The sequence below is a fragment of the Streptomyces africanus genome, from assembly GCF_030816955.1.
Lineage (GTDB): Bacteria > Actinomycetota > Actinomycetes > Streptomycetales > Streptomycetaceae > Streptomyces > Streptomyces africanus.
This window is the reverse complement of record NZ_JAUSYP010000001.1, coordinates 8933218-8990093: the sequence shown is the minus strand read 5'-3', so window position 1 is coordinate 8990093 and position 56876 is coordinate 8933218. Positions and strand designations below refer to the sequence as shown.

The window sequence follows — 56876 nt, the reverse complement described above, 5'->3', positions numbered from 1 at the left end:
CTCGACCCGCACGCCGCCGTCCACCCCGCCGCAGCCCGTCAGGCACGTGGCCAGCACGGCGCACGGCACGAGTCGGCGAAGCCGCATCCCTGCTCCTTCCGCCGGGCTGCCGGGTCATGGGGAGATCACTGCTGCACAAGCCGAGGGCCATGGTACGACCGGCCGCCGTCGGTCGTGCAGGGGCGGCAGTGGTCTGACCTGCACATGTAACAGCCGCCCATCGATGCGTCATCGACATCGATACGTCGTCGCCGCACAGCCGACGAACAGCCGTGCGTCCGGATTCCTACCGTGGCTCCGATCATTGCCACCCGGCATTCCAGCCCTGGGGGAACTTTGCGCAGAAAAGTGAAAGCAGCATGCGTGGGCACGGCCGCCGCGACGGTGGCGGCGGTCCTCGCCACGGGACCGATCGGCACCGCACAAGCCACGCCCGTGCAGGCCGGTACCGCGGCGGCCGCCGCCAAGACCAAGGAGTCCGCCGGCACGCACCGCATCACCCTCGTCACCGGTGACCGTGTCCTCGTCGACGCCAAGGGCGATGTCGCCGGCATGGAGCGGGCCAAGGGTCGCGAGCGGGTCCCCGTGCAGATACGGAAGGCCGGCGGCCACACCCTCGTCATCCCGACGGACGCCGCCCGGATGATCGCGAGCGGCAAGCTCGACCAGCGGCTGTTCGACATCACCGAGCTCAACAAGGCGGCCAACCGCAGGAACCAGCAGGGCGGCCTGAAGGTCATCGTCGGCTACAAGGGCACCGCACGCTCTCTCAAGGCCGCGGTCCGGGACACGGGCATGGTCCACCGGACCTTCAAGTCCCTGGGCATGGACGCCCTTCGGGCGCCCACCACGCAGACGCCGAAGTTGTGGGACGCCCTCACGAACGGTGACACCCTCGCCCCGGGCATCTCCCATGTCTGGCTCGACGGCGTCCGCAAGGCCAGCCTCGACAAGTCGGCGCCGCAGATCGGCGCGCCCACGGCCTGGGCCAAGGGCTACGACGGCAAGGGCGTCAAGGTCGCCGTCCTGGACAGCGGCCTCGACAGCGGCCATCCCGACCTCAAGGGCCAGGTGCTCGCCACCAAGAACTTCAGCTCGGCCGCCACCACCGCGGACCGGCAGGGCCACGGCACGCACGTCGCGTCCACCATCGCCGGAACCGGCGCCAGGTCCGGCGGTAAATACAAGGGCGTCGCACCTGGAGCGAAGCTCCTCATCGGCAAGGTCCTCGACGACAAGGGACAGGGCGACGACGCCGGCATCATCGCGGGCATGGAGTGGGCCGCCGACCAGGGCGCCGACGTCGTCAACCTCAGCCTGGGCGGCCGAGACACCCCGGGTGTCGACCCGATGGAGGCCACGGTCAACAGGCTTTCGCAGACCAAGGGCGTCCTCTTCGCCATCGCCGCCGGCAACGAGGGCGAGCAGGGCTTCAAGACCGTCGACTCCCCGGGCAGCGCCGCCGACGCGCTCACCGTCGGCGCCGTCGACGGCCACGACGAGGTCGCGGACTTCTCCAGCATGGGTCCGACCGCCGACGGCGCCCTCAAGCCGGACGTGACCGCGCCCGGCGTGGACATCACCGCGGCCGCCGCCAAGGGCAGCGCCATCGCCAAGGAGGTCGGCGAGAACCCGCCCGGCTACCTGACGATCTCGGGTACGTCGATGGCGACCCCGCATGTGGCGGGCGCCGCCGCCCTCCTCAAGCAGCAGCATCCCGACTGGACGTTCCGCGAGCTGAAGGCCGCACTCGTGGGCTCCACCAAGGGCAGCGACTACACCCCCTACGCGCAGGGCTCGGGCCGCGTCCAGATCGACAAGGCGATCGGCCAGAGCGTGTTCGCCGAGACGACCTCGGTGAGCTTCCCGGTCCAGCGGTGGCCGCACAACGACGACACCCCGGTCACCAGGAAGCTGACGTACCGCAACGCCGGTACGAAGGACATCACGCTGGCCCTGTCGACCGAGGCCTTCAACCCCCGGGGCGAGGCGGCCCCGCACGGCTTCTACACCCTGGGCGCGAAGACCGTCACCGTCCCCGCCGGCGGCACGGCGTCCGTGGACGTCACCGTCGACACCAGGCTCGGCGGCGGCCTCTTCGGCGGCTACTCGGCCTATGTGACGGCCAAGGGTGACGGCCAGACCGTCCGCACGGCGCTGGGAGTCGACCGGGAGGAAGAGGCGTACAACGTCACGCTGAAGTACATCAACCGCCCCGGACAGCACCCGGTCCACCTCACCACCCTGTTCCGGGACGAGCGGAACGCCTCCGGGTTCTCGGACATGTCCACCGGCGACACGGTCACCCTCCGCGTCCCCAAGGGCCGGTACATCCTCGACTCGCTCGGCGTGAAGGACCCCAACTCGACCGAGGGCGGCGTCGACTGGCTGGTCCGGCCCGTGCTGAGCGTCGACAAGGACCGGACGGTCACGCTCGACCTGAACAAGACCCGGTCGGCCGACATCACCGTGCCGGACAAGAAGGCCAAGCCGCTCCAGGCCATGGTGTTCTACGAGCACAAGGCCACGCAGGTGGCGAACTACGTCGTGATGCCCACCTTCTCCGGCATCCGTGTCGCGCACGTCGGCCCCGAGATGCCGGCCAACCTGGCGCAGACCTGGTCCGGGCAGTGGACCAAGGGCAAGGGCGCCGAGTACAACACCCTCGACGGCGGCGAGGTGAAGAAGATCACCGGGACGCACGTCCACCATTACAGGGCAAGCGAGTTCGCCACCGTGAAGGCCGGTCTGGGCGCCTCGGCCCCGGGAAAGACCGGTGTGCTCGCCCTTGCCGGCACCCTGCCTCTCATCAACGGCATCCACACCCCGCTGCCCCAGAAGCTGCCCACCACCCGGACGTACTACCTGTCCACGGGGGACGGCGCCAGATGGTACTTCGACTTCCAGCAGTTCTCGGGGAAGAAGGACGCGGACGGTGCGCCGATCGTGGAGGCCGAGTCCACCACCGGTGACTACCAGAAGCTCACCGGTGGCAAGACCTACCGGAAGACGTTCGACACGGCGGTGTTCGCGCCGCGGGTGGTCCCTGGGCTGTCCGGTGTCTTCCACGGCCCCGACGGGATCTACGGCCAGCTTCCGCTCTTCGCCGACGGCCAGCGGAACGAAGCGGTCTCCAGCCTCACCTCGGTGCGCACGACGCTGTACCGCGACGGCCGGAAGGTCGCCTCGAACGCCGACCCACTGACCGGCGCGAAGACGTTCAGGGTCCCGGCCGGCGAGGCCGAGTACACCCTGACCACGTCGGCCAGGCGAAGCGCCCGGGTCCAGGCCGCCTCCACCCGGGTCGACGCGAGCTGGACGTTCCACTCAAAGGCGCCGTCCACCGGGCTGCCGACCGAACTGCCAGTCTCCACGGTGCGCTTCGCGCCGAAGACGGGCCTGGACAGCCGGGTCGAGGCCGGCCGGACCCTCACCTACCCCGTCACCGTCGAGGGTGCGGCGAGGGGGCGGAACCTCAAGTCGCTGTCGGTGTACGTGTCGTACGACGACGGCAGGACCTGGAAGAAGGCCGAGGTCCGGAACGGAAGGATCACCGTGAAGAGCCCCGCGAAGGGCAAGGGCATCTCCCTCCGGGCCAAGATCATCGACAGGAAGGGCAACAGGGCCACGATCGCGGAGCACAACGCGTACTACGGCAAGTGAGGACCGGGTCGGTCACACCCGCCGCATACGCCGCAGGGCGGTGCGGGCCGGGAGGACGGTGGCCGAGCAGGCAGGCGGCCACCGCGCCGGTGCCCCAGGGCCAAGCCACCGACAACACCACCGGCAGGCCGAGCTGTTCGCGCAGGCCGTGGACCGTGCCGAACAGGGCCGGTGTGGCCACGGCCAGGCCCAGGGTCGCGCCCAGGGCGACGACGCAGCACGTTTCGGCCGCGAGGGCCACCAGCACCTGGCGGGGTGTCGCGCCGGACAGGCGCAGGACACGAAGTCACGCACCCGGCCGGCGGTGGCTGTCAGCCGGGTGGAGGCACGGCGATCGCCGTGTAGCCCGCCGACACGACGGCGATCCCCGCCCAGCACCACCACGAGCCCGCCGTCCGCGAGTTGCGGGACGGCCGGCCGTTTGATCTCCGGCCTCAGCCGCCTGCCGGTGCAGCCGCCGCCGAATCCGCCCTGCTCCACTTCTCCACTCCGAAGGACGCGGCCACGATCGCAGCGTTCCTGCGCACCCGCGTCTACCAGCCGGACAGCCTCGTCTGGCTGGAGGGCCTACCAGGCCCTCATCCGCTGGCGGGCCGAGAACGAGATCACCGGCCTGTACGCCATCCCCTACGACACCGAGGTCGAGGTCGGCGTCACCAAGGACTTCCGCCTGGGGCGGTGGGTGCACCAGCAGCGCAAGACGCTGCGCGCCGGTGAACTCGCCCCTGGCTGGACACACCAGTGCACGGAAGGACCCCGACCTGTCATGGCAGCCCGGGGTCTCATGCTGTTACCGCCGGCCGGGCAGTTCCGTGTCGAAGAACTAGATCACCGAGGTGACCAGCATGAGGGCGGACACCGCGTTGATCCGCGAGGACTGCGTTCGGGAGACACCGTGTGCGCTGGGGTGGCGGCCGAAGGTGCGCGGGATGGGTCGCCGTTCCGCGGAAAATACTTGGCGTGCGCGTACCAGACCGGGGCGAAGGTGCAGGCGACCTTGAACTTGCAGTCGTCCAGGTTGAACTTGATGCCCTTGGTCTTGAAGTCGTTCTTGGTGAGCTGGATGCGGGCGGCCTTGTCGAAGTGGCGCTGAAGGATGGAGTCGAGCAGGTTGGCGGCCAGCGCCTCAGCTGCGCTGGTGTGGCCGGCTCGTAGGGCATGGACGACGTCGAGGGCGAAGCCGCGGGCGTCCTGGACCGCTGGGTGGTGGACCTCTTGGCGTGACATCACGCAAGTTGAGCCTGGTGATGATGTCGCCGAAGGAGGCCGAGACGCCGTGCCACTGGGGCGGCCGGTAGGTCGCGCCCAGGGGCTGCAGGGCCTGGCGGACCATGTCGTTGAAGCCCGTCAGGTCTGCCATCTGCCTGCGGAGGTTCTCCGTCACGGAGTCGACGGCACCTGGGAGATGATCCTCACCGCCGTCCTGGCCGCAGCCGACGCCGACATCGACATCGACATCGACTGGACGGTGTCGGTGGACTCCACGGTCGTCCGGGCCCACCAGCACGCTGCTGGAGCACTCAAAAAGGGGCGGCCCACTCCGGCGAGCCCGCCGATCACGCGCTCGGACGCTCCCGCGGCGGGCTGAGCACAAAGGTCCACCTGGCCGCAGACGGCCACGCACGGCCCCTCGCCTTTACCGTCACCGCAGGCCAGGCCGGTGATGCACCCGCCTTCGAGACAGTGATGTCCCGCATCCGCGTGCCCCGCACGGGTCCGGGCAGGCCCCGGACCCAGCCCCTGGCCGTTTTGGCCGACCGCGCCTATTCCTCGCGCGCCATCCGCAGCCGTCCGACCAAGTCGGCCATCGTCTGCGGCGAGGCCGACTCGGTGGCCGTCCACCCGGCTTCGACAGGGAGGCGTGCAAGCAGCGCAACACCGTCGAGCGGTGCATCAACCGCCTCAAGCAATGACGCGGCCTGGCCACACGAACCGACAAGCTCGCGATCGCCTACCAAGCCGCACTCCACCTCGCCGGCATCCTCATCTGGACCCGACGCTGACCAAAGAGACAGAACCTAGTTCCCCAAGATGCGCCACCGGTTGTCGGCAGTGCCATTGTCCGAGTCCTGGACTGCGAACGCGCCGACAGCGGTGGAGTGGTTCGCGATGGCGAGCAACTTGCCGCTGTGCACGTTGCGGATCTTGTAGGACCCGTCTCCCTGGGCGAGCAGCGTCCAACGGTGGTCGGCGGTGCCGTTGTCCGACCACTGCAGGACGGTCGCGTTGTCTGCCGTGGACATGTCCTGGACACCGAGCACCTTGCCACTGTGGGCATTGCGGAAGCGGACCGCGTCCCCGTCGGTGATCATTTGCCAGTCGTGGTCGGCGGTGCCCGAGTCGTTCCACTGCAGAGCGCGGCCACCGTCGGCCGTGGACATGTCCAGGATGCCCAGCACGAGACCGCTGCCCACGTTGGCTAGACGGACGGTGCCGGTGCCGCTGGTGTTCCAGTAGACGGTGTAGTTGTGGCCATGCGCGTCGTGGAACGGGCCCAGGTTGACGGTGGAGCCATTGGCGGTGGCGGTGAAGGCGAGCGAACTGCTGCTGGTTCGTCTGATCGAAGACGTGTTCAGCGTCGGGAGGGAGTTGAGCGAGGAGTTGCCGTAGTTGCCGGACAGGACCACCGGGCCGTAGGTGATCGCGGCGACGTTCGCGTTGTCGTTGGCCGCTCGCATGACGATCCGCATGGGCAGGCGGACGGTGATCGTGTCACCGGAGGTCCAGGAGCGGGTCAAGGTGGCGTAACTGCCGGGCGTGGTGGTGATGTTCTGCGCCGTGCCGTTGACGCTGACGGTGGCCCCGGTGGTCCAGCTCGGGATACGGATGCGCATCGCCCAGGTTCCGCTGACGTTGCCGGTGACTTGCAGGGTGGTGGTGTCGCTGACGGGGTACGACGTGGTCTGGGTGACCGTGATTCCGCGCTCTGACCAGTTGAGCACCGAGGGCACGAACAGGTTCACGATCAGCGTGTTGTCACTGCGGAAGTAGATGGAGTCCATCAGCCTGGTGTGCATTTCCAGGCCCGTGCCCTGGCAGCACCAGAAGGTGCCGTAGTCGGTGCTCCAGGTGCCGCCGCCCCACGCCGGGCCCACACCGCGTCGGCCTCCCGGGTTGAGCGGGGTGAAGTAGGTGACGTGGCCGTGGTTGTCGGCCGGGTTCTGCTGGCCGATCATCTGGTTCAGCCACGCCCGCTCGTAGTAGTCGAACAGGGCGACCCGGTTCGGGTCCAGCGCGAACAGTTCCCGGGTGAGGGTGAGCATGTTGAAGGTGTTGCAGCTCTCGCACGTGTCCTGGTTCAGATACGCGGCGATGGCGTTCGGGGCGCGGAAATGCTCCGCCTGGCTGTTGCCACCTATGGCATAGGTGTGCGTGCCGACGCAGATGTTCCAAGCGTTGGTGGCGATGTCCCGGTAGCGAGTGGTGCCGGTGGCCTTGTACTCCCGGGCGGCCCCGATCCACTTGGGTACCTGGGTGTTGGCGTGCAGTCCGCTGAGTTGGTCCTGTTTGGACGCCAGGGGGTCGAACACCGCGGCGTGGTCGAACCGCCGGGCAACGGTCAGCCACCGCGCGTCGCCTGTCTGCTGGTAGAGATCGGTCAGCACAGCGTTCATGCCGCCGAACTCGGTTTGCAGCATGGCCTGCATCTGCTGGTTGCTCAGTCGTCCGGTGCGCCAGTCGACCCAACCCGCCAGCGCGAGCAGCACGTCGCGGGCTTGTGTGTTGCCGATGTGGCGCCATACGTCCAACAGGCCGACGAGGGTCTTGTGGATGGTGTAGTACGGCACGTTGCCGTTGGTCAGGTTCCGTTGTTCGAGAGCGGTGAAGTCGGACTCGGGGTAGCCGGAGAGGTACCCGGCGCTGAAACCGGCGGCGCTGTTGTTGGCCTGGCATTTGGCCAACTCCGCAACCATGTAGTTTGCCTTCTCCTGGCAGGTGGTGTCCCCGGTCACGGCGTACAGCTGCGCCCATGCCGTGAGGAAGTGCCCTTGGACGTGGGTGCGGAAAGGGAACGTCGGCGCGTCCCAGCCGCCGTTGGCAGCCGCGCCGTTGGTGGACAACCGGTGGTTGGCGCGGAAGTTGTACAGCAGCCGGTCGACATCGACGAACCGCAGGTAGTTCCGCGTACGGTCCTGGTTGTCCAGCCACCGGCTTGCGGTGAGCCGGACCTGGCCGAGTTCGAAGGGGTGCGCGGAGACCCCGATGTCGGCCCTTGCGGGAGGGATGGCCCCGTGGGCGGGAGAACTGCCGATGAGGGATCCCGTGGCAGAGGCGGCGACGGTGGCCCCGGCTAGTTGCAGGAGGCGCCGTCTGCTGACGGAGGAAGACATCTTGCACCCTTTCGGTGACGGGAGAACGACTGCTTGGTCGTTGGTGCGTGGGGTCACATGTCCGCGGTCGGGTGGTACCTCTCGGGCGTGGGACGGCTCCGCGCGTTGATTGCTGCGCACGGGCGAAGCGTGCAAGACCCCCGTGTTCGTAATTTCGAATGGAGTTCGTGATGCCGAAAAATGATTGGATCAGAAGATAAAAGTGGGTCATGTTCCCGTCAATAGTTTCGTCATATGTGCTTTACAAACCCGCGTGCGGAGAATCGCCCGTATGGACGGCCGCCCACCTCCATTCGCCGCACGGCCTGGTCGACAGGGCCGCGCCGGTCCCGGAGAGTCGGATTTCCCGCAGTGGGATCTCTTGTGCTCCAGGGTGCTCCCGTCACCAGCCTGTCGGCAGACCCGCGATGAACGAGGTGAGCCGGTCGGCGATGAGCCGGTCGTCGTGGGCCGAGCAGTGCCAGTCGCAGCCGAGGAAGTCCAGGCCCGAGTCGTCGAGGAACCAGTAGCGGACCCCGCTGTCGCCGGTGTGCGGAGGTTGACCACCACGAGCTGAGGGTGCCAGGTGCCCGGGTTCTGCCAGACGTCGCCGGACACGTTCTGCAGGGCACGGTCGTAGAAGGTCAACAACAAACTGCAGGAGTGGGAGGACTACTACAACTACCATCGCCCCCACGGCGCTCTTGCCGGCCAGACCCCCTACGAACGCCTACGACAGAAAGCCCAAGACCCACTGTCATAGGCGTCCGTCAGCTGCACCAGTGCCGGAACAAGCGTGTCGTCCACCTGGAACACCTGCGGGGGCACTCCGATGATGAGTGGTCCTTCAGCGGCGTGACGGGCGCCGCCCGAGCGCGGTCCGCGACCGAGACGAGACTGGTGTTCGCCAAGGGCTCCGCGCGAATGACCGTGCACGTCCGCACATCCGCGGACGGGTTGGCGCTGCGCTACGAGATGCCGTCGGGCGCGACGGTGCTGCGCGAGGCGACCTCGTTCGAACTGCCGACCGACGCCCAGCTGTCCCGGCAGGTGTTCAGTCCCGATCACGAGATGGGTTACGTCACCTCTCCGGTCGCCGACGTGGCGACGAGTTCCTACGACATGGGCATGTTCGCCCAGCACACCAACGGCGCGCGGGTGCTGCTCGCCGAGTCCGGTGTGGACGGAGGCCATTCGGGTGGCCGGTTCGCCCACACCCAGGGCACCGGCCGGTTCACCGTCACGCTGGCCGACGCGCAGATCGCGCGATCCGGCGCGTTCACCACGCCATGGCGCACGGCCACCATCGGCAGCACGGCGACGATCGTGGAGTCCACGCTGGTCGACGACGTCGCACCTGCGTCGAAGGTCTCCGACACCTCGTGGATCAAGCCGGGTGTCGCCGCGTGGCCGTGGTTGGACGGCCAGGTCGCCACGCAGCCGCACGTGCTGACCAATGAGGCCGTCCGGGGCGAGGAATACCCCGGTGGGCGGAACATCGGGCACGTGGCCGCGCTCCCGTTCACTCGCGGCCTACTCGGCCCGGCCGACTACTCGCCGATGAGCTTCCAGCAGAGCAACCCGAACAGCGACGCCGCCGAACTCGCCCTCACCGTGCTCCTGGACAGCGGCATCATGCTGCCCGGCGGCCGCATTTCGGACTACCAGGCCCGGCCCGAGGCACAGCGGTGGCTGCGTCTGCTGCCGCCCCTGTGGGACGAGACGAAGTACGTCTCGGGCGACCCGCTCACCGGAGGGGTCATCGCTCGTCGCAGCGGCGACCGGTGGTTCGTCGGAGCGTTCAGGCGCGGCGGCGCCACCATCTCCTACCCGACCACGTTCCTCGGCGCCGGTACCTGGCACGCGGAGATCACCACCGACGGTTCCGGCGGCCTGACCCGCACCAGCAAGGTCATCAAGGCCGGTGACACACTGAGCATCCCGGCGCTCGCCAACGGCGGCCACGTGGTCAGGCTGACCAAGGTCCCGGTAGTCCCGACGGGAAACCGCACGGTGGCCATCGCCGGCGGCAGCCACGTCCTCGACGTGAGGAGTGGAAGTGTCTCGGACAACGCCGAGATCATTCGCTGGCCCAGCAACGGCGGCATCAACCAGCGCTTCGCGTTCGTGCCCCTCGGCGACGGGTACACGCGGATCGTCAACCAGGCCAGTGGCAAGGACGTCGTCATCCGGAACGCATCCCGCGACGCGGGCGCGAAGGTCATCCAGTACCAGTACGAGGCCAACGCGAACACCAACGACGAGTGGCTGGCGGAAGACGCGGGCAACGGCCGCATCCGGCTCGTCAACCGCCACAGCGGTCTCTACCTCACCGCGGGCAACGCCCAAGGCGATCAGTTGGAGCAACGCCCGTTCGACGGCGCCGACCACCAGCTGTTCACCGTTTCCTGACGCCGCTGAAGAAGACAGGCGTTCGGATCCATGGAGGAGGCGAGGGCGTCCGGTCGGATCAGGGTGATCGCGGTGTCATGACACCCCGTCGTTACCGCGCGACGAGGACTGATGCGAACTGGGCACCCGACCGGTACCCAAGTCCCGGCCCGGTGGTAGGTGATCTACCCGGGCTGGGGCCTCAAGGCTGACCGTTGCAGTACCAGCAAGATGGACACCCAGGCACCCGACACCGCCCATGAAGACAAACGATCACGCGGTGACCGCAGGTCACAGCGCAGATCCTGCCCGCTGGCAGGAGGCATTCGAGGCCCTGATGCGCCGAGATGCGGGCTCTCTGGGAACTTGAAGCCCATGGCGTACGCCGCTTCGCTGAGCTCCGCCGCGGTCTGCCCGGAGTGAGCGAGAAGATGCTGACTCAACACCTGCGCGAGATGGAGGAAGACCGACTGGTGCACCGGGAGGTATATGCCGAGGTGCCGCCACGGGTGGAGTACAGCTAAGGTGCTTCGGGCAGATGTGGTTGACGCCGCGTCCGGGCGTACACCCACCGTTGCCACGGGGGTGACAGACAAGAGTCACCTGTCCAGATGCCGGGGGGCCTCGGGTTCCTGCTGATCGGCAGCCTGGTTGGACAACAGTCGTAGTGCGTCGGCCGAGGCGGTGTCGTTGGGTGTGTAGACCTCAAGCCGGTGGTCGGGGCTCTCGGGCTGGAGCCATACCTGGTAGTCGACGTCGATCCCTCCCACGGTCGGGTGTTGCAGGCGCATGGTGCCCACGGTGCAGTCCGCGACGTCGCCTTTGGCCCACAACTTGGCGAACTCGCCGCTTCGCATGGCGAGTTCGCCGATCAATTCGGCCAACCGGGCGTCGTTGGGATACCTGCCCGCGGTGAGCCGCAGGTAGGCGACATGAACACGGGCCAGTTCATCCCAGTTTCGGTGCAGGTCGCGGGTGAGGGAGTCGAGAAAGAACATCCGGGGGATGGACGGCCGTCGCGCGAGATCGTGGGGCGCGTCGAAGTCGACGTGTTCTGCGACGAGGGCATACCCGGTGCGGTTCCAGGCCAGCACGTCGCCACGGCGGCCGAGCACGACGGCCGGCGTGGTCTCCCCCAGGGAGGCCAGGAGCGCCAGCACTCGTGGGTGCGGCCTTTCCGGGCGGGGGCGGACCAATCGTGAAGGGGTGGGCTGACGGGCGAGGTTGTGCAGGTGGGCTGTCTCGGCCCGGTCGAGCCGAAGCACGTTGGCGAGCGCGTCGAGAACCTGTCGGGAGGCCGTACCGGCCTGCCCCTGTTCCAGCCGCGTGTAGTAGCCGGCGCTCACGCCCGCGAGCTGGGCGAGCTCCTCGCGACGCAGTCCCGGCACGCGGCGGGCGGTTCCGTAGGTATGCAGTCCGACGTCGGCGGGCGTGACCCGGCCGCGGCGGCTCTTGAGATAGGCCCCGAGGCTCTCCAGCTCCATGACCTCGAGCGTAGGCGGAAGGGTCCGATTCGGGGTGCCCCTGCGAGGTGTACCCATGACACGGGGATGGTTGCCGAGCGGACCGCACCGCACCATCCCCAGCATGAATGAACAGCATGTTCCTCACTCACCCGGTCCGCGGGCATGGCTCGGTCTGCTGGTGATACTCGGCCCGGTCCTGCTGGTCGCGATGGACAGTTCGGTCCTGTTCCTGGCGATGCCCAAGGTCACCGAGGCGCTGTCGCCGACCGCCGATCAGGCGCTGTGGATCCTGGACGTCTATGGATTCGCCGTCGGGTCCCTGCTCATCGCGTTCGGGACCATCGGCGACCGGTACGGCCGGCTGAAGCTTCTGATGACCGGCGCGGCGGTATTCGGCGCGGCCTCTGCGGGAGCGGCGTTCGCCCCCGGGCCGGAACCGCTGATCGCCTTCCGGGCACTGATGGGCGTGGCTGGTGCCACGCTGCTGCCGTCGGCGCTGGCGGTACTCAGCGAACTGTTCACCGATCCACGCCTGCGGGCGAAAGCGATCGGCATCTTCGCGGCCACCTTTGCCGCCGGCTTCGCAATCGGCCCGGTCGTCGGCGGGCAACTGCTGAACAGCTTCTGGTGGGGTTCGGTCTTCCTGATCAATCTTCCCGTCGTCGTGCTGTTCCTGATTCTGGCCCCGGTCCTGCTCCGCGAGGTACGTGCCACCCGGACCGGCCGCATCGACGCTCTGAGCGTTGTGCTCTCCGCTGCGGGCATCCTGCTGACCGTCTACGCGATCAAGCACGCGGCGGCGGAGGGGCTGACCGTGGCCCCGATGGTCGCAGGGATCGTCGGCGTCGTCACCCTGTGGTGGTTCGTCCGGCGGCAACTCCACTTGCAACACCCGCTGATCGACTTCCGCCTCTTCCGTGACCGGGTGTTCACGATCGCGGCCATCACCGGGCTTCTGCCTCTGGCCGCATGGTCGGCAGTGGCCTACCTCGGCGGCATCTACCTCCAGTCCGTCCTCGGACTGACCGTCCTGGACGCGGCTCTCGTCGCGCTCCCCGGCGCCGCCGTGCTCACCGTCACCTGCATCGTCACACCGGCACTGGTCGCGCGTATCGGCGGCCGGGCAGCACTCATCACCTGCCACTTCTTCATCGCAGCAGGACTGCTCCTGCTGCTGGCCACCAGCATCTCCAGCGGTATCGGCTGGTACGTGTCATCGACCGTCATCGCCGGCATCGGCTACGGCATCTCCTTCAGCGTCGTCGCCGACACCGCCATCGCCGCGGTTCCCGCAGAGCGCGCTGGGTCCGCGGCAGCGATCGCCGAGACCAGCAACGAAATCGGCAACGCCCTCGGCATCGCACTCCTCGGCTCGCTGGCTGCCCTGATCTTCCGGTTCCAGGGACCCGAGCTCGCCGGTACCCTCAACGAGACATTGCAGGTCCCCGGCCTCACGGCCGCAGTGATCGGCGATGCGAAGTCAGCCTTCGTCACCGGTCTGCACGCCGCTGCCGTCATCGCGGGCATTCTCCACGCCGCACTCGGCGCCTTCGCCCTGCGCCACCTGCCGAGGGCCTTCACCGGCACCGACGGTGCCTCGGAGCCCCTGCCCCGGGGCACCGTCGAAGAAGTCAGCGTTCGATGACCCGTGCCAGCTCCCCACTCGGTATCGAGGACCGACGACGCTTCGTCGAGCGATGCCGGATCCGGCCGATCGCCCACATCGCAGCCGAGACGGGTGTCTCCCGCGTGCAGTCGTCTTCCGACACGGTCCGGTACTGCTGCCCCGACGGCATGTGTACCGGGAAGGATCGCAGCCCTCTGGAGGTGACCCGATGAGTCACGCGCCTTCAACGACAACTACGACGCGTACGACACGGCGACGCGAACTGTCGGACACGACACCCAACTGGGGATGCCGCGACAGTGCGCCACACCTCTATATGATGCGTGCCGGGGCCGTCGCCGCTCTGGCCCTCCTGCCCATGGCCGCTCCGGCTGCCGCTTCCAAGGAGGCCGGCGTGGCGCAGGCCGGGATCGACTGCCCGGCCGGCTACGTGTGCATCTACCCAGAGATCAACTTCGGCGGTCAGCCGTGAGTGAAGCGGGCTGTGGACGGCAGCGTGAAGGACCTCCCCTCCGCGATCCGTGACCGCGGCAGCTCGATCCGCAACAACTCCGACCGCACCGCCCGCGTGTACGAGAAGCGCAACCACAGCGGCCGGCACGTGTGCGTCACCCGCAGCGGCGGCTCCATCCACGACCTGAGTGGCTACAACCTCAACGACCAGACCCGCTCCCTGAAAATCAACCGCAACGACTGCGGCTGCCCCTCCCCCACTCCCCCATCCAGGCGCCCGATTCGTATGCAGCAGTCAGACCCGCCCGGCAAGCATCACCAGACGGGGCTGATCAGGTTGCGCGGTCGTGAAAGGGCGGTCGCCTACGCGGCGAAAGGATCTGCAGGGCTTCAGCCGAACGATCTTCCGGCTGGGGTTCACACGCAGCCACACGAGGAAGTCCCCGTTGGCCCTCCGGTCAGGTGTGGATGGCGAGCTTGAATTCGGCGAGCACGAGATCGCGGGCGGCGCTGTCGTTGTGAGAGACGAGCAGCGCGAGCGGCGTGCCGACGGCGGTGAACAGGCCGTGGCTCTTGGTGAAGCACTGCATGCCGGGCGACGGCGGACGGTGGTCGGTGGCCGTCGAGTCATAGCCAGTAGACAGGTTCAGCGGATCGCGGACGAAGCGGTCCCGCAGCTCGGTGTAGGAGCCGTCCCCCCACTGGATCATCGCGTACAGCTGGCCCCAGCCCGCGGTGGAGGGCCAGATCAGGCCGGCGCGGTCGTCCGTGGCCCAGTTGGTGACGGTGTAGCCGTCCGGCTGGGCGGCCTGGTGCATACTGTGCGCATCGTACGACTCGCCGGAGCCGAACGGGAAGCGGACGATGTGGTAGGCGCCGTCGGCGGGGATCGACTGCGGAGCGTCGGTCTTTAACGAGCATATGTAGACGGTCACTTGGGTCTCCTGTGCCGTGGGCTGTATGACGCGGGTTTGGGCTTCTGTTTAGCACGGGCCATCAACAGCATCCGCCCCTTGGCGTCCGTGAGGACCATGGACTTCACGGCGTTCTGCTTGGTCATGTAGGCGCCGACATCCGCGGCCAGCCGGGCTGCCGGAGACGAACTTGTCCCGGTCTTTGCGGCCTGCGGCCGGGCGGCGCACTCGGATCTCCGTGCCGTCGATGCCTGGGCGCCGACAGCGGGACCGGGGTCGATCAACTCACGCGCCCCATCCCCCACCCTGCACAGTGCAACGAGCCACCCGAGCGCCGAGCTGACAGTTGCCCGCAGGGACTGTTGAGCTTCTACGCCGGCACCGTCCGCACCGAACTCGGCGTCACCGGAGGGAAGCTGCTCGTCCCACGCCGTACGCGGTCATTGCCAGGAGCAGTGTCTGCATCGCGCCGGGCCTTCGGCTGTGCACTCTCGCCGAGGTCATCGAGCCATCGACCGGCACAGCCCGCTGCTCGCCCTCGCCCGGGCCCGCCGTAAGCCGAAGGCGGACGAGGTCGTCATCGTCGATGGCACCCTGGTACCCACCCGTGACTTCACCGAGTCCGGCATCGACAGCGCCTGCGGCAGGGCCACCGTCCTCGCCGACGGTGGATACCAGGGCACCGGCGCTCTCATCCCGCACCGTCGCAAGGCTGGCCAGGACTGGCTCGAAGGCTGGAAGGCTGGAAGGCTGGAAGGCTGACCACAACGCCTCACACCGCCAGGTGCGCGCCCGCATCGAGCACGCCTTCGCCCGGATGAACAACTGCAAGATCCCTCGGGACTGCCGTCGCCGCGGTGAAGGCGTCTACTGGGCCGCCAGTGGCATCGCACGTATGCACAACCTGGCCCTCGACCAGTAAAAGGCGCGCCGCTTTGATGGTCGAGCACAGGTTGGGGGTCACCTTCCGTAAGCGCGCAGGAAGACGTCCATCGCAGTGTCAGCGACGGTGTCCGGGGCGGCGTCGGGGCGGTACTCCAATGGGCCGGTGAGCAGAGAGAGGAAGTGCTCGGCGGCGAGCTCCGGGTCGCACGGGCGCAGGCGGCCGGCGAGAGCCAGGCGGGCCAGGCGGTCAGCGAGGGCGGAACGTACTCGCAGGGCTGTGCGCTCGCGTACGCTCGCCGCCAGGTCGGGGAATTGAGCCGCCTGGGCGCAGGCCAACTGCCGCACGGCGCGAGCGTCTTCGTTGCTGAACGCCCGCAGCAGGCCGTGGGCCACGGCCGTGAGTGACGCGCGCGGGTCGCTGTCCGCGGCGGCCTCGCGCAGCTGCTCGACGACGGCGAGGCTCTGTGCGCCGACCCGGTCGGCGGCGGCCTCTACGGCCTCGCGGTAGAGGCTCTCCTTGTCGTTCAGGTGACTGTAGACGGTCGGCTTGGCGACGCCCGCCTCTTGCGCGATCTCCTTCACGCACGCCTGGGCGTAGCCGTGTCGCGTAAATACCGCGAACGCGCCGTCCAGGATTGCCTGCCGCCGCTCGATCCGTCCACGGGCGGGACGCCCGCTCCCGGTTGACACTTCTGAACCCATGGGTTCAGTGTAGTGACTGAACCAGCCAGAACGCATTTCTGAACCAACCGGTTCAGTCTGCATGGGAGGGGTGGGACAGGCGTGATCGTCCACATGCTGCGCTTCACGTTCAAGGAGACCGCGACCGAGGAAGATCGCGAGCAGGTACTCGCGGTCCTGCGGCGCACGGCCTCTGTTGAGTCGGTGTCGTTCTCGACGGTGGGCCAATGCCTCAGCGATCCCGACGGCTTCACCCACGCCTACTGCGTGGGCATCACCGACCTGCCGACCCTGCGGCGCTACATGCACGACCCGGTTCACCTGGCCGGCGACCCGCAGGTCACGCCCTTCCTGGCCAGGATCGCCATCGGCCCTGACCTGTCCGACGACATGAAGCCCACCCTGGCCCGGGACATCCTCGCCCTGCATGAGGAGAAGGTCGCGCTCTATCCGGAGTGGGCCGCCGAACTCGGCCCGCTGCTGGAGGCCTGAAGGAGCCCGGCGCCAGCAGTCGGCACCGCACCTTCCCAGCGCCCCATCGCAGTTACGAGACAGCCTTTTAGGAGAGTGGCATAGGTATCGCCCTTGCGCAGAGCGAAGTCGTCGACGTCCAGGACACGGACTTCCGAGGCAGGCGGGTCCGGCAACGCAGGCGATTCAAGAGCGTGTCCTTGGCGACCCAGATCTTCAACGCGGCAGCCAGACGAGCGCCGGGGCGGCCCGCCAGACAGAGCGCCATCGAAAGATTCGCCAGGACTTCAGTCGTGCGACACCGCGCTCGACCGGGGCCCGTGCTGCTGACAGTGCGCTGTTGAGGGTTTGCTGAGTTGGTGTGAGCTCGCGGCTCGGTGGGCGTCTGAGGGGTGTCGTCACCCATGAGCCGGCTCCCATGTAAGCCCGGTCAGCGAGGATTGGGACGCCTTGGCGTTCGCAGATCCGGATGATCCGGTGGGTGCGGGCCGCGGTCAGATCGTGGGCGCGGCCGCGCAGCGCGGGCGAGATCCACAGCAGCCGTCCGGTCGGATCGGTCACCACTGCACGTTCACTCCGTGCCGGCGGTGCTTGTGGGAGTAGTCGGCCCGGCTGTCGCCGACTCGGTCGCACTCCGCGAGGGTGCCGTCGAGCAGGACGTAGTCCGGGGTCGGCTTCACGCAGGGCACGCAGCAGGCCGGGTGCTCGGTCGGCGAGCAGGTGGATGACGGCCGACGCGTAGGCGTGGGCGGTGCCGACGGAGATACCGAAACCGGCGGCGATCTGGGCGAGGGTGTCGTGTCTGCGCAGGTACACCAGGCCGACGAGCGCACGCTGGTGCGACGGTAGTTTGCAGCGGCGGTCACCCTCGCGGGTGACGATGAGCATGGTGGCCCACTCGACCAGGGCATGGGGCAGGTCGAGTGCGGCAGAATGTGCAACCAACGCGGCTTCTGTGCCTGTGGGTTGAGACTTCGAACACCTCCCCCAACGGCACGGGGGCCTCGTGCGTTGCGCACACCACGAGCGTCACCCGATCAGTGGCCATGCTGAAAACCCTCACTGACAGAACGCACGTAACGTGACCGCCCCCGCCGTCCACTTGACCGACTCCACCACCACCACACCAGCTAAATGCGGCAGCAACCGTCCCAAAACCCCTGAACCGCACACCCGGTATATGCCCAGCTCAAGCGAGTGGCATCACAAGATCTCCGACAGTGCCCGTAATTCCCCAGGGTTCACGGTCACGTAATTCCCCAGGTGGTGGTTGTGGCGGCGTTCGAGCACCGGGAATCACGTGATCAGCTGGCTAGTAGTCTGCGGCCATGTCTGATCCCGTCTCCTTCGCCATGCCCACCCGTTTCGACGGAGCCCGAGATCGTGTCGCAGTTGTCGTTCCAGGTGTCGGTTACTCGCCTGCCCGGCCGCTACTGCACTTCGCCCGGAGCGTCCTGCTCCAGCACGGCTGGACGGTCCAGGAGCTGTGGTGGCAGATCCCCGATGAGTTCGCGCAGTTCACGGTGGTCGACCGGATCGCATGGGTGGAGCGGCAGGTCACCGAAGCCATCGAAGCCGAGGCGGGGGCTTGTCAGCTCGTCGTCGGCAAGTCCCTGGGCTCCCTCGCCTGCGGCATCACAGCCGACAGGAACATCCCGGCAGCCTGGCTCACCCCAGTCCTGACCATCGACCACGTTGCCGCGGCTCTCCGGCGAGCCATGGAGCCGACCCTCCTCATCGGCGGAAGCGCCGACAAGCTCTGGGATTCACGAATTGCTGCGTCCCTGCGACACGATGTCCTGGAAGTTCCCTCGGCGGACCATGGCCTAGAGCTTGCGGACGACGCCGCAGGATCGGTTGAGGTCCTGCGCCAAGTCGTCTCTCGGCTGGACCACTTCATCGGCTCGCTCGGCCGCTGAGCACGTTCCCGCTGCGCTTCCCGCTCGAGGAGGAGCCGGACGACGCGGTCTGGCACATCGAGGGGAGCTATCCGCCGGAGGGCGAGAGCGGGTACTTCACCAATCTGCGCTCCCCGGGCCGGGCGTTGCTGATGCTGTTCCTGTTCAGCGAGGTCGGTGAGGAGGATGCCCCGACCCGGATCCGGGTCGGCTCACACCTCGACGTGCCGAAGGTGTTGGAGAAGTACGGGGAGGACGGGGCGAGCGAGCTGGCCCTTGCGCCCGATCTGGTCGCGGCGTCCACCACCGGCCACTCGCCCTCGCTACCGGGTCCCCGGGCGACGTCTTCCTGTGCCATCCGTTCCTGGTGCACGCGGCGCAGCCGCACCATGGGGTGCGGCTGCGCTTCATGGCCCAGCCGCCGCTGATGCCGGCCGCGCCGTACGAACTGGTGCGGGCCGACGGCGCGTACCCACCCGTGGAGATCGCGATCCGCCGGGGCCTGGGACAGGGCACCCCGGTCACCAGCCTTCGCTGAGAAACTGTCCCTTGTCATCCAATCCAGGCAGTTGACAGCGAACCTAGTCGTGCGGGGTGAGCGCGCTGGGGGCCGCCGGAGACGGGGGCCTCCGCCGGCGAAGTCAGTCGCCGGCGTGGGTGGGGGGAGGCGCTGCGCACAGTGCTGTCGATGAGCTGGACTGGGTCAGCCGGCCAGTCGGGCGAGGGCCAGGGCGTGAGCGTGGTCGAGGGAGTCAGCAGCGGCGCAACGGATGTCCGGCTGCACACCGGTGCCCTCCCAGTTCGTGCTGGAGACGGGGTTGATGGCGCGGCCGACGGGGACGGTGGCTTCCAGATGTGGGTGCAGGGTCCAGCCCTGGCACGGGTGCGCGCCGCCGCGGGTGGGCTCGCCGACGACTACGGCGCGGCCGAGCTGCTGGAGGTCGTACGCCAGCTCCTCAGCGGCAGAGAAGGTGCTGTCGCTGGACAGCACATACAACGGCTTGCTGCCGCCGAAGCGCGCGCCGGGAACGTGCGGCAGGCTCCAGGACTGCTCGCTGCGCTCGCCGCCGTGCCAGTACATGGTGTTGAGGTGGGTGCGCTCGTCGAGCAGGTAGCTGCAGACGAAGGCGACCGTGTCCGGGTCGCCGCCCCGGTTGGCGCGCAGGTCCACGATCAGCGCCTGGGCGCGGGAGGCCAGGGTGAGCGCGGCGCTCAGCGGTTCGGCGGCCCACTCCAGCGGAAACAGCATCGGTGCCAGCTCCACCAAGGCGACCCCTCCGTCGAGCAACTGCACCCGGGGCGCACCGCCCAGAGAGGAGTCGAAGTTCCGGCGCATGGCGTCCCGGGTGGCCGCCCCCTGCTTCGGGGAGACCGGAGCGGGGTGGTGCTTCAGTCTCAGGTGCCGGTCGCCGTTGACGGACTGCAGGTCCGCGGTGACCAGGCGGGCGAGCTCCTCGGCATCGTCGACGTCGTAGGCGCCCTCGGTGAGGCGTCGTTGCAGCAGGCCGGCCAGCTGCTCAGCTATCTCGGGGAAAACGTAGTGCTCGGTCAGCAGCCGGGCCATCTCGTCGATGACAGGGGCCGGTGCAAGCTTCATCGGAGGCGTCATGGCAGGGAGTAGAGCACTGCCCTTGCGAAAGCGTCAAAGAGTTTAGACACTTTCGGTATGCGTGATCAGCCTCCCTATCCACCGCCTCCTGAGGACGTCCTGGAGATCGGTGCGCCTGAGCAGTTCGCGGCGCTCTCTCACCCATTGCGTCAGCGATTGCTCTTCGCCCTGGGCCACCGGCCTGCCACCACCAGCCAGCTTGCGGCGCAGCTCGACGCGAAGAAGGGCAACGTGGCCCACCACCTCAAAGTGCTCCGCGAAGCCGCGCTGGTCCACATCGCCGAGACCCGCCAGGTCCGCGGCGGCACCGAACAGTACTACCAGCGCACGGCCCGCCAGATGGTCGTCGCCGAACCCCAAGCGGCAGGCACCGCCGCGATGCTCGCCGCGGTCGCCCAGGAGCTGGACCGCTCTCCCGTGGAGACCCACCTGACACTGCGCCACCTGCGTCTGAGCCCTGCGAAGGCAAGAGAACTCGGCGAGGCCCTCGCCCAACTGGTCGATGAAACGGAGGAGGATGCAGAGGACCAGCCCGTGCACGGTGTGTTGGTGGCGCTCTATCAGCAGGCCCTGCCGACCAGCACCACTGGTTCCGCCTAGTGGCACCAACCTCACGAGACAGCACACCTGGCTCACTCGAGACGAGCCGCACCCATTGACATCCAACTCAGTCGCCCCAGATCAGCGCGCTGCACGCGACTATCTTCGATGTCGAAGGACACAACCACTGGGAGGCGGCGCTCACCGACGCCGGACGGCGGCCTTCCCAACGGGGTGTCGATGGTCAGGCGACGGTCGTTTACGAGGCCCGGCGTCCAGTCGTCCCCCGAGACTGCCAGCGTGATGGAGGTAGCGTCGCCTGTCAGGTCGTTGATCAGGATCTGGCGCTTCGCCGAGACGTACGTGACGACGCTGTCACCGGGCCCTAATCCGACCAGGGTGTCGCCAGCCGAGACGAGCGCGCCACCGCTCAGCTGTTTCTTGCGGTGAAGGTGAACGGCGTGCTGATAGTCGACCCTGAGGACAGGGTCGTGATGTGCCGGGGGCTCGAACGTCCCACAAGAGGCCGGCGTCCGGCGGCCCTTGCTGGGGCGCGAGCTGCGCATCATCGGCGTGCCCAACTGGTGGACGCCGTCGATCAGCGCGATGAAGTCCCACTCGCTCATGCTGCGGCGTTTGCTCTTGCCCTCTCGGTGGGTGCGCAGGCGGTGGCACAGCCGGGTGCGGGAGTCACGCGGCATGGCGATCAGCCCGGCCACGGACAGGCGTCCCGAGCGTCGCCCTGCCCCTGGGTGCACCGCGCTCTGGATGTCTGATACATGAGGCTGTTGTCATGCATCCGCCGACTAAAAGGCCGACGCCTTACCCGCGAATCCACCCCGAACTGGCGCGACACCTGAACCTCGAACCAAACAACCTTGCCGGGACAAAACGCTCTTGACTCTCTCGATCCACGACGCTTGTCCCCTCCTCTGCCCTCACCGGCCCGCGTCCTGCCGGGAAAGACCGTCGAGGATGACGTTCATCAGAGGCCGTGCCGTTGATTCCCACCCCTCCCGGTCCAGTCGGCCGAGGTAGGCGATGAGCAGGAGAACCCCGTGGGCGTCCACGTCTGCACGGATGGAACCTGCCGCTTTCCCGGCGTCCAGCAGGTGACCGAGGGCGTCCTCGATGGGGTTGTGGCTGTGGGCGACAAGGTCCTGCCACGCCGCCGGCTCAAGCGCTGCCAGGACGCCACGCTTGATCTCGGCGTAGTCGATCACTCGGTCGAGCCAGTGACGCAGGGCTTCCACGGGCTCGTGTTGCGCCAGCAGAGCGGAGGCGGCAGTCACGAGTTCTTCGACGTCGCGCCGGTAGACCTCGGCGAGGAGCGCTTCGCGGTTGGGAAAGTTCCGGTAGAGGGTTCCCTGTCCTACACCGGCGCGCTTGGCGATCTCGTTGAGGTGGACGCGGTCGGACTCGGCGAGGGCCGCGCGGGCGGCCTCCACGATGCGGGTCCGGTTCTGCGCCGCGTCCGGACGGCGTGCTGGCGCGCTCATAGGCCTCTCCTGATGTTCGGCCCACCACAAACGGACACGTGTCCGGTAAGGTGAGCCGTGCAGCGGACACGTGTCCACTTTACTTGGAGGCAGCAGTGCTCTCTCTTCACGGCAAGATCGTCGCCATCACCGGAGCGAGTGGCGGCATCGGCGAAGCCACGGCCCGTCTGCTCGCCCAGCGCGGCGCCGCGGTCGTCCTCGCAGCGCGCCGCAGTGAACGGATCGACGCCATAGCGCAGAACATCCAAGAGGAGGGGTGCCGTGCCGCCACGTGCGTCGTCGACGTCACCCAGGCCGAGGACCTGCAGCGCCTGGTCTCCACCACCATCGATCAGTACGGCCGTCTCGACGTACTGGTGAACAACGCCGGCATCGCCCCGATCAGCCCGCTGGCCGACCTCGACACCGAAAGCTGGTCGGCCATGATCGATGTCAACCTTCGCGGCACGCTCAACGGCATCGCCGCCGCACTGCCCGCCTTCCGCAAGCAAGGGGCGGGCCACCTGGTGAGCATCGTCTCCGTGGCCGGCCTGACCGTGTCCCCCTCGATGGCCGTCTACGCCGCGACCAAGAATGCGGTGCGCACCATCCACGAGGGACTGCGCACAGAGTCCACCGACGGGGTGGTGCGCACGACAGCCATCTCGCCGGGATACGTACGCACCGATCTCGCCGACTCCATGACCGACCCGCATATCCGCGAGCAGACACGCAAGAACATGGATGCGGTGGGCATCCCTCCGGCGGCAGTTGCCCGTGCGGTGGCCTTCGCCATCGAGCAGCCCGGCGACGTCGAGATCGGCGAGATCAACGTTCGCCCCACCGTCCAGGCATGACACTTGCTATCACCGCCAAGTGAGATCAGAACTTGCACTTGAGCTTGACTCTGTCCGGGACCTTGGAGTCGTCCAGGTCAGCTGCCAACGGTTCGCCAGGAGGTGAGCCGAGGGATCTTGTACTGGTCGAGATAGCTCTGGAAGGCCGTCGGCTGTCGGGGCAGGGGCTCTCCTGCGGTCGGTGGCAGTCCGCTGAGGCGCTCGATGTTGATGGTGATGGCGGTCAAGACGTGCTGGACGTGGGCCTCGCGCTGGCCTCGGTAGCGGGATCGTCGCATCCGTGGCCGTGGGCGAACTCGTTGACGGTTCCCTCCACTCCGGAGCGCACCGCGTAGCGAGCCTTTCACTCGGGGGTTTGCTGCTCCGTACGGACACGCAGCTGCAGGTCGCGGAGTTCGCGTGGGGGAACCCCACGGTGCGGGTGCTTTCGCGGGAGGTGGTGCACTGGGTGCGGGCCGGGCAGGGATGGCACTGAGCCTTGGTGAACCTGGCCACGATCAGCGGGGCCGCAGTGGGCGAGGAGGTTGGGTAGGGCCATGCCAGCCCTGCTGACTTGCCCCTGGGGGCAGGTGACCTGCTGGTGGTCGCGGGCGTAGTCCGGATCGCGGGAGGTCTTCCAGGTCTTTATGCGTTGAAACGACACGCCCTCCTCGCGGAGAAGGACCCGAAGGCCCTCGTGGCTGATGTCGTCGACCACCCCCTCGGCGACCAGGAAGTCGGCCAGCTTGGCCAGACTCCAGGCCGAGAACGACAGACCGTGCTCGGTCGGCCTGGACTTGGCGATCTTCTTGATCTCACGCCGCTCAGGCAGGGTAAATGTCCTGGGCCGACCGCCTTTGTACTTCGGGTAGAGAGAGTCGAAGCCGTCGGCGTTGAAGTTATGGATCACATCCCGGACCCGGTCCGAGCTGGTGAACGTCACCTCGACGACCTTCGCCACGGGCATGCCCTGTGCGGACAGCAGCCCCGTCTGCGCCCGCCGCCACGTCACCACCGACCCGCTGCCCCGGCGGATGATCCGCAGCAGGCGCTGCCCCTCGTCATCATCGATTTCGCGGACGCGTACTCGCTCAGCCACCAGCACAGCTTCCCTGCCGCGCACTGCCGGCGAGTGTCATTCCGTCGGCGTGCCGATCCGAAGCCGGTTGCCGTCAGGGTCGCGCAGCTCTATCTCACGCGCCCACGGAAGAACCTTCGCCTGCACCCCGAACTCGGAGGCGATGGCCTCGACATCACGAATGCGGAGGTAGACCAACGTGTCGGGGCGAGCGTCGCCCTTGTGCTCCGACACGAACAACCGCACCCCGCCCCGGGCGACCTCGACGAACGCGGGAAGTCCCGGTTCAAAGCGGTGTTCCCACTGCTTGGCGAAGCCAAGTCGCTCGTACCACGCGACCGCCGCCGCAGCGTCCTCGACGCGAAGAATGGGAATGACTTCCTCGTCCATGGAGCCATCGTTGCAGACCGCCCAGGGCGAACGTTGCCTGATGCGGCACTAGCCTGTGCGGGCACTCCCGTCAGCAAACCGGAGAACTACTCGACCGGCTGGTGACTACAGGCATCCTGGGGTCAGGCACCACAACTGGGAGACCCGAGGTGTCCTGGCAACTGCGTCAGCCGCAGGCACGAACTCGTATCTGTGTACTGCCTCGTGGCCATCGGACCCCGCGGCCCTGAGGCCGGCGTCGGGCAAAGTCATGACTCAGTGGGAACAAGCGGCTCCGCCTGTCCGTACCATCTCTACAAGGCACATGCGGCACATGTGGCGTCCCTGCCGGGCCGCCCAGATCTCGCCGAGGACAGGCATCACCCGCGCCACGGTCACACCCCGAGGAAAGGTCAGCACCATGCCCGAGACAACAGCTCCCGCCACTGAACTGGCATCGCAGTACATCACCAAGGTGACCGGCGACCTCGAGGCGAACGCCAAGGAGCAGGAACGTATCAGTGCGGAAATCGCCTCACTGCAGGAGCAGCTTGCCACTCTGCAGCTCGACCACAGCGTGCTGGTGAGCATGCAGCAGGCACTCGGCGTCACGACGGCGCCGGCTAAGCCTGCAGCAGAGTCCAAGACCGCCGCGGTGCCCTCTCCACGGCGAAAGAAGGCTGCTGCCTCGCCCGGCGGGAAGCAGAAGGAAGGAAAGTCCACTGCCGCGCCGGGACGACGAACGGCCAGGAAGTCCGCGGCCAAGACGGCGGGCGCCGTGAAGACGGCCCAGCCCACCCTCGTTGAGCTCATCCGCCGCCACCTCGCCGAGCAGCAGGAACCACGCTCCGCTGCGGAGATCTCCACAGCACTCAACCAGGCTCACCCCGATCGCGACATTGCGGCCAAGGTCGTGCGCGTCACGCTCGAGGCACTGGTGGCCAAGAGCCAGGCCGAACGCACCAAGCAGGGCCGGTCCGTCTTCTACACCACCCCCGCGTCACAGCCGGCGGCCGCGCCCGGTGCCGAGGCACAGCCCGAAGACGCCGACCGCTGACAGCGCGCGACGCACTGTTCGGGACCGGTCAGCAGGCACGCACTGAACTGGTCCCGCTGGCGCAGACATCACCAAGCCACCGCCCGCCGCTGCCACTACCGAAAAACAACCAGCTCAAGACACGAATTCTCACTGGAGTACTTAATCGCAATCGCATGGGAATCCCCACTCGAGGGCGTGCCGCTTCTGCAAGATGGTCCTGTTGGTGTGACCGGGAGCGGATTGCGGCCTGAGAGGGGACCGGATGCCTACAGGAGTGGCTGTCGTGTGCGACACCGACGACTGCTTCGCCGTCTCCTTGGTGGTGGAGACTGGCGACGACGAAGGCGCGCGCTCCGCATCCGAGGTCCCGGCAGCCGGTGATGACCTGCCCCGGCTGCGCGGACGGCCGGCGGCCCGTGCGTGAACGCGGGGACTGTCGACGGTGCATGGGCCGCGTCGACTCGGAGTCCAGGTTCGTGTACTGCCTGCGCCAGGTGGAGCCTTCACAGCCCGAGGCGGGCCAGATCTCCCCGGCCGCCGTGGCGGTGAGCCAGTCGGCGGCTTGGGCGTCGGTCATCAGCGGCACCTGAGCCGGGTGGGCGTCACCATCCTGGACGACGTGGATACGGCCCGGGGAGCGCCCTGCTCTTCGGGGCGGGGTCGACTATCGGGGCGAGCCGCTGCCACACGCCGGCGCTGACCCGGGCAAGGAGACGGTGGCGAACTGCTCGCGGGCGCCGGGGATGAGGCGACTGTTGATGGTGGCGGGTCCGTCGTAGATGACCTGGATGCGGGCCGCGCGCCCCTCCTACAGGACGGCCTCGAGGGCGGCGATGGCCGGGGACCGCTTGAGGTCGTCCTTCTGCCGGAACGTCTCCCAGTAGCGGGCGAGGTGCCCAGGGTGTCGTCGGCCCGGTCGATCAGGACCATCAGCCGCGGCACGCCGTCGAGGTCGCCGTCCAGGTCGATGCAGCGCTCCAGCTCGGCGGCGAGGCCGACCAGGGCGTCGTGGATGCCGGCGACGTTGCCGCGGTGCGTGACCGTCGGCAGGTCCTTGGCCCGCAGGTGGAGAGATGCGGGTGTGGTCGAGGACCAGGGCGTGGGCGCCCTGGTGGAGGAACTGGGCGGTAAGGGTGCGCAGGATCGTCGTGCTGCCACCGCCGGTGCCGCTGCAGACCAGGATGTGCGGCGCGGCGTCGATGTCGACGGCCATGGCCCGGCCGTCGGTGCTGATGCCGATGAGTGCGGCGGAGTCGGGCAGCACCTGAAGCGGCTCGCGCAGGCCGGGGTCGTTGAGGCGCAGCAGCTTCGGGAGCGCGGTCGTGGTCGTGGTCTTCCTCTTCTGTTCTGTGCCTGGCGAACCGGATGTTCTCCAGGGCTGAGGGGGGATCGTGTCGGCCGGACCGGAGAGGTCCCGGTTCGCGGCCGCCAGGCGGGCTTGGGTGGTCAGTCGAGGTCGGTGGTGCCGGAGGCTGCGCGGGGCCGGTTGTGCGCCCACTTCTTCAGGTCGCCGACGCGGTAGAGGAGTTCGGCGCCGCGCTTGCCGACCGGCTTGGGGAAGGTGCGGTCGTTGGCGCGGGCCGTAGCGCAGCGCGGCGACGGTGATGTCCGGCAGGTGGCGTTCGTGGGCCTCACGCAGCCCCATCGGGCACCGGGCGCTTACCGTGCCGTGACCACGCCCTCCGACGACACAGCCGGGCCGGTACCGGTGTGGGTGGTGCTGCCCGCCGACCCGGTGCTGGGACAACCGGAACAGGAAGTCGTCGCGCGGCTGTTGAGGCGGCGGCGGACCGAGACGGGCTGGCTGTGGCTGGTGGGGCTGCCGTCGTACGGGGATCGCGAAAACGGTGGGCTTAATCGCACTGAATCTCGGATCAGGAGGTCGCAGGGTCAGGGCTCGTAGGGTCCAGCGGGCTGTCGGCGTGGTGGCGGCCAGGGGACGTTGCGGCTGCTCGGGATCGAGCGGGCTAGGGTGCTGGCCATGGCTTTGGACCAAGACGGCGTGATGCTGCCGCGGCTGCGGCCGGCGGACGTTGCGCGGCGAGGCGTGACCTTCGGCCTGCTGGGCGTGGTGCCGCTCGTGGTGGCGGCTTTGAGTATCACTGGCCACAGCGACCGACGAGACTTCCTGGCCGTCGTCAGTGGTGTTGTCGGCCTCTTCGGCGCGATCCTGCTTGTGATCGGTGCCGGCTTTTGGTGGGCGAGTGCGGGGGACGTCCGCCGCGTGCGGGACTGGCGCACCCTCACGGGACAGGCCGCCTCAGTGACCGTCGTGGGTCCGCTGTTTCTGCGCTCCGGGCTGTTTCTGCTTGTCCTCGGAGCTGCCGCTTTCGGGCTGTACCAACTCGTGACCGCTGCACCTTACGGCAGCTGGTTGTACAGCTAGAACTTGCCCTCGACCGGCAAGCGGTCACAGGAACAGTGCAAGACCAGAACACTGCCTCTTCACCAGTAGGTGCAGGTCACCACCGAAGCCGTGATCGGCGCGGTCACCGGGTCGCTTGCCGCGCCCCGCACGCTGCTGCTCGGCCGCTCCAACCCGGCGGGCCGCCTGCAGTACATCGACCGCAGCGCCACTCTGTCCCGGGCCGTCGGCCGCGCTGTGGCCGGCCATCTGGCCCCGCCGCACGGCGCGCACCCGTGGACGGGCTGGACGTTCTCAGCAGGCTGGGGAACGCAGCGCAGCCCGGGGCCGACTTCAGGTTGGCTTGCGCCACACGGAGATGTGCTTCGCGGAGTCCTGGGTGAACGGCGCCCCGTCCCAGTCCGCGACGCGACGTTCCAGCTCGAGCCCAGCGATCCGTGCCATCAGGTCGAGCTCTGCCGGCCAGGCGTACCGGTGCCGGGAGTTGCCGCGACGGTAGCGGCCGTCGTCGCCATCGCGGGTGAAGTGGTGCGAGACGAGAATCTGCTCCACCAGGTCAAAGGTGTCGAAGCCGAGATGCTGCTCCGAGACGTCGAACGGTACCGCGACCTGGCCGGGCGGCAGGAACCGCAGCGGCGGCACGCCCAGCTCGATGACAAATCGGCCGCCGGGCTCCAGATGACGTGCGGCGTTGCGGAAGCACTCGACCTGCTCGTCCTGCGTGAGCAGGTTCGTGATGGTGTTGTAGACGAGATAGACCAGGGTGAACTCGCCGGGGACTACGGTGGCAGCCATGTCCCCGATGACTACCGGAAGCGTGCTCTCGTCGATCTTGCGCCGCAGAACCGCTGTCATGTGCTCGGACAGTTCGATGCCCACTACCGGCACGCCGCGTTCCCGGAGCGGGACGCCCACTCGTCCGGTTCCGATGGCGAACTCCAGCGCCCGGCCGTCTCCGGCGAGCTCGGCGAGGAAGTCGAGAGTCGGTCCGAGAACGGCGGCCGAGGACATTTCGGTCTCCTCGGCGTCATAACGGTCAGCGGTCGCACGGGTCCACAGTTCACTGCTCGTCACGGGCGGCCACTTTGCCGAGTACCGAGGGGCGCTGTCGACGTATTTATCTTCCAGCCCCCCATGCCCCCGAGCGTTCCGCTCGTGGCGCGCCTGCACAGTTCCGACGGTCGACTTTCCACGGCTTCGGCCAAGCCACACCCCCGGATCAACAGTTCGATTCCGGAGTGATCCAACCTCCTCGAAGATCATTTCGTTGGGAGTTCTTAGGGAGCGGCGCTCGACCTCCCCAGGCGTTGCGCCGCTCCCGGCCAGCCCACGTCAGTTACCCGCGGACTTCCGTCCTATGCTCACTCCGTCCGGCGGACACGCCACTGCGCCACCACTGTGGTCAGGTGTCCCTGCAGATGCGCCGGCATCGGCTGACCCCTGTCTGATGTCATCGCACCAGCGACCGACGGCGCCTGGGTGTCTACAGGTCCGGATCCTCGAAGCCGAACGCGGCCAGGTTCGCGTCGAGCCCGTCCGTGTCCTGGAGGATCATGTCCAGAACACCGGACGGCGCGTCGTTGCGGCTGTCCGGGCCGAGCAGGGCCTGTTCCGTCCAGATGCATTTTCCCGCCCGTGTGTAGCGCGTGCCCCAGCGCTGGGAGAGCGCGGTGATCAGTTGCAGGCCGCGGCCTCCTTCGTCGGTTTCCGTCGCGCGGCGGATGCGGGGCATCGTCAGACTGCCGTCGAACACCTCGCAGATCAGCTCGGTGCCGTGCAGTAGGCGCAGGCGGACGGGGCCCTTGGCGTGGCGGATGACGTTGCCCACCAGTTCGCTGGCCAGGAGTTCCGTAGTGGGTGTGAGGTCGTCCAGGCCCCAGGCGACAAGTTGCTCGCGGACGTGGCGGCGTGCCTGGCCGGCCGCGCGGGGATCCTCGGCGAGCGGCCAGGAGGCCATCCTGTCGCCGGGCAGGGCACGGAGGCGGGCGACGATGAGGGCCGCGTCGTCGGCTGCCTGGTGCTCGGGCGGCAGCAGAGCCGCTGTCAGGGTGTTGCAGAGGCGTTCCAGGTCCGTCGCCGCGCCGTCCTCGTGCGCTGTGCGCAGGACCTGGGCCAGATCCGTCATGCCTTCGTCGATCTCCCGCTTCGACGACTCGACCAGCCCGTCGGTGTAGAGCACGAGCAGACTTCCGTCGGGCACCGGCAGCTCGACCGTCTCGAACGGCGGTTTCGCCGCACCCAGCGGCGGATCGGCGGGCCGCTCCGGGAACTGCACGGTGCCGTCGGGGTGGAGCAGGGCGGGCGGCGGGTGCCCTGCGCGGGCGATGGAGCAGATCTTCGTGGTGGAGTCGTAGAGCGCGTACAGGCAGGTGACGTACGAATCCACGCCCATGCCGGCGACGATGTCGTTGAGGTGGCTCATGATCTCGTCGGGAGGCAGTTCGAGGTCGGCCAGGGTGTGGACGGCCGTGCGCAGGCGGCCCATGGTGGCCGCCTCGGGCAGGCCATGGCCCATGACGTCACCGACGACGAGAGCGACCTGTCCACCGGACAGCGGGATGATGTCGTACCAGTCGCCGCCCACCTTCGTGCCCTCTCCGGCGGGGAGGTAACGAGCGGCGGCAGTGCACATGGGCAGGTCGGGAAGGTCCCGAGGGAGCAGGCTGCGCTGGAGTTCACGGGATCGGGCGAGTTCGGCGTCGTACAGCCGGGCCCTTTCCAGGGACTGTGCGACGAGGGCGCTGATCGTGGTCAGCAGCGCGCGTTCCTCCTCGGTGAGGCGGCGCGGACGGTCGAAGGCCACCACGCACACGCCGAACGTCCGGCCGGACGCTGTGAGGGGCAGAAACGCCCATGCCTGCTTGCCGGCGTGTCCCGCCATGACGGCCAGCTGCGGCGCCCGTGCGGCCATCTCCTCCGGCGAGGACAGGAACAGTGAGCTGCCGGATGTGAGGGTGTCCCAGGCCGGGTCGCCGGGTGTCGGGGACTGACTGTTGACGGCGGCGAGGAAGTCGTCCGGGTAGCCGACGGCCCCGACGTTGTGAAGCCGGTCGCCCTCGATGACCTGTACCCGGATGCCGGTGGCGGCGAACGGCGCCAGCACCCGTCGGGCGACCGCGTTGACCACGTCACCCGAGGTCGTAGCCGCGGCGAGCGCTGCCGTCAGCTCGGTGATCCGGGCCGCTCGCTCCGCGGTGGCACGCTCGGCCGCCTGGCGCTCCTCCTCCAGGTGGCGCTTTTCGGTGACGTCAGTGAAGTAGAGGGTGCGGCCGTCGGGTCCTGGGACCAGCCGGAGGTGGTAGAGACACCCCGTGTCCGGCATGCGCACATCGAAGCCGACCGGTCCCTCCCCGGCTGCGGCCGTCCGGCACCTGCTCTCCAGACCGGTCACCTGTCGCGTGGCGGGCAGCTCCCACAGCGGGCGTCCGAACAACTCCTCCTCGGAGAACCTCAGAGTGCGCTCCGCCTCCAGGTTGGCGAAGGTGATCCGCCACTCGTCATCCACCGCCAGGAAGCCGTCGCTCATATGGCGCAGGGCCCGGCTGAGCGCGTCACGGGCGGAACGGGACTCGTTGCTCTCCCATCCGACGCCGATCATCCGCTCGGGTTCGCCCCGCTCGTCGTAGGTCGCCGTGCCCCGGGCCTGCGTCCAGCCGTACGTGTCGTCCAGGAGCCGTACGCGGTACTCGGCCTCGTAGACGGTGTGGTCGCGGATGGCCCGCTGTGCCGCCGCCAGCGTCGGCGCCAGGTCGTCGGGGTGGACGACCCTCATCCAGTTCTCGATCCTGCCTGTGAAGTCGGCCGGCCTGGTGCCGTACAGCTCCATGGCCGCTTCGTCCCAGATCAAGTCACCGGTCCGGATGTCCCAGTCCCATGATCCGACCCTGACCTCCTTGAGTGCCTGCCTCAGGCGCTCACCGTTCCGCTCTGTCTGCGGGGGCCGGGATGGGGGCGGCGCCTGGGCTATGCGCTCCTCGATCCAGCAGACGACGGATTGAAGGAACTCCCACTGCCGCGCCGTGGGCTCCCGCGGTCCTCCCGTCACGACGGTGAGCGACCCGATGCTGCGGTCCCCGCTGAACACCGGCAAGGCGGCCAGGCCGGTGCCGGGCCATGGGAATTCCGCTGCTTCCGCCGAAGGGTCGGCGGTATCGGCCTGCCCGATGGCGGATCCGGGCGGCACCCACACACCGCTGCCCTGGTGCAGGGCGCGCGCCGGGGCCAGCGGGCCCTCCTGATCGATGATCTCCCAGGAGCGGGTGAGGACAGGAGGGAGACCGGCCACCGACACCAGACGCAGCGCGGACATCGGACCGCGCAGATGAATCGTCCCGCCGAGCGCGCCCAGCTCTCCGGCTGCGTGGTGCAGTGCCAGCCGGAAGACGTCGCTCTCCTGCACACCGTGGGTCACGGCGCGCAGAAGAGCCAGCCGTGCGTTCATGATTCGAACTCTACGCTTGCGGCTTGTCGAAGCGTGTCCGTAAGAGTGGAGTAAGGACGCTGAAAGACGTCCGTCCCGTGCTGTCCACCTGTGGCTTACCGACCCACTTTCCCCCGACGCTCCGTGGCAGACGGCGACCCGCACCCGTCGCCGATCCCGCGCCATCTCGGGCCCACGGTCCCCGACGACGCTCGGCTCGCCTTCTGGTCGATCGTCTCCGCCGCGTACTCCATCCCGGACCCCGGCCCAGTGCGGCAGACGCCCAGGGCACGGGCCGCCAGGACAGCGCGGTCCGACATGCCGGGCATGGCGTAATGAGCCGCTCCGGCTGCTCGACCAGATCACGTTGTGCGGAGGCAGTGACCGGCACAGGTGACAGGAAGGCAGTGGCGACACCCGACCATGGGCAAAGACAGCGTGGACCGGTCGGAGGGTTTCGGCGAGCGGCTGCTCGGGGTGCTGCTGGGTCGGGCGCGGCTCTTGCCGCCGCAGCTGATCGCCCCGCTGATCGCGGAGGAGGTGGCCAGGATCGGCGGCCGTGACGTGTCCCTCCTGCTCCAGAACTACGCCCAGGAGCTGCTGGTGCCGCTTCCGGGCAAAGAAGCTGCACGTCGGCCAGCCCGAGCCGGTGGCCCACTCCCCCGCCGGCCGCGCCTTCCAACGCGCGGACGTCGTCGAGGTACCCGACGCCCACGGCGGCGTGCGGATGTATCTGCCCCTGCTGGACGGAAGCGATCAGGTGGGCGTCATGGCCCTGACGCTCGACAGCGTCGACGACGATGACCGCCGCCTGCTGCGCCGAATCTCCGGCATAGACACGACCGCTGACGATCAGCCTGCTGATGAAGTCGCCGTCGAGCCGGGCGGAGCGTGGCAGGCGCTCAGCGACGAGCCTGGTCACCGTCGACTTCCCAGCCCCCGGCATCCCCGTCACAATCAGGCAGTCCGGTGTCTCAGAAGTGATCACGCCCGCGATCGTGTCAGCGTGCCAGGTGGTCGGCAATCGTATGCTCACAGCGCGGCTCTCTCTCGGGCTGTTCGCTCAGCTTCTGAGCCCAAACGCCTCGGTTGGGCTCCCAGGGGCCCGCGAACGAGAACCGGACCACAGCGGCCTGGCACCGGCGGTCCTGCTCACCATTCTGGGCCGGCACGAAGTCGCCGGGACGGTCGGTGCACCGCTTCCCCTCGTTGACGACCACGAGGCGCTACTGCGGTTCTCGTGGGGCTGGGCACGCGGAAGGAGGGTCACGGCGACCGACCCGGCCGTCCCCCGGCCGGGGGGCCGGGGCGCACAGGGCCAGCCACGAGTCGGCGGTCCTCACGGCTCGGCCATGCGGTGGGGCTGAAGGAGAAGGAGCGCGATGTCGTCGCTGTGCTGGTTGACGCGGCGGGTGTGATGGACGAGGTGGTCATGGAACATGTCGTCGGGGTCGGTTCCCGTCGTGAAGTTGGCCGGGGCGCCAGTGGCGGTGCAGGATAAGGTCTCGGTGTGCTTCCAGTCCTCCGGCAGAGGCTCGGGCTCCTCGTCGTAGACGAGGAAGCTGATGGTGACCGGCTCTCTGTGTCACGGGGGCAGGCTTCTCGCGCCGCGGGGCGCAGGGGGCCTGCCGGTGCCGGGTTGGCGATGCTACTGGTCGGCCTGCACGTAGAACGTGCCTCCGGGCATGAGGTGGTAGCGGCCGAAGACATGCGCGATACGCTCGGTTGCTCAGGCGGGATCAGTCGGCGGGCTTGCCGAACCAGCGGGAGAGGTGGGCGTCCAGGTCCTTCTGATCGTCGCCGATCCAGGCGACGTGGCCGTCGGGGCGTAGCAGGACGCAGGGAACATCGAGTGCCGCAGTGGGGTCCGCGAGGTGATCGACCCGGTCTGACCAGCCGCCGGCAGTCAGGCGTTCGGTGCGGTCCAGCAGCAGGCCGCGGCCGCGATGCAGCAGACCGTAGAGGTTGCCCTGTTTCACGTCGATGTCGCGCAGGCGGCGGCCGAGCAGGTCGGGGCCCGCGCCGAAGTCGTAGCGGATGCCGATCGCGGTGATCTTCTCGATCAGATAGCGGTTCACCTCGTCGAAGTCCATCAGTTCGGCGAGCAGCCGGCGCACGGCCTGCGGGCCCGGTTCGGTGGAGTGCAGTTCCATCTGGGCGCGGGTGTTGTCGAGCACGTCCTCGGCGACCGGATGTCGTTCGGCCTGGTAGGTGTCCAGCAGTGTTGCCGGCGCCCAGCCGCGGATTTGTGCGGCCAGTTTCCAGCCGAGGTTGAATGCGTCCTGAACGCCCAGGTTGAGGCCCTGTCCGCCGGTGGGTGGATGGATGTGTGCCGCATCGCCGGCCAGCAGCACCCGCCCGACCCGATAACGTTCGGCCAGCCGGGTGGCGTCCCCGAAGCGGGACAGCCAGCGCGGGGAGTGCACGCCGAAATCGGTTCCGGCGATGGCACGCAGCTGTTGTCTGAAATCCTCGAGGGTGGGCGGTTCCTCGCGATCGCTGACTCCCCCGACGGGGATTACGACGCGGTACACACCTTCGCCGAAAGGCCTGAGATCGAATCGCTTATCGGTCTCGTGGATTTCGGTCACCTTGGCCGCGATCTCCTCCTGCGGCACACCCATTTCCATCTCGCCCATCAGCGTCTCGGTCCGCGAGGGCTCCCCGGGGAAGCCGACGCCGAGCAGTTTGCGCACCGTACTGCGGCCGCCGTCACAGCCGACGAGGTAGCGCGAACGCAGCTGTTCGCCGTCGGCCAGCTCGACGGTCACACCCTCGTCGTCCTGCTCGAAATCGGCCACCGCACAACCGCGCCGGACTTGCGCGCCCAGTTGCATCGCATGTTCCTCGAGCAGGTTGACGATGACCGGCTGCGGGATGCCCACCATGTAGGCGTGCGCGGAATCCAGGTCCTTGGGAGCGGGTTTGGTGATGGCGGCGAAGAATCCGGCGGCCGGACGCTGTCTTCCGTGTTCGAGCATGCGATCCAGCAGTCCGCGCATCGCCATCAGCTCGATACTGCGCATGTGCAGACCGACTACGCGGACGAACGACACGGGCTCGGTTTCCTTCTCCAGAACGAGTACCCGCACATCGTGCAGCCGCAGTTCGGCGGCCAGCATCGCGCCGGTCGGTCCGCAACCGGCAATGATCACGTCGTACGTGAGGGGCGCGCCATCGGCGCCGGAGGCCGGCGAGTGGAGTACGGGGACGTCGCCCGGGGTGAAGTCGCGCTCGGCCGTGTCGTTCGACGACGGCTCGGCTGTGAACTCGGGAGAGGGCATCGGTGTTGCCTTTCGGGAGGGCCTTGTTGGCGAGGCGCTCCCGGCGACACCTACGTCAGTCGCCGGCCGTGACGGGAAGGGGGGAGCACCCACGTCGATACAGCGTTCATGGGTCTCACCTCCTCGGCTGGTGTCGCGGTCAACCGCAAGCTACAAGCCCCAGCATCACCCCGTCCATTCGTTTTCCCTGCGAGACCGGTGCCCCATGGCCCGCCGCTTCACCGTGTCGGGGGGTCCGTTGCCCCCGTGGGGAATTCCTCGACACCGATGACCCGCAGCAGTTCCAGCCGCTCGCGGGCCTCGGCGTCCGCCGGGGTGAGCACCAGCAGCTGCTGGCCCTGGTCGGGAGTGACCAGGGTCTCGCAGTCCATCAGCAGGCGGCCGACCCGCGGATGCAGCAGGGTCTTGCGGTCGGCACGCCGGACCGCGACCTCGTGCTCGGCCCAGATCCGGCGGAAGTCGGCGCTCGCGGCCTGCAACCGGTCGACGAGTCCGGCGACCGTGGAGTCGCCGGTCCGGCGGCCGGCGGCCGCACGCAGGTCGGCCACGAGCTGGCGGGCGTGGCGTTCTCGTTCCCCGGGCGGGGTGACGGCGCGGGCCGCTGGGTCGGTGAACCAGCGGTATGCGACGTAGCGGCGGTCGCCGGACAAGCCCGTGTAGTCGCCCATGAGCAGGAGGGCGGCCCGGTTCTGGGCGAGGACCTCGCCCAGATCGGACAGGACCAGGGCCGGGGTGTCGCCGAGCAGGTCGAGCATGCGGATCAGGCCGGCGCGGGCCAGGCGGGCCACTCCGTCGGCGGCTGGGGGCCGGTGGCCGGCCAGGTGGAACAGGTGGTCGCGCTCGTCGTCGGAGAGGCGCAGCGCCCGGGCCAGCGCCCCGAGCAGCTGCACCGAGGGCTGGCTGCTGCGGCCCTGCTCGAGGCGTACGACGTAGTCCACTGACATGCCGGCGAGCGTGGCCACCTCTTCCCGGCGCAGACCGGAGGTGCGGCGGCGGGGGCCGTCGGCGATGCCGACCTCGGCCGGACGCATCGCCTCGCGGCGGCGGCGCAGGAAGTCGGCGAGCTGGTCACGTTGCATGTCCCCATGGTCCTCGCAGCGGCCGAGCCGATCCAGGGAGTGTCGCTCCCAGGATGAACGCTCCGCTCCCGTACGTCGTGGCGCGGTCGCAAGGTGGGCGGCAGACCGACGACGAAGGAGAACGCGATGCAGACACGAACCCTGGGCACCACCGGCCCGGCCGTTTCCGCGCTGGGCCTGGGCGCGATGGGCATGTCGGGCGCCTACGGCGAGGCCGACCGCGCGGAGAGTATCGCCACCGTCCACGCCGCGCTGGAGGCCGGCGTCGCGCTGATCGACACCGGTGATTTCTACGCCATGGGCCACAACGAGCTGCTGATCGCCGAGTCGCTGCGTGGCCGGGACCGGGACAGCTACCAGTTGAGCGTCAAGTTCGGCATGCTGCGAGGGCCGGGCCCGGAGTTCGGCGGGATGGACGGCCGTCCCGAGGCGGTGAAGAACTTCCTGGCCTACTCGCTGACCCGCCTGGGCACCGACCACATCGACATCTACCGCCCCGCCCGGCTGGACCCGGCGGTACCGATCGAGGAGACGGTGGGCGCGATCAAGGAGATGATCGACGCCGGGTACGTCCGGCACCTCGGTCTCTCGGAGGTCGACGCGGCGACGATCCGCCGGGCGCATGCCGTGCACCCGGTCGCCGACCTGCAGATCGAGTACTCGCTGATCTCCCGCGCCGTGGAGGCGGACATTCTGCCTACGCTGAGGGTGCTCGGCATCGGCCTGACCGCGTACGGAGTCCTCAGCCGCGGCCTCATCTCCGGGCACTGGTCCGTCGGCCGCACCGCCGGCCCCGGCGACAGCCGCGGCTTCAGCCCGCGGTTCTCGAGCGGGAACGTGGAACACAATCTCGCCCTCGTGGAAGCACTGCGCCGGGCCGCCGACGCCAAGGGGTGCACGGTCGCTCAACTGGCCATCGCCTGGGTGGCCGCACAGGGCGACGACATCGTGCCGCTGGTCGGCGCTCGCACCCGCGAGCGGCTGGCCGAGGCGCTGCCCGCGATGGAGCTGATCCTCACCGCGGACGACCTCGCCGAGATCGAGAAGGCGGTGCCGCCGGGCGCGGCGCGCGGCGACCGATACCCGTCCGCGTTCATGTCCAGCCTCGGTGTCGGCAACTGAGTCCCCCCTCACCGTGCCGACGGTGCCGAGTCGGGTTGTGAGCGGACGCCGAGCAAGTTCGAAGACACGCATTCAGCCCTTGACGGCGGAGCTGGCGACACCCTGGACGAACCACCGCTGGAAGAAGGCGAAGACCACCAGGACGGGCAGGACCAAGAGGACGCCGAAGGCGAGGATCTGGCCCCAGTCCGGGGGCTCCTGGCCCTGGAAGACGCTTATCTCCAGCGGCAGCGGGCGTACCGACGGGTCGGAGACCATCAGCACCGGCCACAGGAACGAGCCCCACTGGATGAGGAAGGTCAGGATCGCCACGGAGGCGAAGGCGGGCTTCGACATGGGGATGATGATCGCGAAGAAAGTACGCCAGGGGCCCGCGCCGTCGATGCGGGCGGCTTCTTCGATGCTCGGCGGGATCGAGCGGAAGAACGTGTGGAACTGGTAGACCGAGAAGGCGTTGGCGATGAACGGGAGCGCCAGGATGGGGAGGGTGTTGCGCTGGTCGTTGAACATGTAGAAGAGCGGCACCGCCACCGACTCGAACGGGACCAGCATCAGCAGCAGGATGAGTGTGAAGACGGCGTTCCGGCCACGCCACTTCAGCCGGGACAGCCCGTAGGCGGCCATCGAGTTGACGAACAGACCGCCGGTGACGACGACGAAGGCCAGCAGCAGTGAGACTCCCATGAAGCCCCAGAAGTAGCCGGTGCTGTCGGAGTCGAGACTGTCGAGGACGGCGGAGTAGTTGTCGAAGGACAGGTGGGTGGGCAGGAAGCCGGACATGCCGTTGAGGACCTCGTCGGACGGCTTGAGACTGCCCAGGAACAGGTAGATCACGGGCAGCACGAAGACGAAGGCCAGCACGCTGAGTACGGCGTAGTCCATGAAGCGGCGCAGGGGCGTAGGGGTGGTGCCCATGGGTCAGTCCTCGTTTCCGGGCCGGACGACGCGGCGCTGGATGAGCGTCAGGACGACGACGATCAGGAAGAAGACGACGGTGATCGCGGACGCCTGGCCGATGTTGTTCTGGTCGAAGGCGGTGGTGACGGCCTGGTACATCACGGTGCGGGTGGCGTCCTCGTCCAGGCCGCCGCCGCGGACGAGGACGTACACCTGGTCGAAGACCCGGAAGGAGAGCACCGAGGTGAGCATGGCGACGAAGACGAGGGTGCCGTGGATGCCGGGGAGGGTGACGTGGCGGAACTGCTGCCAGCGGGAGGCGCGGTCGAGTGCGGCGGCCTCGTAGAGCTCCCCCGGGATCTGCTGGAGGCCGGCCAGGAGGATGACCATCTGGAAGCCGACGCCCTGCCAGATCGACAGCACGATGAGCGAGGCCATGGCCGTGGCGCCGTCGCCGAGCCAGTCGAAGGCCCCCCAGTTGCCGAAACTCACCGCGTCCAGTGCGGAGTTGAGCATGCCCTGGTCGCTGCGGGCCAGGATGAGGCGCCAGATCACGGCGACCAGCGCCATGGGGAAGACGACCGGCATGAAGAACAGGGACCGGAAGAGGCCGATTGCCTTGAGTTTGCGGTTGAGCAGGATGGCCAGCCCGAGTGCCAGGGCCGTCTGCACCGGTACGACGACCACGGCGAAGGTCAGGTTGTTCAGCAGGGCCCGCAGGAACGGCCCGGAAAGGTCGGGGTCGGTGAACAGCCGCCGGTACTGCTCCAGGCCGAAGAAGGTGGGCTCCAGCGGAGAGCCGAGGCGGACGTTGTAGAAGGAGAGCACCACGGCGTAGCCGAACGGCACACCGACGAAGACGATGAGTCCGACCACGGCCGGGGCGGACATGAGCAGCCCGTGCAGCCAGTCGCGGTTCTTGCGGCCCGGACGAGTCGATCGCATCGATCGCGCGGGTTTCACGGAGGTCACGGACGGGGCCTGCCCCGGGCCGGGCGGCGGCACGGCGGGCGCGGGTTCCACGGATGTCACGGGAGGGGTCCTGTTCCCGGCGGGGCGGGCGTGCGGTGTGCGGCCCGCCCCGGCCGATGGTCCTACGGAATCTTGTAGCCGGCGTTGTCGGAGAAGTCCTGGTCGATGGCGCGGGCGGCCTTTTGCAGGGCGCTCTTGGGGTCGGCGCCGCCGTAGACGGAGTTCAGGGCCTCGCTGAACTTCGCGGTGACGGTGGGGTATCCGGCGGTCACTGGGCGGGTGACGGCGACGCAGGACTTGGTGATGTCGCTGTCACCGCAGGGCTTGGCGAGCTGGTCGGCGAAGAGCTGGAGCGGGCCGCCCTGCTTGTAGAGGCTGCTCTTGGCGAGCGCGGTCTTGGTGGCGGGCACCGCGCCGTTGGCGGTCGTCATGGCGGTGACGTTGGTGTCGTTCAGGAGGGTGTCCAGGAACGTGCCGGCCGCTTTGGCGTTCTTGGTGTCGGCGCCGATGCCCCAGGCCCAGGAGCCCTGGCCGGTCTTGGGGCCGTTGCCGAAGTCGGGCAGCGGAAGGACGACGAGGTCGTCGCCGAGGGCCTCGCTGTAGGCGGGGTACATCCAGTGGCCGACCCAGCTGAGCGCGACGCGGCCCTTGGCGAAGGCGTTGCCGTCGGTGTTGGGGTCGACGTAGGGCTTCCAGGACTGGAAGGTCTTCAGGGCCGAGACCACGGCCGGGGTGTCGAGGGCGCCTTCCGCCTTGCCGTCCTTGAGGAGGGAGCCTCCGGCGGACCAGACGATCGGAGCGAAGCCGTAGGTGCCCCACTCCTTGGCGTAGCCGCCGGACTCCTGCAGGTCGACGGTCTTGCCGTCGGGGTCCTTCGCCTTCAGCGTCTTGAGCGCGGCGGTGAACTGATCCGCCGTCCAGGCGTCGGACAAGCCCTTGGGGTACTTCACCCCGGCCGCGTCCAGCAGCTTCTTGTTGCCGTAGATGCCGAGGCCGGAGTCGAACATGCCCAGGCCGTAGTGCTTGCCGCCGACCTCGCCCTGCGCCTTGCTCGCGTCGGTGGCGTTGGACATGGTCTTGGCGGAGACGTACGTGTCGATCGGGGCGAGTTTCTTGTTGTAGACGAAGTTCGCCATGGTCGGGCCGTCGAACTCCATCACGTCCGGCAGCTCGGCGGCGTCGGTGGCGGTGATGGTCTTGGTGTAGTCGGCCTCGGGTATCAGTTTCAGGTCGACCTTGATCTTGTTCTGCGAGGAGTTGAAGGACTTCACCGCGTTCTGCAGCGCACTGGCCTCGTTCTTCTGGCCCTGGTGGGCCCAGACACTGATGGTGCCCTTGCCGCTCCCGGCCTCGGCGGAGGCATCGGTACCACCGCCCCCGCCGCAGGCGGCCAGCGCCAGCAAGGGGGCCAGGGCCAGGCCCGTACGGGCGGTGCGGCGGTACTTTCTGCTGGTCGAGATCATGGCTGTGCCTCCGTGCTGTGGCGAGGGTTCGAAGTGCGGCAGTGCTTCAGGTGGGTGGGAGTGCTTCAGGTGGGCTGAGGGTGTGGGGCTCGGGGAGTTACTGCGGTCCGCGCGGGCGCGGCGGCGCGGTGGTCTCGCGCAGCACGAGGCGGATGGGCATCTGCACCTGCTCGGCGGGTGGTTCGGCGTCCGGTTCCTCCAACTGCCGCAGCAGCAGCCGGGCGGCCTCGGCGCCCTGCTCGGCGACCGGCTGTGCGACGGTGGTCAGCCCGACCACGTCGGCGAGTTCGTGGTCGTCGAAGCCGACCACGGACACGTCGTCCGGCACCGTCAGCCGGTGGCGGCGCAGGGCGCGCAGGGCGCCCATCGCCATCTCGTCGGACTGCGCGAACACAGCCGTCGGCGGACGCGAGACGGCCAGCAGCTCGGTCATCGCCCGCTCACCGCCCTCGACGGTGTAGTCACCGTCCGCCTCCAGAGCCGGATCGGACTCGATCCCGGCGTCGGCCAGGACGTCGAGATATGCCTGTCGGCGCTCGATGGGAGTGGTCCAGTGCAGCGGACCACTGGACCCCGAGATCATGCCGATGCGGCGGTGGCCGAGGTTCACCAGATGCCGTACGGCGCTCTCGGTGCCGGCCCGGTCGTCGATGCCGACGACGGTGAAGCCGGGCCGGGTGCCGCCGACGGTCGTGGCCAGCGGCACCCCGAGTGAGCGCAGTGCGGCGGTCTCCTCCTCGTCAGGGATGAGCAGCGACAGCACCGCGTCCACCCGCTTGCGGACCGGGAGTCTGGTGAAGAAACGCTTGCGTGTCTCCGGCGAACGGAGGTTGTACAGCAGTACGTCGTACCCGGCGGTACTGAACACCTGCTCGGCGGCGTCCAGCACGGTGCCGAAGAACCAGCGGCCCACATACGGGACCACGACACCGATGGTGAAGGTGCGCCCACTGGCCAGGCTCGCCGCGGAACGTGAGGCTGTGTAGCCGAGTCGCGCGGCAACGGCCGTGATCTGCGCCCGCACCTCCTCCGACACTCCCGGCCGGCCGCGCAGCGCGCGGGACACGGTGGATGCCGAGACTCCGGCGGCGCGGGCGACATCGGTGATGCTGGCCGTCACGGCGCATTCCTCCCGTTGCTTTCACATCGGTGTGATCTGTGGGTGACGTGACCGTAAACCCGCCCACCTTGTTGCGCAAGCGTTTGCGTTCATATTTACTTGGGCCGGTCCTCAGGAGGCCTTTTCGTTATCAAGTCTCAGCGCACGCGTTTGGGCGCTGTCGAGCCGACAGGAACTGTGCATGCGATACGCCCCTCCCGGCCTCTGCCTGAACGACTTCGCCCTCCTGCGCGACGACGACGGCAGGTACGCGGTCCTGCACCTGCAGGGCCCGTGGACACCGGAGTTCGATCATCTGCGGATGGAGACCTCCTACGGCCGGGCCACCTCCACCGACCTGGTCCACTGGGAGCCGCAGGGCACCGCCTTCGGCAACGGCATGCCCGGCCGTTTCGACGAGCAGGCGGTGTGGACGATGCACCCGATCCGGCACGGTGACGGAATGGCGATGTTCTACACGGGCGTCTCCGGGCTCACGCCGGGCGGCTGGCCGCTCCAGTCGGTCGGGCTGGCGTACTCGGACCGCACCGACGGCACGGCCTGGCGGCGCCATGGGACCGCGCCGGTCGTCGAGGCGGACCCGCGGTGGTACCGCACCGGTGAACGCATGGGCTGGCGCGACCCGTTCGTCGTGCGCGACGACGAGTCGGACGGCTGGGTCATGGCCGTCTGCGCCAGCGACGCTTCCCTCCCGGTGGAGGTCAGCGGCTGCGTCGCCTGGGCCACCTCCGAGGACCTGGAGCACTGGACCGTCCACCCACCGCTCCTCTCCCCCGGCGACGTCGACGAACTGGAGTGCCCGGTCCTGGAACGTCTCGACGACGGCAGCTGGCTGCTGCTCGGCTCCATCGGCGCCACGCGCGGCTTCGAGGCATGGACGGCGCCCCGCCTGCGCGGGCCCTGGACCCGGCGCGGCCCTCTCGGCCCGACCGGCGCCTACGCTCCGCGCGTCATCGCCGCGCCCGACGGCTCCCGCGTCGTGCTGCACACCACGCCCCGCCGCGTCGGCCTCAGCGACACCGGTGACCGCTGCCGCGGCATGCTCACCCAGCCGAAGCTCCTGGTCACGCCCGAGGATGCGGCGCCCCGCCTGGAATGGTGGCCCGGGCTGAACGCCTGGCTCGGCGAGGAGACGGACCGGCCCGCCCTGCATGCCGTCGGCGACATCGGCATATCCGGACCCGTCGAGATCACCCTGCGCACCGACACCACGGACGGCGACCGCCCCGCCCTCACGGTGGGCTGCGACGGCAAGAACCTCTGGGCCACCGGCCCCGACGGCACCCGCCTCGGCGAGACCATTCTGAGCGAACCCGCCACCGCCCTGCGCATTCTCACCATCGGCGAATACGTCGAGGTGTACGCCGACGGCGTGTTCGCCCTGACCACCTTGTGCTACGCCGGTCGACCCGCCCCGTGGACGGCCGTCACGGAAGGACGCGAACGCACCGTCGCCGTCCGCCCGATCCGGTTGCCCGACCCCCACCGCGACGACGCCTCGGCCATCTGGCCCGGCCCCTCGGCTACCTGACGGGCGAGAGCCCGCGCGCGCCCGCTGCCCGACACCCGGCACGACCCCGGAAAGGCCCAGTCATGAACGTCACCGCCGACGGTCTCCGCTTCCCCGACGGCTTCCTGTGGGGCGCCTCCACCGCCGCCCATCAGATCGAGGGCAACAACGTCAACAGCGACTGGTGGCACATGGAACACAGCGGCTCCATCGCCGAGCCCAGCGGCGACGCGGCCGACAGCTACCACCGTTGGCGCGAGGACATGGACCTGCTCGCCGAACTCGGCTTCACCGACTACCGCTTCAGCATCGAATGGGCCCGCATCGAACCCGCACCCGGTCACTTCTCCCGGGCCGAGATCGCCCTCCCCCATAGCCTTAAGGGCATGGGGGTGCCCCCATCCGGCGCATGGTCGACGGCGCCGTCGAACGCGGCCTGCGACCGATGGTCACCCTGCACCACTTCACCGTGCCGCGCTGGTTCGCCGAACGCGGAGGCTGGACCGCGGACGGCGCCGCCGACCTCTTCGAGCGGTACGTGCAGGCGACCGCGCCGATCATCGGCACCGGCGTACGGCACGTGTGCACCATCAACGAACCCAACATGATCGCGGTCGCCGGCGCCGTCCGCGAACTGGGCACCGAAGCACCCCCCACGGTAGGACTCGTACTGCCGGACAAGGCCACCACCGACGCCCTGGTCCAGGCGCACCACCGTGCGACGGCCGCCGTCAAGGCGATCTCCGCCGACATCCAGGCCGGCTGGTCCGTCGCCAACCATGTCTATCAGGCCCTGCCCGGCGCCGAAGCCGCCACCGCCGCCTACAGCCACCCCCGCGAAGACGCCTTCATCGAAGCCGCCCGCGACGACGACTGGATCGGCGTCCAGTCCTACACCCGCACCAGGGTCACCACCGACGGCCCCATCCCCGCCCCCGACGACGCCGAACGCACCCTCACCGGCTGGGAGTACTACCCCCGAGCGGTCGGCTACGCCCTGCGCCACACCGCCGAGATCGTCGGCGACGTCCCTCTGATCGTCACCGAGAACGGCATCGCCACCGGCGACGACACACGCCGCATCGCTTACACCACCGGAGCGCTCCAGGAAGTCTCCGCCGCCCTGGAGGACGGCCTCGACGTCCGTGGCTACCTCCACTGGAGCGCCCTCGACAACTACGAATGGGGCTCCTACAAGCCCACCTTCGGCCTCATCTCCGTCGATCCCGACACCTTCGAACGCACCCCCAAGCCCTCCGCGGCCTGGCTCGGCGGACTGGCCCGAACGGGCCTACTTCCCCGAGCCACCTCCTGATGGTCCCGGCTCGAACTGGCCGTGGGCCCGGCCTCTTAAGAGCTTGTGGCGGGCGGGACGCGGATCGCGTCGGCCTGTCCGGACTGGCTGGGTGTCCCGGAACCGAGAAGAGTCACGATCCTCCGGGCGCCGTACGGCGAAGACGTCAGCCGGGCCCACGAACCGTCGCGGAAGGAGATCTTGAAGTCGGACTCGGCCACGCTGAACGGCTTGATCTCCGCGCCGGTGATGTCCTTCCGGGGCACTGACCATAGGACAGCATCCGACATGCGCCAGGGCCGCCGGGACGGATCGAGTTGCCAGGGCAGCGTACGAGCCGTCTCGCCCACGCCCGCCCATATGACGGGGAAGTCGTCGACTTCGTTCTCACGCTCCTCCAGCTTCCCCCGCTTCTCGGGCGACGCGGGACTGCCCAGGGCGTCGGCGATGATGTAGAGCGGCAACATCACGAGCCCGGTGACGACAGTTCAGGCCAGCCAGGCAGATCGGGCTCGATGTCGTTGCGCTCGTGGTCGCGGAACGAGCGCCGCTTCGCCACCGAGGCGGCGGTACCACTCGCGAACTCGACCCGGTAGCGCTCCGGTACCTCGTCCATTGACCTTCCTTCCCCGCCACTCCGGCAGGGCCAACTATGCCAAGTGAGCGAAGCTGGTGGTGTTCCCGTCCTGTGTCGTTGTCGCGGAGGACCGTGCGCCGTTCCTTCCACAACGGCAAGCGTCGGCCGAGGGCTCTTCGCGCTCAGGATGGACCGCGGCTACCGGACCGGGCCGCGCGAAGATCGCCGCCATGTCGCGTGACCGCCGGCGAGAGCCGTTCCCCGAGTGTCCCGGACAGCCGCCAGGCCGTCCGGGACAGTCCGGGACGCGCAGGTCCGAGGGGTGCCCGGTGTCCGGGACACCCATGGAGCCGTAGGTGTCTTGCGGCCGACCGGGCAGGTGGTCACCATCGGGCTGCACGTCGCAGCGACACCCCCGCCGCACACTCGAGAGAGGCCACGAGATGAGGCAGTACTGTCCGCCCCGCCCCGACGACGTTTCCGACCCCCGGTCGTTCGTGGACCGCATGCGTGCGCTCAAGGCGTGGTCCGGGCTGACGTACCGGGAGATCGCGGCTCGCGCGCACCGGAACGGCGACACGTTGCCGCCCAGCACGCTCGCGACCGTGCTGGGCCGCACCACGTTGCCCCGGGAGGACGTGGTACGGGCGTTCGTGCGGGTCTGTGGAGGCGAGGACGAGACGGACGCCTGGTTACGGGCGCGCAGCGGGATCGCCCTGGCCGCCTGGACGCCGGCCGGTCCGGGTGGGGCGCCCGGGCCGGACCTGAAGGACGGGGAGGGCGTCGACGGACGTCACCAGATGGCCGACGCCGCCGTCGCGGCAGTGTTCGCCGCCGGTTGCCTGACCTCCTGGTGGTGCGGCAAACGGCTCGGCAGCAGGGCCACTCGGCGACGCCACGGCCAGGGCACGCACTGAACGGGCGTCCGGGAACCGTTCGTTGATCGCTGCGACGGGTACGGGCCGTGTCGGGGACGGGGAGCGGAACAATCGGATGAGCGGGATCACCGCCGGTGCGCGCCCTCGGGCCGGGGCAGGGACCGCGTCACCACCCCGAGCACCTCGTCCAGCGGGAAGAAGCCCAACTGGCGTGAGTCCACGCTGGCGGCGGCGTTGTCGCCGAGGAGCACCAAGCGGCCCGGCGGCACCCGCCCCTCATGGCCCTCCGCGAGCAGGGGAACCAGCTCGGGCGGCACCGGCTCCCCCGGCATCGCCGCCACCCTCTTGACGATCAGCGGACTGTGCCGGTCCTGCCGCCAGATCGCCGGTGACCGGGGTCGCAGCACCACCACGACCTGCCCCCGGCGCACCGTGCGCGTACGACGTACCAGCAGCCGGTCCCCGTGGTGGTGCGTGGGGGTCATGCTCGGCCCGCGCACGGTGACGACGAGCAGACGGCGGGCGGCGCCCGCCCCGCAGGCCGCGACGACGGCCAGCGCCACCGCCGGCACCCAGACGTCCCGCCCGCCGGTCACGGTGCCGCCTCCGTCAGCGACGCCCCCTCGGACGGCCCGCCGGCGTCGGGCAGGTAGCCCGTGGCCTGGAGGGCGAAGAGCCGCGCGTACTCGCCGCCGAGCGCCAGCAGCCGGGCGTGGTCGCCGCGCTCGACGACGCGTCCGCCCGAGAGGACGACGATGACGTCGGCATTGCGGAGCGAGCCCATCCGGTGGGAGATCAGGACGCTGGTCCGGCCCTGGCGGTGCCGCGCGATCGAGGTGTGGATCTCGTACTCGGCCTCGGCGTCCAGGCGCGCCGAGGGTTCGTCGAGGATCATCAGGTCCCGCGTGCCCCGCAGGAAGGCCCGCGCCAGGGCCAGACGCTGGCTCTGGCCGCCGGACAGCAGCACACCCGACTCGGGGTCGTCCCTGTCCTCCTCCGTGAAGAACGTCCTTGTCAGCGGTGTCTGATAGCCCTTCGGCAATTCCCTGAGGGTGTCGTGCGCCCCGGCCCGTCGCGCGGCCGCCACGAGCTGCTCCTCGTCGTCGAGCGCACCCAGGTCGCCCAGCGCGATGTTCTCGGCCGCCGTCAGGTCGTACTGCACGAAGTCCTGGAACACCGCGGTGATCCGGTCGCGCAGCTCCGCCGGATCGACCTCGCGCAGGTCGACGCCGTCCCACAGGATGGCGCCCCGGGTCGGATCGTAGAAACGGCAGAGGAGTTTGACCAGCGTGGTCTTGCCCGACCCGTTGAGGCCCACCAGGGCCGTCGAACTGCCATGGGGAATGGTCAGGTTGACGCCCTTGAGAACCCAGGGGTGCCGCTTTGAGTACCGGAACCACACGTCGCGCAGCTCGATGCCCCGGCGCAGGGCGGGCAGCGGCCGGGGGTCCGGCGCGAGCACCAGGTCCGGCGGGGCCTCGATCACGTACCGGTAGTGGCTGAAGATCAGCAGCGCCTCGCCGGCACGGGCCGCCTCGTGCGCCAGCGCGGCGAACGCGGACTGGGTTCCTGCGATGGCGGCGACGAGGAGCGTGACGTCACCCGCCGACACGTCGCCCTGGTACGTACCGCGCACGGCCCACAGCAGACTCCCGCCCGTCATCAGTGAGGCGAGCAGTCCGAGGCCCGACTGCACGGCGACCTCGCGCCGGTCCACGGCCCGGCGGGCCGCGTTGGCCGTCCGCCGCTCGGCGAGCATCCGGTCCCGCAGGAAGCCGCCGATGGCGAAGAGGCGCACCTCCTTGGCCGCCTCGGCGTCCGCCAGGAGACCGCCGTAGAACCACTCGCGCCGCTCCGTTGCCCCGACTCGCCAGGCCACGCCCGCCCGCCGACGCGCAAAAGCGACCTCCGCGCAGAGCGTCGGCACCCCGGCGGCGGCCACCAGGACGGTCAGTACCGGGTTCAGCACCAGCAGGGAACCCAGGAAGCCGGTGACCGTGATCGCGGACCGGGCCAGGCCGAGTGCCGCGTTCATCACCTGTGCGGGGACACGGCCACCGCCCTGCCGGGCCAGTTGCAGCCGGTCCAGGAAATCCGGGTCCTCGAAGCGGCTCAGGCCGGGGAAGCCCGCCGCCTTCGTGAAGAGCCGGGCGTCGGCGCGGAGTGCGGTACGCCGGTCCACCTCCGCGGACAGGTAGCGGCACATGTGCGGCAGCAGGGCGGCGACGGCGCCGACGACCGTGAGGCCGAGCGCCGGGGCGAGCAGCGCGCTCATCCCCGCGTCCGATCCCAGGTTGTCCAGCACCGACTTGGTCAGCCACGCCGCGGCGACGGCCAGCAGACCGGCGGCCAGACTCAGCACGCCGTACAGCACGCACGCGACCGGAGCGGCTCCGGCCGCCAGGGTGGCGGCCAGCAGCAGCCCGCCCCGGCACGTGGACAAGGACCCGGGCCCCGATCCGGAACCGGACCTTGACCCGGACACGGACGGGTTCATCGCGGGGACGCCTCCCGCGCCAAGTCCACCATCTGACCGGTGACGACGGTACGGTCCCGGTCCGAGCGGACGCGCAGGGTCGTGGGGAACGCGTCCACGCGCAGGGCCGCGCACACCGGCCCGCCCCTCGGCTCCACGACGACCCGGGCCACCGGGCTCAGCTCCCGGACGAAGCGCTCGCACTCCTCCGGTTCGCCGACGACGACGGCGAGTGTCCGGTCCCGGCCGCCGGGCTCAGCGGCCGCGTACGCGACGAGTTCGGGCAGCTTCGCCCGGCACGGTTCGCAGTTCGGGGAGAGGAAGGCGATCACTGCCCCGTCCGGTAGCGAGGACCGGCCGACCGGGGCGCCGTCGACCGCCACGGCTGTGAAGGCGGGCAGTTCCTCTCCGGGGCGCAGCGGTGTCATCCCCCTGCCCGGCGCGCCGGCGGGCCCGGCCGGGCCGTACTCCCGCAGCTTCTTGATCACTCCGATGGTGAGCAGCAGGTCCACTGCGCACAGGATGCCGACGAGCACCACTGCCGAGGTCAGAGCAGCCATCCAGCACCTCTCGGTCACTCAGTCATGGAAGGGGTAACGGGCCGGAACAGACTCACCAGGTCCTCCGCCACGGTGACCAGGCCGCCGGCAACCGCGCCCGCGCACCACGCCACCGCGACCATCCCGGGGTCCGGTCCACCGGCCGGGTCGGTCACCATCGCCGCCGCCGCGCCCGCTCCGGCGACGGACGCCAGCAGCCCGTTCCGTACGACGTGCGCCCGCCCCAGGGGCGCGGTCGAGCGGCCGAAGCACCGGCAGCGGACGGTGGTTCCCCTGCCCACCGCCCGGGCGATGACCACGGTGAACACCGCAAGGAGCGCGGTGGCCGCCGGCAAACCCGCCCGTGTCGCCGGGGTGTACGGCAGGATGAGCGCGAGGCAGACGGCGCCCTCCAGCGCGACCACGGCGAGGGCCACCGTCCGCACGGCCGGCGCGGACAGCGCGGCGAGGGGCCGCAGCGAGTCGGCGAAGGCGGAGAACGCCCCGGCTCTGCCGACCTTGCCGACCACGGCGATGAGGAACACGGCGGTCAGCAGCGCGCGCACGCCGTGAGCGAAGTAGTTCATGGCCGCCTCTCTCAGGGCCCGGGGCCCGCTGGCCGGGGCTCCGTCGTGCACCGAGCCCCGTCGTGCACAGGAGGGAGGGCACACCGGGCGGTACGCCCCCCCCGGTCACCGGTGCTCCGCCGTCAGCAGGGGCTGATCGACGGTTCGCCCCACCAGCGGCAGTTCTTGCCCTTGTCGTTGCAGCACCAGTCCTGGTAGAAGCCCTCCGCGTTGCAGCGCACGATGCACTGGAGCGCGTCCGCGTCAGCGGAGGGGAGGAACCTCTCCAGCAGGGAGGTGCCGAGGTTTCCGAGCCTGTTGAGCATGACCACTCCTCGTTCTTCGACAGCCCCTCGTGTCCCGGAGGGAGTTGCCCCCGGCAGGGAGGCGAGGGGGTCCGGACCCGACCCGGTGAGCGGGCGGGATGAACGGTGACGAGTCTGGGGTGGGGTGAGCACTGGTTCAACGCTGGAACGGCGCTCCGACACATTCCGAACGCGTTCCGAACGCCGGGGCATGATGGGAGCGTCCGTTCGGGACGTGTTCGCAGGTTGGTTCCGAACACCGGTCGATGATCCGTCCCGGTCGGCAGCCGCTTTGGGGCCAGGGGCAGAACATGGCAGAGCGGCTTTGTAGCCCGTTCGGCATCCGGCATGTGCGCAGGAGCTGCCTTCGGCGCACGCTTCCCGCATGAGCAACGTCGACCCTCTACCGCAGCGCATTTCGCACGATGCGTCGAGCGAGCGGCCTCACGCGGACGCGCTCAGGACCGTATCCGCGCCTGAGCGGAGCGTGCGAGGGAACCTGTGAACGGTGAGGGTCCCATGCCACAGTGGCACTTTCCGGAAGGCGATGGCTTTCCGGCGCGTCAGCTCGTGGAGGGGACCTTGGCCCCCATCGTCGTTCTCGACGCGCAGCTGCGTCATCTGTACGTCAACCCTGCATGGGTGAGAGCCAGTGGCATGCCCGCCACCGCGTTCCTGGGGCGGACGCTCGGGGAAGTGCTGCCGGACCTCCAGAGCCCGGACGACGTCCTGTGCGAGGTACTCACGGACGGGCAACCTCGGGAGGCAACCGTCTCAGGAACGACAGGGGTCTCCTCGCCGCTGGGGCAAAGGCTCTGGCGCGCGGTCTATCACCGGGTGGATCTGCCGGGAGGGGAAGCGTGTCTGTGCGGCATCGGCGTGGAGATCAGTAACCTGCGCCGCTATCTGGACGACCTGGAGACCGCGCATCAGCGGCTTGCCCTGCTGGATGCCGCGGCCACGCGCGTCGGCACCACCCTCGACATCGAAACCACCTGCCAGGAGCTCGTCGACCTCCTGGCCCCCTCGCTGGCCGACATGGCCGCGGTGGGAATCGTCGAAGAGGAGTTCACCGGTGCTCCCCCGCCTCCTCCCGGTTTCCTGCGGCTGCGCAAGACGAGGGGTTCAGCGCCCCCTGGGATGGAATGGCTGCTGCGCCAGATGGGCGGGCCGGGACCGTACGTCGACGTTCCCCGGGGCGTGGCCACCCGGCATTGCCTGGACAGCGGGCGGCCGTGGCGGGGCAACCTGGCCTCGGACGAGCTGTTCCAGAAGGTGACCGTGGATCCCGAACGAACCAAGCTCTTCCGCGCGGCGGGCATCCACTCGTTTCTCATCGCCCCCCTGATCGCGAGAGGCCGCCCGGTCGGCGTCATCCTTCTGGGGCGGGCCGGGGAATCGCAGCCCTTCAACGACGACGACCTCGGGACCATCCAGGCGCTGGCCGACCGAGCCGCCGTCTCCATCGACAGCGCGCGCCGTTACAGCTACGAACACACCATGGCGCTGGAACTCCAGCGGGCCCTGCTGTCCGAACCCAGCACCCCTCACCCCGCCGTGGAAGTGGCCGCCCGCTACCTCCCGGCCGGCCACAGCGTCCTCGTCGGCGGGGACTGGTACGACTCGATCCCCCTGGCGGAATCCCGCACCTTGCTGGTCATGGGCGATGTGATGGGCCACGGCTTCCAGGCCGCTGTCGCCATGAGCCAGTACCGCTCCTTGCTGCGCACCCTTGCCGCTTCGGGCATGAGTGTCGACAAGATCCTCGGCGAGTTCGACCGCCAGGTCACACAGCTCGGCCTTGACCGCCTAGCCACCTGTCTTCTCGCGGTCATGGATCCCCGGGCGGGCACCTGCACAGTGGCCAGTGCCGGGCACCTGCCACCGGCCGTCCTGCGGCCAGGCGGCAGCGTCGAGGTCCTGTGGCCCCCGGCCGGCCCGCCCATCGGCACCGGTCTCGGTGGCTACGAATCGTTCACCGTGCGAATGGAACACGGCACCACCCTGCTGCTCTACACCGACGGACTGGTGGAACGCCGCGGCACTGACATCGACGTCTCGGTGCAAGCACTCGAAACGCTGAGTTTGCCGGCCGACGGCCCTCTGGACGACATGCTCGACACACTCCTGACGCGCCTCGCGAACGGTGCCTACGAGGACGACGTCGCGATCCTCGCCGCCCGCCGGCGCGCCGAGAATGAGTGAGCCTCATCCCCAGCAGCCAGCGCGTCGTGCCGTGGAAGGTCACCGAAGGCCCTGGCCATCCGGTCGCCGTTCCGGCCCGGGAGCGCGAAACGGACGGTCCACGCGCTCGCGCCGTACGCCAGGACGCTCGGAGTCGTGTTCGACGAGATCTCGCCAGTCGGCGTTCGCACCACGCTGCCGCACGATCTCTCTTTCCACGGTGGGCGGTGGCCTCCACGGAGGAGCGGACGTCGTTGCGACAGCCAGCCCCTTGCGTGTGGGGCGCAACACTGCCGTCGAGGTCAACATTCATGACTGCCTTGCATCCACGGCACCATCGAGGAGGGTGCGGTTCGTCAGGAGGTCAGCTCGACCGCACGCGACCGGTTCGGAGAGGGCCGCAGGATGGCGGCCGCCGCGGCGGCGGTCGCGCAGAACAGCGTAAGCAGCAGGAACGTGTGATTGAGCGCCATGAGATGAGTCATCCAGCCGATGACGGCGGGGCCTGCGAGCATGCCGATGTAGCCGAGTCCGGCGACCCGGGAGACGTTGGCGCCCGCCGCTGTGGGGTCGGCGTGTCCGGCGGCGCTGAACAGTTGCGGGATGCAACCGGAGAGGCCCAGGCCGAACAGCGCCCAGCCGGTCAGCGCCGCCCCTACCCAGGGCGAGAGGGCCACGACCGTGATGCCGACGGCGGCCAGAGCCGCGCCGTACCGCAGGACGGCGACCGGCCCGAACCGCGCGGCCACCCGGTCAGCCAGGAGCCTGCCGATGGTCATGGTGGCCGCGTAGGTCCCATAGGCGAAGGCGGCGGTGCTCTCCGGCGCGTCCAGGACGGACTTGAGGTGGAGGACGCTCCAGTCGTTGGCGGCTCCCTCGCACAGCATGACCAGCAGAGCCAGGACGGCCAGGAGCCAGATCCGGGTGGGAACAGCGCGCTTCTTCGTCGCAGGCTCATCCTCGGCATTGGCCACGGGGGCGGTCGACACGGTGGGCAGGAGGCCGCGAGCTGACACCAGGGCGATGATGACGCCGACGCCTGCGGCGGCGCCCAGTGTCGTGGCCGGGTCCCAGCCGATGTCGATCGCCGCGGCACCGGCGAGCGCGGCCAGGACACCACCGACGGAGAACGTGGCGTGGAAGGCCGACATGACAGGCCGCTCGTACGCCTTCTCCACCTGCACGGCATGCGCGTTCATGCCGACGTCGAGGGTGCCGTTTCCGAACCCGAAGAGCAGGAGGGCCACTGCCAGGGCCCACGGTTCCTGGGCGAGACCGGGCAGTGCCAGGGTCGCGCTGCACAGCACTCCGGCCAGGGGAACGACGGTGCGTGTGCCGAGCCGGTCGGACAGACGCCCGCCGACCTGCATGCCGGCGAAGGCGCCGGCCCCCAACAGCACAAGGAACCCGCCCAGGGCCGCGTGGCTGATGCCCACGCGTTCCTCGATCGCCGGGATCTGCACCACCCACATGCCCAGCAAAGTGCCATTGAGTACAAAATAGACAAACGTCACAACGCGTGATGCGCGCAGCACTGGTTCCATGCGGACACCATAACGAACAGTATGTCTGTTCGAAACAGCGCGCTTCAAACAGTCTCACTGTTCGGTGCGAGTGGTGTTGAATCGCGGTATGAGCACCAGTGAGCGTCACCGACTGATCGCCCAGGCCGTCCAGGAGGCAGGAACGGCCACAGTCAGCGAACTCGCCGACCTGACAGGTGCCTCGGAGATGACCATCCGTCGCGATCTGGACCACTTGGCAGCGCAAGGCGTCCTCGAACGGTTCCGCGGCGGCGCGCGCACCCTGCTCCTGCGAGGAGACGAACCTCCCTTCGCACTGCGCGCCCACCAAGCCATGGAAGCCAAGCGCCGGATCGCGGCGGAGGTGGCCTCACTCATCACCGACGGCGAAACCGTCCTGCTCGACAGCGGCACGACGTGTCTGGAAGTCGCACGCCTGCTGCACGGACGGCAGGTCACGGTCATGCCCCTGTCACTGCAGGCGATCGGCATCCTCAGTGACGCCCCCGAACCGACCTCACTCCTGGTCCCCGGGGGGCGGCCCCGCGCGGGCGAGGGAGCCCTCGCCGGGCCCCTCACCCTCGCCTCGCTGTCGGCGCTGCGCTTCGACACCGCCGTCCTGGGCTGTTGCGGCTTGACCGCCGGCGACGGCATGACCGCCTACGACCTCGACGAAGCAGCGGTGAAGAAGGCGGTCATCGCCTCGGCACGCCGCATCATCGCCGCTGCCGACGGCAGCAAACTCGGCCGCACCACCCACGCCTACGTCGGCCCGTCCACCCTGGCGCACATCCTCGTCACCGACACCACCGCGCCCGCGAGCGAAACCACCGCACTCGAAAACGGCGGCACCACTCTCAAGATCGTCTGACCCGGCCGGCCACCACAGGCCGCCGGGCCGGGCCGGGGCGCTGCGGGCGGGCGTGGACTTCCTCGGTGTCATGGTGGACTGGCAGGCGGAAGGCCTCACTGGCCTGCTCGGCCCGGTGCGAGACGGGTCAAGAGCGGACGTTCGCTCGGACCGCCTCTTCGATGGGTGTCGGCCCCGTGTTGAGTTCGAGGATCTGCCGGCCGATCCGGGGCTCATGGAGCAGTTCAGCGAGGGTGGCGGCGACGTCGTCGCGAGTGATCTCACCGTGGAGCTCTGCCGGCCCGAGGGAAACTGTGCCGGTTCCCGGACCGTCGAGAAGGAGTGATGGACGCAGGATCAGCCAATTCAGATCGGTGCGGCTGAGCGCGACGTCCGCGCCCTTCTTCACGGCGAAGTAGTACTCGACCTCCTCGCCGAGGTTGCGCTCGCGCCATGATTCCGGGAGCACCGACACCAGCGCAAAGCGTTCCACACCGGCGAGTTGTGCCGCCTTGATCGCTTTGACGACCCCATCGCCGTCGACAGCCGTCGTGACCTCCCTGCTGCCGCCATTCGATCCGGCACTGAAGACGATCACGTCGACGTCACCGAATGCTGCCGCCAGTTCTTCCGCAGTCATGCTGGAGAGGTCGCCGACTCGTGTGTTCACGCCCTGCGTTGCGAGTTCAGCCTGCTGGTCGTCCCGGCGAACGAGCCCGTGGACGGCGTCTCCCCGAGTGCGCAGTTTCTGCGCGAGCAGGCCACCGATACCGCCGGTGATGCCGATGATGAAGACGTCCACGCCGGATGCTCCGATCTCTCGATGCAACTCTTTGGCTCCGTCGTCAGACCGGTGCCTGGATGATCAACGATCCGCGTCCGCGCAGGTATTCCGGCATGGTCGCCACCTCCGTCGGCTACGCGGCTTTCGCCGTCCACGCCCTGATCGCGTTGCGGGGTCTCGATCCCAGCAGGCACGTTCTGGGCACCTCTGGAACGCCTGGAGCGACAACGGCGGCGACCTCGAATCCGTCTTCTCCAAGGGCGACCTGCTCACCCCCACGCCACGATCTACTGGGTGAACAACTCCATTGCCACATCAACGTCAACGCGCACGACCCCGGCGGCCACTTCATCCCCTGGGAGAACCCCGAGGCCTGGGTGAGCGACCTGCGCCGCACCTTCAACGGCCGCAGGCCCTGAACGACCTGCGAGCTCGTCCGGCGACGAGCCGGGCTGCTCACGCCGGTGACTTCCGCTCCAACGCCGCCAGCCGCAGTTCGAGTTGGTCAACGCGGTGCCGTAGCAGGGTGACCTGGGCTTCCAGGCTGACTTCGCGTTCCGCCCTGCGTTGAATGCGCGGTGACGCGGCGGCGCGCTCGATCACCGCGTCCAGCTGGACCAGGCGCTGCGGCCCGTTCGGTCCGTCCACCAGCCGGGACTGGATCTCGCCGTTGCGGTACCAGGACCGCAGGGCCGAGCGGGAAACCCCGGTCTCGGCTTCCGCCTTGGCGAGCGTGACCCAGGGCGTCTCGTCCAGCTGCTCGAACAGCTCCAGCTCGTTCTGCCAGCGCGCGAGCCGGTCCTCCCAGTCCGACGGTGTCTCCATCACACCCTCCCTTCACCACGGTGACCCTGTCAATGACAGTGTATTGACAGGGTTGAGACCATGGAACCATGACTTTTGAAAGGTTCACAGTGAAAGCCCGTCGCGTGGTCGTCACGGCCCAGGAGCAGGCGAGGC

Annotated in this window: 45 protein-coding genes and 13 pseudogenes (1 of these 58 running past the window's edge); 28 read left to right on the top strand and 30 right to left on the bottom strand. The window is 68.9% G+C overall.

Features of this window, described 5'->3' with window-relative positions; genetic code table 11:
• Window positions 1-363 precede the first annotated feature (363 nt).
• Window positions 364-3663: a S8 family peptidase gene (locus tag QF034_RS40905; RefSeq protein WP_370880923.1), complete on the top strand. Its 3300-nt coding sequence runs from the start codon at window positions 364-366 to the stop codon at window positions 3661-3663.
• Between the two features lie 453 nt (window positions 3664-4116).
• Window positions 4117-4384, top strand: a pseudogene (locus tag QF034_RS40900) (helicase associated domain-containing protein); the annotation flags it as partial.
• 107 nt (window positions 4385-4491) lie between these two features.
• Here QF034_RS40900 and QF034_RS40895 read toward each other — a convergent pair.
• Window positions 4492-4890, bottom strand: a complete 399-nt coding sequence (locus tag QF034_RS40895; RefSeq protein WP_307180126.1) for a hypothetical protein — start codon at window positions 4888-4890, stop codon at window positions 4492-4494.
• A 103-nt stretch (window positions 4891-4993) separates the two neighbouring features.
• On the opposite strand from QF034_RS40895, the pseudogene QF034_RS40890 reads away from it, so the two are divergent.
• A pseudogene (locus QF034_RS40890) lies at window positions 4994-5666 on the top strand (IS5 family transposase); the annotation flags it as partial.
• Between the two features lie 15 nt (window positions 5667-5681).
• Here QF034_RS40890 and QF034_RS40885 read toward each other — a convergent pair.
• On the bottom strand, window positions 5682-7994 hold the full coding sequence (locus QF034_RS40885; protein WP_307179694.1) for a beta-L-arabinofuranosidase domain-containing protein: 2313 nt from the start codon (window positions 7992-7994) through the stop codon (window positions 5682-5684).
• Between the two features lie 625 nt (window positions 7995-8619).
• On the opposite strand from QF034_RS40885, the pseudogene QF034_RS40880 reads away from it, so the two are divergent.
• The 3 genes and pseudogenes from QF034_RS40880 to QF034_RS40870 form a co-directional block, all read left to right on the top strand.
• Window positions 8620-8736, top strand: a pseudogene (locus tag QF034_RS40880) (integrase core domain-containing protein); the annotation flags it as partial.
• Entirely contained in the window at window positions 8733-10385 is a 1653-nt protein-coding gene (locus QF034_RS40875; protein ID WP_307180101.1) for a glycoside hydrolase family 97 N-terminal domain-containing protein, read from the top strand. The pseudogene QF034_RS40880 and the gene QF034_RS40875, both read left to right, overlap by 4 nt.
• A gap of 335 nt (window positions 10386-10720) precedes the next feature.
• A pseudogene (locus QF034_RS40870) lies at window positions 10721-10885 on the top strand (winged helix-turn-helix transcriptional regulator); the annotation flags it as partial.
• 78 nt (window positions 10886-10963) lie between these two features.
• On the opposite strand, the gene QF034_RS40865 reads toward QF034_RS40870, so the two are convergent.
• Window positions 10964-11848 (bottom strand): helix-turn-helix transcriptional regulator, encoded by an 885-nt coding sequence (locus QF034_RS40865; RefSeq protein ID WP_307179693.1) that lies wholly within the window; start codon window positions 11846-11848, stop codon window positions 10964-10966.
• 103 nt (window positions 11849-11951) lie between these two features.
• Between QF034_RS40865 and QF034_RS40860 the strand changes: the two genes are divergently transcribed.
• Window positions 11952-13475: an MFS transporter gene (locus QF034_RS40860; RefSeq protein ID WP_307179692.1), complete on the top strand. Its 1524-nt coding sequence runs from the start codon at window positions 11952-11954 to the stop codon at window positions 13473-13475.
• Window positions 13476-13527: 52 nt separating this feature from the next.
• Window positions 13528-14391 (top strand): annotated as a pseudogene (locus QF034_RS40855) (peptidase inhibitor family I36 protein).
• Here the strand turns inward: QF034_RS40855 and QF034_RS40850 are convergent.
• Window positions 14369-14845 carry a hypothetical protein gene (locus QF034_RS40850; protein WP_307179691.1) on the bottom strand — a complete coding sequence of 159 codons (477 nt, stop codon included), beginning with the start codon at window positions 14843-14845 and terminating at the stop codon, window positions 14369-14371. The pseudogene QF034_RS40855 and the gene QF034_RS40850 overlap by 23 nt on opposite strands.
• A 483-nt stretch (window positions 14846-15328) precedes the next feature.
• Here QF034_RS40850 and QF034_RS40845 point away from each other — a divergent pair.
• Window positions 15329-15746: pseudogene (locus tag QF034_RS40845) on the top strand (transposase); the annotation flags it as partial.
• 38 nt (window positions 15747-15784) lie between these two features.
• On the opposite strand, the gene QF034_RS40840 reads toward QF034_RS40845, so the two are convergent.
• Window positions 15785-16411, bottom strand: a complete 627-nt coding sequence (locus tag QF034_RS40840; protein WP_307179690.1) for a TetR/AcrR family transcriptional regulator — start codon at window positions 16409-16411, stop codon at window positions 15785-15787.
• Between the two features lie 81 nt (window positions 16412-16492).
• Here QF034_RS40840 and QF034_RS40835 point away from each other — a divergent pair, with 81 nt between their 5' ends.
• Window positions 16493-16882 (top strand): Dabb family protein, encoded by a 390-nt coding sequence (locus tag QF034_RS40835; RefSeq protein WP_307179689.1) that lies wholly within the window; start codon window positions 16493-16495, stop codon window positions 16880-16882.
• Window positions 16883-17128: 246 nt separating this feature from the next.
• On the opposite strand, the pseudogene QF034_RS40830 reads toward QF034_RS40835, so the two are convergent.
• A pseudogene (locus QF034_RS40830) lies at window positions 17129-17806 on the bottom strand (transposase); the annotation flags it as partial.
• 383 nt (window positions 17807-18189) lie between these two features.
• On the opposite strand from QF034_RS40830, the gene QF034_RS40825 reads away from it, so the two are divergent.
• Both QF034_RS40825 and QF034_RS40820 read left to right on the top strand, forming a co-directional pair.
• Window positions 18190-18780 carry an alpha/beta hydrolase gene (locus QF034_RS40825; RefSeq protein ID WP_307179688.1) on the top strand — a complete coding sequence of 197 codons (591 nt, stop codon included), beginning with the start codon at window positions 18190-18192 and terminating at the stop codon, window positions 18778-18780.
• Window positions 18777-19297, top strand: a pseudogene (locus QF034_RS40820) (phytanoyl-CoA dioxygenase family protein); the annotation flags it as partial. The gene QF034_RS40825 and the pseudogene QF034_RS40820, both read left to right, overlap by 4 nt.
• A gap of 165 nt (window positions 19298-19462) precedes the next feature.
• On the opposite strand, the gene QF034_RS40815 reads toward QF034_RS40820, so the two are convergent.
• A complete protein-coding gene (locus QF034_RS40815) occupies window positions 19463-20368 on the bottom strand; it encodes a S41 family peptidase (protein ID WP_307179687.1) in 906 nt (301 codons plus the stop codon).
• Window positions 20369-20425: 57 nt separating this feature from the next.
• On the opposite strand from QF034_RS40815, the gene QF034_RS40810 reads away from it, so the two are divergent.
• A complete protein-coding gene (locus tag QF034_RS40810; RefSeq protein WP_307179686.1) occupies window positions 20426-20968 on the top strand; it encodes an ArsR/SmtB family transcription factor in 543 nt (180 codons plus the stop codon).
• Window positions 20969-21486: 518 nt separating this feature from the next.
• Here the strand turns inward: QF034_RS40810 and QF034_RS41770 are convergent.
• Both QF034_RS41770 and QF034_RS40800 read right to left on the bottom strand, forming a co-directional pair.
• Window positions 21487-21654, bottom strand: a pseudogene (locus tag QF034_RS41770) (IS630 family transposase); the annotation flags it as partial.
• Between the two features lie 192 nt (window positions 21655-21846).
• Window positions 21847-22407: a TetR/AcrR family transcriptional regulator gene (locus QF034_RS40800; protein ID WP_307179684.1), complete on the bottom strand. Its 561-nt coding sequence runs from the start codon at window positions 22405-22407 to the stop codon at window positions 21847-21849.
• A 95-nt stretch (window positions 22408-22502) separates the two neighbouring features.
• Here QF034_RS40800 and QF034_RS40795 point away from each other — a divergent pair, with 95 nt between their 5' ends.
• On the top strand, window positions 22503-23243 hold the full coding sequence (locus QF034_RS40795; protein ID WP_307180100.1) for an SDR family oxidoreductase: 741 nt from the start codon (window positions 22503-22505) through the stop codon (window positions 23241-23243).
• A 571-nt stretch (window positions 23244-23814) separates the two neighbouring features.
• On the opposite strand, the pseudogene QF034_RS40790 reads toward QF034_RS40795, so the two are convergent.
• Together QF034_RS40790 and QF034_RS40785 are read right to left on the bottom strand one after the other, a co-directional pair.
• Window positions 23815-24321: pseudogene (locus tag QF034_RS40790) on the bottom strand (helix-turn-helix domain-containing protein); the annotation flags it as partial.
• A 36-nt stretch (window positions 24322-24357) separates the two neighbouring features.
• Window positions 24358-24690, bottom strand: a complete 333-nt coding sequence (locus QF034_RS40785; protein WP_307179683.1) for a glyoxalase superfamily protein — start codon at window positions 24688-24690, stop codon at window positions 24358-24360.
• A gap of 400 nt (window positions 24691-25090) precedes the next feature.
• Here QF034_RS40785 and QF034_RS40780 point away from each other — a divergent pair, with 400 nt between their 5' ends.
• The 4 genes from QF034_RS40780 (at window position 25091) to QF034_RS40765 (ending at window position 26976) form a co-directional block, all read left to right on the top strand.
• Window positions 25091-25726: a hypothetical protein gene (locus QF034_RS40780; protein WP_307179682.1), complete on the top strand. Its 636-nt coding sequence runs from the start codon at window positions 25091-25093 to the stop codon at window positions 25724-25726.
• A gap of 265 nt (window positions 25727-25991) precedes the next feature.
• Entirely contained in the window at window positions 25992-26132 is a 141-nt protein-coding gene (locus QF034_RS40775; protein WP_307179681.1) for a hypothetical protein, read from the top strand.
• A gap of 22 nt (window positions 26133-26154) precedes the next feature.
• Window positions 26155-26298, top strand: coding sequence for a hypothetical protein (locus QF034_RS40770; protein WP_307179680.1), 144 nt, complete (start codon window positions 26155-26157; stop codon window positions 26296-26298).
• Window positions 26299-26841: 543 nt separating this feature from the next.
• Window positions 26842-26976, top strand: a complete 135-nt coding sequence (locus QF034_RS40765; RefSeq protein ID WP_307179679.1) for a hypothetical protein — start codon at window positions 26842-26844, stop codon at window positions 26974-26976.
• Between the two features lie 178 nt (window positions 26977-27154).
• On the opposite strand, the gene QF034_RS40760 is transcribed toward QF034_RS40765, so the two are convergent.
• Window positions 27155-27343 (bottom strand): hypothetical protein, encoded by a 189-nt coding sequence (locus QF034_RS40760; RefSeq protein ID WP_307179678.1) that lies wholly within the window; start codon window positions 27341-27343, stop codon window positions 27155-27157.
• A gap of 346 nt (window positions 27344-27689) precedes the next feature.
• Here QF034_RS40760 and QF034_RS40755 point away from each other — a divergent pair, with 346 nt between their 5' ends.
• Window positions 27690-28094, top strand: coding sequence for a DUF6336 family protein (locus QF034_RS40755; RefSeq protein ID WP_307179677.1), 405 nt, complete (start codon window positions 27690-27692; stop codon window positions 28092-28094).
• 312 nt (window positions 28095-28406) lie between these two features.
• On the opposite strand, the gene QF034_RS40750 is transcribed toward QF034_RS40755, so the two are convergent.
• Both QF034_RS40750 and QF034_RS40745 read right to left on the bottom strand, forming a co-directional pair.
• Window positions 28407-29147, bottom strand: a complete 741-nt coding sequence (locus QF034_RS40750) for a class I SAM-dependent DNA methyltransferase (RefSeq protein ID WP_307180099.1) — start codon at window positions 29145-29147, stop codon at window positions 28407-28409.
• Window positions 29148-29556: 409 nt separating this feature from the next.
• Complete coding sequence (locus QF034_RS40745) at window positions 29557-32514, bottom strand: SpoIIE family protein phosphatase (protein WP_307179676.1); 2958 nt, start codon at window positions 32512-32514, stop codon at window positions 29557-29559.
• Between the two features lie 402 nt (window positions 32515-32916).
• On the opposite strand from QF034_RS40745, the pseudogene QF034_RS40740 reads away from it, so the two are divergent.
• Window positions 32917-33328: pseudogene (locus tag QF034_RS40740) on the top strand (serine/threonine-protein phosphatase); the annotation flags it as partial.
• Window positions 33329-34232: 904 nt separating this feature from the next.
• Here the strand turns inward: QF034_RS40740 and rox are convergent.
• Both rox and QF034_RS40730 read right to left on the bottom strand, forming a co-directional pair.
• Window positions 34233-35777, bottom strand: coding sequence for a rifampin monooxygenase (rox, locus tag QF034_RS40735; RefSeq protein WP_307179675.1), 1545 nt, complete (start codon window positions 35775-35777; stop codon window positions 34233-34235).
• Between the two features lie 218 nt (window positions 35778-35995).
• Window positions 35996-36856: a helix-turn-helix transcriptional regulator gene (locus QF034_RS40730; RefSeq protein WP_307179674.1), complete on the bottom strand. Its 861-nt coding sequence runs from the start codon at window positions 36854-36856 to the stop codon at window positions 35996-35998.
• Between the two features lie 126 nt (window positions 36857-36982).
• Between QF034_RS40730 and QF034_RS40725 the strand changes: the two genes are divergently transcribed.
• A complete protein-coding gene (locus tag QF034_RS40725) occupies window positions 36983-37978 on the top strand; it encodes an aldo/keto reductase (RefSeq protein ID WP_307179673.1) in 996 nt (331 codons plus the stop codon).
• A gap of 72 nt (window positions 37979-38050) precedes the next feature.
• Here QF034_RS40725 and QF034_RS40720 read toward each other — a convergent pair whose 3' ends face one another.
• The 4 genes from QF034_RS40720 to QF034_RS40705 form a co-directional block, all read right to left on the bottom strand.
• Window positions 38051-38893, bottom strand: a complete 843-nt coding sequence (locus tag QF034_RS40720) for a carbohydrate ABC transporter permease (RefSeq protein ID WP_307179672.1) — start codon at window positions 38891-38893, stop codon at window positions 38051-38053.
• A gap of 3 nt (window positions 38894-38896) precedes the next feature.
• Entirely contained in the window at window positions 38897-39907 is a 1011-nt protein-coding gene (locus QF034_RS40715; RefSeq protein WP_370880920.1) for a carbohydrate ABC transporter permease, read from the bottom strand.
• Window positions 39908-39969: 62 nt separating this feature from the next.
• Window positions 39970-41310, bottom strand: a complete 1341-nt coding sequence (locus QF034_RS40710; RefSeq protein ID WP_307179670.1) for an ABC transporter substrate-binding protein — start codon at window positions 41308-41310, stop codon at window positions 39970-39972.
• 97 nt (window positions 41311-41407) lie between these two features.
• On the bottom strand, window positions 41408-42430 hold the full coding sequence (locus QF034_RS40705; protein WP_307179669.1) for a LacI family DNA-binding transcriptional regulator: 1023 nt from the start codon (window positions 42428-42430) through the stop codon (window positions 41408-41410).
• Window positions 42431-42611: 181 nt separating this feature from the next.
• Here QF034_RS40705 and QF034_RS40700 point away from each other — a divergent pair, with 181 nt between their 5' ends.
• Together QF034_RS40700 and QF034_RS40695 are read left to right on the top strand one after the other, a co-directional pair.
• Complete coding sequence (locus tag QF034_RS40700) at window positions 42612-43961, top strand: glycoside hydrolase family protein (protein ID WP_307179668.1); 1350 nt, start codon at window positions 42612-42614, stop codon at window positions 43959-43961.
• A gap of 62 nt (window positions 43962-44023) precedes the next feature.
• Window positions 44024-45255 (top strand): annotated as a pseudogene (locus QF034_RS40695) (glycoside hydrolase family 1 protein).
• 35 nt (window positions 45256-45290) lie between these two features.
• Here QF034_RS40695 and QF034_RS40690 read toward each other — a convergent pair.
• Together QF034_RS40690 and QF034_RS40685 are read right to left on the bottom strand one after the other, a co-directional pair.
• Window positions 45291-45701 carry a hypothetical protein gene (locus tag QF034_RS40690; protein ID WP_307179667.1) on the bottom strand — a complete coding sequence of 137 codons (411 nt, stop codon included), beginning with the start codon at window positions 45699-45701 and terminating at the stop codon, window positions 45291-45293.
• A complete protein-coding gene (locus tag QF034_RS40685; protein WP_307179666.1) occupies window positions 45701-45850 on the bottom strand; it encodes a hypothetical protein in 150 nt (49 codons plus the stop codon). Before QF034_RS40685 ends, QF034_RS40690 begins: the two co-directional genes overlap by 1 nt.
• Before the next feature lie 404 nt (window positions 45851-46254).
• On the opposite strand from QF034_RS40685, the gene QF034_RS40680 reads away from it, so the two are divergent.
• Window positions 46255-46728 (top strand): helix-turn-helix domain-containing protein, encoded by a 474-nt coding sequence (locus tag QF034_RS40680; RefSeq protein ID WP_307179665.1) that lies wholly within the window; start codon window positions 46255-46257, stop codon window positions 46726-46728.
• An 86-nt stretch (window positions 46729-46814) separates the two neighbouring features.
• Here the strand turns inward: QF034_RS40680 and QF034_RS40675 are convergent, their stop codons facing one another.
• The 5 genes from QF034_RS40675 to QF034_RS40655 all read right to left on the bottom strand — a co-directional run bounded on the left by QF034_RS40675 (window position 46815) and on the right by QF034_RS40655 (window position 50596).
• Entirely contained in the window at window positions 46815-47285 is a 471-nt protein-coding gene (locus tag QF034_RS40675; RefSeq protein WP_307179664.1) for a S26 family signal peptidase, read from the bottom strand.
• Window positions 47282-49186 (bottom strand): ABC transporter ATP-binding protein, encoded by a 1905-nt coding sequence (locus tag QF034_RS40670; protein ID WP_442480580.1) that lies wholly within the window; start codon window positions 49184-49186, stop codon window positions 47282-47284. The genes QF034_RS40675 and QF034_RS40670 overlap by 4 nt, the downstream gene beginning before the upstream one ends.
• The gene (locus tag QF034_RS40665) at window positions 49183-49725 is read right to left on the bottom strand and encodes a TlpA family protein disulfide reductase (protein WP_307179662.1); all 543 of its coding nucleotides are present in this window, start codon (window positions 49723-49725) and stop codon (window positions 49183-49185) included. Before QF034_RS40665 ends, QF034_RS40670 begins: the two co-directional genes overlap by 4 nt.
• Window positions 49726-49739: 14 nt before the next feature.
• The gene (locus QF034_RS40660; RefSeq protein ID WP_307179661.1) at window positions 49740-50291 is read right to left on the bottom strand and encodes a MauE/DoxX family redox-associated membrane protein; all 552 of its coding nucleotides are present in this window, start codon (window positions 50289-50291) and stop codon (window positions 49740-49742) included.
• A 122-nt stretch (window positions 50292-50413) separates the two neighbouring features.
• Window positions 50414-50596: a hypothetical protein gene (locus tag QF034_RS40655; RefSeq protein ID WP_307179660.1), complete on the bottom strand. Its 183-nt coding sequence runs from the start codon at window positions 50594-50596 to the stop codon at window positions 50414-50416.
• A gap of 498 nt (window positions 50597-51094) precedes the next feature.
• Between QF034_RS40655 and QF034_RS40650 the strand changes: the two genes are divergently transcribed.
• Window positions 51095-52780 (top strand): SpoIIE family protein phosphatase, encoded by a 1686-nt coding sequence (locus QF034_RS40650; protein ID WP_307179659.1) that lies wholly within the window; start codon window positions 51095-51097, stop codon window positions 52778-52780.
• A gap of 335 nt (window positions 52781-53115) precedes the next feature.
• Here QF034_RS40650 and QF034_RS40645 read toward each other — a convergent pair whose 3' ends face one another.
• The gene (locus QF034_RS40645; RefSeq protein WP_307179658.1) at window positions 53116-54303 is read right to left on the bottom strand and encodes an MFS transporter; all 1188 of its coding nucleotides are present in this window, start codon (window positions 54301-54303) and stop codon (window positions 53116-53118) included.
• An 88-nt stretch (window positions 54304-54391) separates the two neighbouring features.
• Here QF034_RS40645 and QF034_RS40640 point away from each other — a divergent pair, with 88 nt between their 5' ends.
• Window positions 54392-55153, top strand: a complete 762-nt coding sequence (locus tag QF034_RS40640) for a DeoR/GlpR family DNA-binding transcription regulator (protein ID WP_307179657.1) — start codon at window positions 54392-54394, stop codon at window positions 55151-55153.
• A gap of 127 nt (window positions 55154-55280) precedes the next feature.
• Here the strand turns inward: QF034_RS40640 and QF034_RS40635 are convergent, their stop codons facing one another.
• Window positions 55281-55934 (bottom strand): NAD(P)H-binding protein, encoded by a 654-nt coding sequence (locus tag QF034_RS40635; protein ID WP_307179656.1) that lies wholly within the window; start codon window positions 55932-55934, stop codon window positions 55281-55283.
• A gap of 190 nt (window positions 55935-56124) precedes the next feature.
• Between QF034_RS40635 and QF034_RS40630 the strand changes: the two are divergent.
• A pseudogene (locus QF034_RS40630) lies at window positions 56125-56335 on the top strand (epoxide hydrolase); the annotation flags it as partial.
• 37 nt (window positions 56336-56372) lie between these two features.
• On the opposite strand, the gene QF034_RS40625 reads toward QF034_RS40630, so the two are convergent.
• The gene (locus QF034_RS40625; RefSeq protein ID WP_307179655.1) at window positions 56373-56741 is read right to left on the bottom strand and encodes an excisionase; all 369 of its coding nucleotides are present in this window, start codon (window positions 56739-56741) and stop codon (window positions 56373-56375) included.
• Between the two features lie 68 nt (window positions 56742-56809).
• Between QF034_RS40625 and QF034_RS40620 the strand changes: the two genes are divergently transcribed.
• Window positions 56810-56876, top strand: partial view of a Clp protease N-terminal domain-containing protein gene (locus tag QF034_RS40620; protein ID WP_307179654.1) — the 5' portion only. It continues 908 nt past the right edge of the window; the window shows 67 of its 975 coding nt (coding positions 1-67); its start codon is at window positions 56810-56812; the stop codon falls past the right edge of the window.

Excerpts from the sequence above, each read along its gene's own strand:
- QF034_RS40665 (WP_307179662.1), bottom strand. The coding sequence starts at position 49,725 with ATGGCTGCTCTGACCTCGGCAGTGGTGCTCGTCGGCATCCTGTGCGCA.
- QF034_RS40655 (WP_307179660.1), bottom strand. The coding sequence starts at position 50,596 with ATGCTCAACAGGCTCGGAAACCTCGGCACCTCCCTGCTGGAGAGGTTC.
- QF034_RS40780 (WP_307179682.1), top strand. The coding sequence starts at position 25,091 with ATGCCCGAGACAACAGCTCCCGCCACTGAACTGGCATCGCAGTACATC.
- QF034_RS40860 (WP_307179692.1), top strand. The coding sequence starts at position 11,952 with ATGAATGAACAGCATGTTCCTCACTCACCCGGTCCGCGGGCATGGCTC.
- QF034_RS40650 (WP_307179659.1), top strand. The coding sequence starts at position 51,095 with ATGCCACAGTGGCACTTTCCGGAAGGCGATGGCTTTCCGGCGCGTCAG.
- QF034_RS40810 (WP_307179686.1), top strand. The coding sequence starts at position 20,426 with ATGCGTGATCAGCCTCCCTATCCACCGCCTCCTGAGGACGTCCTGGAG.
- QF034_RS40685 (WP_307179666.1), bottom strand. The coding sequence starts at position 45,850 with ATGGACGAGGTACCGGAGCGCTACCGGGTCGAGTTCGCGAGTGGTACC.
- QF034_RS40720 (WP_307179672.1), bottom strand. The coding sequence starts at position 38,893 with ATGGGCACCACCCCTACGCCCCTGCGCCGCTTCATGGACTACGCCGTA.
- QF034_RS40745 (WP_307179676.1), bottom strand. The coding sequence starts at position 32,514 with ATGAACGCACGGCTGGCTCTTCTGCGCGCCGTGACCCACGGTGTGCAG.
- QF034_RS40710 (WP_307179670.1), bottom strand. The coding sequence starts at position 41,310 with ATGATCTCGACCAGCAGAAAGTACCGCCGCACCGCCCGTACGGGCCTG.
- QF034_RS40785 (WP_307179683.1), bottom strand. The coding sequence starts at position 24,690 with ATGGACGAGGAAGTCATTCCCATTCTTCGCGTCGAGGACGCTGCGGCG.
- QF034_RS40645 (WP_307179658.1), bottom strand. The coding sequence starts at position 54,303 with ATGGAACCAGTGCTGCGCGCATCACGCGTTGTGACGTTTGTCTATTTT.
- QF034_RS40640 (WP_307179657.1), top strand. The coding sequence starts at position 54,392 with ATGAGCACCAGTGAGCGTCACCGACTGATCGCCCAGGCCGTCCAGGAG.
- QF034_RS40770 (WP_307179680.1), top strand. The coding sequence starts at position 26,155 with ATGGGCCGCGTCGACTCGGAGTCCAGGTTCGTGTACTGCCTGCGCCAG.
- QF034_RS40625 (WP_307179655.1), bottom strand. The coding sequence starts at position 56,741 with ATGGAGACACCGTCGGACTGGGAGGACCGGCTCGCGCGCTGGCAGAAC.
- QF034_RS40895 (WP_307180126.1), bottom strand. The coding sequence starts at position 4,890 with ATGTCACGCCAAGAGGTCCACCACCCAGCGGTCCAGGACGCCCGCGGC.
- QF034_RS40800 (WP_307179684.1), bottom strand. The coding sequence starts at position 22,407 with ATGAGCGCGCCAGCACGCCGTCCGGACGCGGCGCAGAACCGGACCCGC.
- QF034_RS40670 (WP_442480580.1), bottom strand. The coding sequence starts at position 49,186 with ATGAACCCGTCCGTGTCCGGGTCAAGGTCCGGTTCCGGATCGGGGCCC.
- QF034_RS40825 (WP_307179688.1), top strand. The coding sequence starts at position 18,190 with ATGTCTGATCCCGTCTCCTTCGCCATGCCCACCCGTTTCGACGGAGCC.
- QF034_RS40755 (WP_307179677.1), top strand. The coding sequence starts at position 27,690 with ATGGCTTTGGACCAAGACGGCGTGATGCTGCCGCGGCTGCGGCCGGCG.
- QF034_RS40660 (WP_307179661.1), bottom strand. The coding sequence starts at position 50,291 with ATGAACTACTTCGCTCACGGCGTGCGCGCGCTGCTGACCGCCGTGTTC.
- QF034_RS40730 (WP_307179674.1), bottom strand. The coding sequence starts at position 36,856 with ATGCAACGTGACCAGCTCGCCGACTTCCTGCGCCGCCGCCGCGAGGCG.
- QF034_RS40885 (WP_307179694.1), bottom strand. The coding sequence starts at position 7,994 with ATGTCTTCCTCCGTCAGCAGACGGCGCCTCCTGCAACTAGCCGGGGCC.
- rox (WP_307179675.1), bottom strand. The coding sequence starts at position 35,777 with ATGCCCTCTCCCGAGTTCACAGCCGAGCCGTCGTCGAACGACACGGCC.
- QF034_RS40680 (WP_307179665.1), top strand. The coding sequence starts at position 46,255 with ATGAGGCAGTACTGTCCGCCCCGCCCCGACGACGTTTCCGACCCCCGG.
- QF034_RS40690 (WP_307179667.1), bottom strand. The coding sequence starts at position 45,701 with ATGTTGCCGCTCTACATCATCGCCGACGCCCTGGGCAGTCCCGCGTCG.
- QF034_RS40840 (WP_307179690.1), bottom strand. The coding sequence starts at position 16,411 with ATGGGTTCAGAAGTGTCAACCGGGAGCGGGCGTCCCGCCCGTGGACGG.
- QF034_RS40815 (WP_307179687.1), bottom strand. The coding sequence starts at position 20,368 with ATGACGCCTCCGATGAAGCTTGCACCGGCCCCTGTCATCGACGAGATG.
- QF034_RS40725 (WP_307179673.1), top strand. The coding sequence starts at position 36,983 with ATGCAGACACGAACCCTGGGCACCACCGGCCCGGCCGTTTCCGCGCTG.
- QF034_RS40865 (WP_307179693.1), bottom strand. The coding sequence starts at position 11,848 with ATGGAGCTGGAGAGCCTCGGGGCCTATCTCAAGAGCCGCCGCGGCCGG.
- QF034_RS40700 (WP_307179668.1), top strand. The coding sequence starts at position 42,612 with ATGCGATACGCCCCTCCCGGCCTCTGCCTGAACGACTTCGCCCTCCTG.